This is a genomic window from Pontibacter toksunensis (genome assembly GCF_042686245.1).
GTDB lineage: Bacteria > Bacteroidota > Bacteroidia > Cytophagales > Hymenobacteraceae > Pontibacter > Pontibacter toksunensis.
In genome coordinates, this window is sequence record NZ_JBHUOX010000022.1 from 1 (window position 1) to 57,671 (window position 57,671).

Here is a 57,671-nt window from a genome sequence, read left to right on the forward strand (position 1 = left end):
ACCCGCACCTGGTGCACGAGTTCGTGAGCGCCTTGGTGGAGGGAAGGGAGCCGTACCCGAACGCGCGGCAGTCGGCCAACATCACCTGCGTGGGCATCCTGGCGCACGAGTCGGCCATGCAGGGCGGTAAGATCATGCAAATGCCTGATTTTACAATGGAGAAGGCAGAGAATGCTATTTCCAATAAGTGACGAAGCGAATGCTGGTATAGCATTAACAAGAATAGTAGCATACAAGAGAGGATCACTTTGTATTTATACTCCTGGTAGCATACATGGCATCACCTTCAATATAGCTACTTTATTTTGAGTGATACACTACTGGAGATGTAACACCTCCAATTGCTTTTCTTCCTGCCTGGCGATGAGTTGCTGAATCATTGCCTTACGTTGGAGGTGACAGACGCAGTAAAGTCAAAGCGGATTTGCTTTGACTTTACTGCTAATACAGATTTCCTGTAAAATCAGGTCTGGCTATAGGAAGGCCCACTGTTCAGGTGCAACCACTATAGGGAAATGCTATCTCACTTAAACTATATTGACCGCGAGCTTTACAATTAAATGGATGGTAATGAGGCAAAAATTATACGGTAGGTATGTTGCGTTTTCTGCTTTCATGCTTCTTTTATTTCAGGTATTACTGCCTTTAAGTGTGCAGGCGCAGCAGGCAGTGGCAACGCCTAAACCAGTTTCTATACAGGTAGACTTTTCTAAAGAAAAGGGTGAGATGAAGCCAATATGGGCTTGGTGGGGATATGATGAGCCCAACTATACCTACATGAAAGACGGGAAAAAGCTCCTTTCTGAAATTGCCGATTTAAGTCCGGTGCCAGTTTATGTGCGGGCACACAGCCTTCTGGTGACGGACGAGGGACCTCGGGCTGCCTTAAAATGGGGCTCCACCAATGCTTACACAGAAGACAAAAGAGGAAGACCAGTATACGACTGGACAGTTATTGATCAGATATTTGACACTTATGTTGAAAGGGGCATGAAACCCTTTGCACAAATAGGTTTTATGCCGAAAGCACTTTCAACGAAGCCGGAGCCCTACAGGCATAATTGGAAGCCAGGTGCTGAATACAGCGATATATACCTCGGTTGGGCTTACCCTCCAAAAGATTACAAGAAATGGGCAGAACTGGTTTATCAATGGGTGAGGCACTCCGTGGACCGTTACGGGAAAGAGGAGGTAGAAAGCTGGTATTGGGAACTGTGGAATGAGCCAAATATTGGCTACTGGCAGGGAACAACGGAAGAATACATCAAACTGTATGACTATACTGCTGACGCGGTAAAACGGGCTTTACCGACGGCCAGAATTGGCGGGCCGGAAACTACCGGACCGGGATGGGATAAGGCGGCCGATTTTCTCAGGACTTTTCTGGATCATGTTGTCAGTGGAAAGAATTATGCCACCGGTAAAACGGGTGCTCCTCTTGATTTCATCACCTTCCATGCCAAGGGAAGCCCTAAAGTGGTGAATGGAGTCGTACAAATGAATATGGGAGCCCAGTTGCGTGACATTGACAAAGGTTTCGAGATAGTGGCCTCCTATCCTCAGCTAAAGAATTTGCCTATCGTTATCGGAGAATCAGATCCGGAAGGATGCGCTGCCTGTTCTGAAGCAGACTACCCCCACAATGCTTACCGTAACGGGACGATGTATTCCAGCTATACAGCAGCTTCTTTTGCCAGGAAATACGAGCTGGCTGATCACCACGGTGTCAACTTGCTAGGGGCAGTAACTTGGGGATTTGAATTTGAGGACCAGCCATGGTTTGCAGGCTTCCGGGACATGGCCACGAATGGCGTGGACAAGCCAGTATTAAATGTGTTCAGGATGTTTGGTATGATGCAGGGAAACAGGGTAGAAGTGAGCAGTAATAGTATACCTGCGTCAGCCAACGGTAACCTGACTGCAAGTGCAAATAAGAAGAGCGGGCTGGCCTACGATTTCAAAGAAGTTCGCGACGCAAGTGTTAGAGGAGAAAGAACAGATGTTAACGCACTTGCTGCCAAAGATAAAAGTTCAGCCACCGTCATGGTATGGAATTACCACGATGATAATGTGGAAGCACCAGCTGCGCCGGTGGAAGTGAGCATGAAGGGTCTTCCAACGGACCAGGTACTACTGCACCATTACCGCATCGATAAGGAAAACAGTAATTCTTACGAGGCATGGAAAGAGATGGGATCGCCGCAGAACCCTAGCGCTGAACAAATAGCAGCACTTGAAAAAGCAGGGCAGTTACAGTTGCTCACTTCACCTCAGTGGGTGAAAACAAAAGATGGAAAAGCTACTGTACGAATGCAGTTGCCCCGACAGGGAGTGTCATTGCTTAGGCTTACCTGGTGATTAGGGTGTACTATATTAACATATAGTGTGAATCCTCTTTACCTCAAACCTGGATTTGCAACTGTGGTTTTTATGTTTTTAGAGGATATAGCGAACTGTGCAGAAGTAAGAAGTAATTTTAAATCAGACCCTCGATGAGCAGCGACTTTCCTGAAAGTGGCCACAGCTCACTTTTTATACTTTTGCCTCGCAGGATTACTTTATCTACCAGCGTTGCATCTACACTGCTGCTGAAAAACAAGTAACATGTGGTAGTGGTACAGTGGCAGAACAAGCTTAAATTTTATACAGCTTTTTCTCTATAGGGCGCACCGGAGAGTTACCTAATAGAATCTTGACTCCACAGATTCACTGTTCCTGCATAAATCTGCATCTTCAGTACTACTCAAAGCAGGGTAAGCACTATTGCCATACATGTTGTTTCAGTCGCTGTAAGGAATAAAAGTAATTGCTCAAGGTCCCTATCCTTCTGAATATTTATGTATGAGCGTCTGAATCAAATTATTTAAAGAGCCCAAAACAAGGCATAATGTTAATATAGTATCATGATTAGCTAAAAGACAGAAGCTTATCTTCAATAAATCAATGTAATTTAGTATTAGTTAAAAGATTCGGATATCCATCTAAAAGGAAAGGTTATATGAAGCGGAAGGCAACTGATGCTTTATAAAGCCTGTAAGGCACGTCTTGTTCTAAAAATGCAGGAACAAGTATGCTGCAGAAACTGCTATTTTTTTTGCAACAGAATCTCCAGCAATAGGATTTTTTAGGGATGCTGTTGTGTAGATTTCATCGGCAAAGCATCGTTTTTACGCTCAACTACCTCAGGCTTATGAATACATGTAGACACTAGGCTACTGGTTAAAAGTTATTCCTAACACAGGATGTAAAATGTGCTGTGCTGTAATAACTCCTCATACACAAACTGCTTAACTTATTTAAAACTTTTAATCTAACCACATGAAATGGAAATTCGCTAATCGGATTCTCGCGATGTCTGGCAGTGCGCTCTTATGCATCGTAGTTCCCTGCTTACAGAGTGGAAACGCTTTTGCTGGAGTCCCGGAGCGTGCAGGAGCCTCCTTCCAGGATACACAGGTGTCAGGAGTAGTCACATCAGCAGAAGATAATGTACCCTTACCTGGCGTATCTATCTCGGTAAAAGGGGGAACAACCGGAACAGTTACAGACGGCAATGGTAGGTTTCAGCTTTCAGCACCCAGCAATGCTACGCTGGTCTTTAGCTATATCGGCTTTACTTCACAGGAAGTACCTGTAGGCAACAGAAGCCAACTGAATGTACAGTTAAAAGTGGACCAGAAGCAGTTGGATGAGGTGGTGGTGATTGGATACGGTACACAGAAAAAAGGAGACGTTACCAGTGCTGTGTCGAGTGTTAGTAAAGAGGATTTTGTGCAGGGAGCCGTACGGGATGCTGCTCAGCTGGTACAGGGAAAAGTAGCCGGCTTGCGCATCTCAACACCAACCGGAGACCCGACTGCCAACACACAGATTAACTTGAGAGGTATAAGCTCCATTAACGGTAACTCAGCGCCGCTTGTGCTGATAGATGGTGTCCCTGGTAACCTGAATACAGTGGCACCGGAAGATATTGAGTCGGTGGATGTGCTGAAAGATGGTTCGGCGGCGGCTATATATGGAACGCGTGCCACAGGAGGTGTTATCTTGATTACTACCCGTAGAAACCGGACAGAGAAAAGCACCATTGAGTATAACGCCTATGCCAATGTGCAGACGATAGCCAGAAGACCGGAACTGCTGACAGGCGATGATTACCGCAGGCTTATTCAGGAAGAGGGTATTCCTTATACAGACTATGGTGGCAACACCGATTGGCTGGAAGAGATCATGCAGACCCCTGTCAGCCATAACCACAACCTGACATTTTTTGGGGGCAGCGCCACCACTAATTTTACCGGTTCCCTCAACTACCGGAACTGGGAAGGTATTTTTAAGCGGTCTGGTCAGGAGAGGTTTACTGTAAGAGCTGACCTGAACCACTCTATGTTCAACGATAAGCTCAGAGCGAATATACAGGTAATTAACCGCATCACTTCGGCAGAGCAGGGAGGCGCGGGTGGATACGCTTACCGGCAGGCGCTCATTCGTAACCCTACTGACCAGGTGAGAACTGCGACCGGTGAATGGCAACAGCGTGATGGATTCAATTATGTAAACCCTTTATCCCTCATTGAGGAAGCAAACTCTGAGAGTACTTTCAGAGAAATGAGGATGAGTGGTAGCCTGGACTATACACCAATCAAGGACCTTGACATCAGAATGCTGGTGTCTCACATCCAAACCAACTCTCTGTGGGGCTATGCCACAACTTTTGACCATTCAGACACCTGGCTGAATAACAGGAACAGTAACGCGGACCGTAGCACTGACGCTGAAAGAAGGAACCTGCTGGAATTAACCACCAATTATTCAAAAACAATAGACAGGCACCGGTTTACTGTGCTGGGTGGCTATAGCTGGCAGGATGAGGTATCGGAAGGTTTTAATGCAAGCAGCTGGAACTTCCCTACCGATGCCTATGGCTGGAATAATCTGGGAGCGGGGCAGGCACTTCAGGCAGGGCAGGCAGGGATGGGTAGCTATAAGCAGAAGTGGCAGCTCGCCGGTTTCTTCGGCCGAGTAACCTATGGCTGGAACGACAAATATCTGTTAATGGCCAGCGTGAGGCGTGAAGGATCCTCCAGATTCGGGATTAACAACCAATGGGGTACCTTCCCTGCAGCTTCAGTCGGCTGGAGAATCAGCAAGGAGCCCTTCATGCAAGGTATTGCCGCCATCACAGACCTGAAGCTACGGGCAGGTTACGGTGAGACTGGTACTATAGCCGGTTCTCCTTACCTGTCTCAGATCAGTTATAACTTCAGCCGGGTCAATGGTGCTTTTATTGGCGGAAAATGGGTGCCGGGATTTGTGCCCGCGCGTAACTTCAACCCCGATCTCCGCTGGGAAAAGAAAGCAGAATACAACGCCGGTCTTGACTTTGCGTTACTGGGCAACCGTATCAGCGGGTCCTTAGACGCTTACCGCCGTAACATCAACGACCTGTTGTACAGCTTCCCGGTGCCTACTCCTCCGTACCTGGTGGGTTCCACCATGATCAATGCCGGTACATTACGAAACGAGGGAATTGAAGTACTGGTGAATTTCATCCCTTTCCAGACCAACGACTTCAGCTGGAATTCAAACCTGACATATTCCACGAACCGCAATGAGCTGGTGTCTTTGTCAAACGATCAGTTTGAGGCCACAAACGATTTCTTTAACGAAGGTTATACCGGAGAGCCGGTGCAGGACTACACGCACCGCGTAATGGTGGGCGAGCCTGTCGGACGGTTCTATGTATGGAAAACGGTAGGGGTAGATGAAAACGGTGGCTGGCTGGTAGAAAATGCCAACGGAGAAACCATTCCAATAAATGATGCCACTCAGGAAGATCGCCAGTTCTACGGCAATGGTATACCAAAGCATATAGCAGGCTGGAATAACACGTTCCAGTATAAGAGCTTTGACCTGACAATAAACCTTCGGGGTGCATTTGGTCATGACATCCTTAATTTTCAGCGGATGTACTACGAGAATCCGAAGAACCCTGCCTATAACATGCTGAAAAATGCCTACGAACCGGTGTATGGGCAGCGGTTGAACAACGACCTGGTGTATGTGAGCCACTACATTGAGAAAGGGGACTATGTAAAGGTAGACAATGTAACATTTGGCTACACCTTGCCTGCCAACCTGATCAGCTTTGTAAGAAACGCCAGAATTTATGTATCAGGACTTAACCTGGTTACGATAACGGACTACCAGGGAATAGATCCGGAGGGTGTAAGCTACACAGGTTTTGATCCGGGCAACGACCAGCGGGATAAATACCCTACCACCCGCACCTTCACAGCAGGCCTTAATGTATCATTCTAACATTTTAGGAATCATGATCACGAAAAAAAGAATTACCTTATATATGTTAGCCGCCACCATGGGGGCAACAGGATTTATCAGCTCATGTACGGACCTGGACGAGGAAGTATACTCAGAAGTTCTTTCCACGAGTTTTCAGCCTACCGAAAGGGATATACCCGCTATTATTGCTCCGGTATATGCTTCATTCAGGGGTTTAATGATGGGATGGCAGGGCTACCTTGATTTGCAGGAAGAACCGGGGGATGCTATTGTCACTCCCGCCCGCCCCAACGGGTGGTACGATGGAGGCACTTACCTGCGGATGCACACGCACACCTGGACACCTTTGCAATGGCAGCCAAGAAATACCTGGCTGAGTGCCTACCGGAGCATCACCACTGCAAACCGGATACTGGCCCAGATAGAGGACGGAGAGATTCCGATTGAAAGCGGAAGAGAAGCGCTGGAGGCAGAGTTGAAAGCAGCACGGGCTTTTGCGTATTACCTGTTGCTGGATAACCACGGCAATGTGCCTATTGTAACTGATTTCAAAGATGTGGAACTCCCGGTGCAACGGACACGGCAGGAAGTGTATGACTTTGTTGTAAACGAACTGTTGGAAGTGATTCCCCTCCTGAGCGAAGACCCGTCTGCCACTTACGGACAGCTTAACAAATGGGGTGCTAAAGCCCTGCTGGCGAAAATCTATTTAAATGCAGAGGTGTATACAGGCACTCCGCAGTGGGATAAATGTATAGAGCAGTGTAACGACATCATAAACAGTGGGCTGTACATGCTGGATCCCATTTACTCTGATGTTTTTACTTATACCAACCACAACTCCAATGAGATCATATTTGCGGTCCCTTATGATGAGATTTACGGTACCGGGAATATTACGCATATGAAGACCCTGGACCCGCTGAGCAGGTTTGTGTACAGCATGCAAGCCGGCCCCTGGGGAGGAAACGCTGCAGTGCCTCAGTTTATCGATACGTACGATCCGCAGGATACCCGCCTGACTGATACCTGGATTATGGGACCGCAAAAAAGCGCTACAACCGGAGAAGTGGTTATTGACTATGTCAACGTGCTGCCCAGCATTGCTGCTGCAAAGTCTAACCAGGGTTACCGGATAGGCAAGTATAAAATAAAGCCTGGCGCAACCGGTGCGCTGGATAACGATTACCCCGTGTTCCGCTATGCTGATGTGCTGCTGATGAAAGCAGAAAGCCTGCTGCGTACAGGACGGGCTGATGAGGCCGCTGAACTGGTAACTCAGGTACGCCAGCGGGCATTCAGAAATACCGATCCGGCTAAAGCTGTCGTAACGGGTGCTGAACTGATGATGGGAAGCACGTATGAGTATGGCTATCAGGATGAAACAGGTGAAATTTTAGATGGGCCAGGCAGTGGGGGAGAAGACATCCAGTTTGGCAGAATGCTGGATGAACTCGGCTGGGAGTTTGCCGCAGAGGCACACCGCCGGCAGGACCTGATTCGCTTCGGTGTGTACACAACAAAAGCATGGTTTAACCACATGCCAAGTGAACCTTACAGAATACTGTTTCCGATACCAGAAGCGGAATTAAACACGAACCCGAACCTGAAGCAAAATCCAGGGTACTAGAACATCATGTTAGGTAGATAGAATAAGGCTGCTCGCTGGTGCCTCTTTACAAGAAAGAGGTTGCTGGTGAGCAGTTCTTCTTATAAAAGGGCAACACTTGATTGTTGCCTGCTACTAAATGCTGGTTAAGGCAATAAGGTAGAAATAGCAAGGGAGAGAGTACCCCCATAGACAGTTGAAATATCCCCGGCCTGAAAAAAGAACAGCTTCAGGCACTGCAATAAATCAAGCCAACGGCAGTGGTGAAGAATATTTTTCCCTATGAAGTTTTACATATTCTGAGGGCGTGTAAGAAGTGATTTCTTTAAACTGGCGGTTAAAGTAGGAGATATTGTCAAAGCCGCACTCAAAGGCTGTTTCCCGGATATTCCACTTGTCCTCTATCAGCAGGCGGCACGCGTGGCCGATGCGGATTTCGTTGAGGAAGCTGGAAAAGGTCTTGCTGGTATGCTGTTTAAAATAGCGGCAGAAGGCATTGATGCTCATGTTGGCGATGTTAGCCGCCTCCTGTAGCTTCACCTCCTCCGAAAAGTTGCTCATAATGTACCGGAACACATCGTTGATCTTTTTGCTGTCTGTGTCATTCTGGGGCCCGTCGAAGCCCACGGAGGAAAGCGGTTCCAGTTCTTTAGACAGCGAGAGCAGGTGTAGAATAGTAAAAAGCTGAATGAACCGTTCAAAGCCTTCCAGGTGGAGCATCTCCTGAACTAAGGCTGTTACCTGCTTCTTTGTTTCTCCCTTGATACGAAGGCCCCGCTTGCTGGCGAGCAGCAGCTTATGCACAGGAAAGACTTCAGGTAATGACAGGAAAGAGTCTCCGAACGATTCCATCTGGAAAAACAGGGAGATGTTCCTGGCTTTTAGGCCTGGGTCTTCGTCATAGTACCTTTTATCGTTGCGGAACACGTGCGGGAGGTTAGGGCCCAGGAGCAGGATTTCTCCGGAGCTGAAGCTGCCAATGCTATCACCGATGAAACGGGTCCCAGAGCCCTCGCAGATAAACATTATCTGGACTTCAGGATGGAAGTGGAGGTGGTCGTAAAAATGGGGCTGTTCCTCATACTGCACGCGTATGGTTTCGCCCGAGGTTTTGGGAATTTGAAAGTATACAGGTTTCATGGCTCCGTATGCTACTATACAACAATGTTACCCATAAGTTAAGGAAAAAAAGGAATAGGAAGATAGTATAGTGTTATGAAAGGGTGAAATACTGAAAATATGCCAGCAGGTTACCACTTAGATTTGTGTATACCATGCAAACCAATTAGTACATCGTATCTAACAAGGCGCTTCTGCACTTTCAGAACCAGTTAAGGTGCATCTTCGGATTAATCAATTAAACATGCTTCGGAAGAAGTATATCAGTTACAACAAAACAATCAGACATATGAGAGTAGAATGGGAGGGGGTTTTCCCTGCGGTGACCACCAAGTTCACAGAAGACGACAGACTCGACATCGAAGCCTTCCTGGCCAACATCGGGGCGCAGCTCGCTGCCGGCGTGAGCGGCATCATCCTGGGGGGCACCCTGGGGGAGGCCAGCACCCTAAGCGAGGAGGAGAAGGCGGTGCTGGTGCGCGAGACGGTCTCCTTTGTGGAGGGCCGGGTGCCGGTCATCCTCAACATCGCCGAGCAGACCACGGCGGGGGCCGTAGAAGCGGCCGCATCCGCCGGGCGCAACGGGGCCAGCGGGCTGATGCTGCTGCCGCCCATGCGCTACAAGGCCGATGAGCGGGAGACGGTGGCTTACTTCAAGGCCGTGGCCGCCTCCACTCATCTGCCCATCATGATATACAACAACCCCATCGACTACCGCATCCTGGTCACGCTGGACATGTTCTCAGAGCTGGTGGAGTGCGACAACATCCAGGCCGTGAAGGAGTCGACGCGGGAGGTGGGCAACATCACGCGCATGCACAACCGCTTCGGCGAGAGGTTCCGCATCCTCTCAGGCGTGGACACGATAGCCCTGGAGAGCCTGGTGCTGGGGGCGGACGGCTGGGTGGCCGGTTTAGTCTGTGCCTTCCCAAGGGAGACGGTGGCCATCTATGAGCTGGTGAAGGCGGGCAGGCTGAAGGAGGCGGTGGCGCTGAACCGGTGGTTCTACCCGCTGCTGGAGCTGGACGTGCACCCCAAGCTGGTGCAGAACATCAAGCTGGCCGAGGTGCACACGGGCTTGGGTACAGAGCAGGTGCGGCTGCCAAGGCTGCCGCTGGAGGGGGAGGAGCGCGAGCAGGTGCTCCACATCATCCAACAGGCCCTCAGCACAAGACCAAATCTCGATGATATGCTCGATGGACAGCAGGTAACTCAAAAACGTAGGGTTGCTGCCGAGTAACATGAAGTAGAAAGCCGATGCTTATTCATCATGCATCGGCTAAAAGAATAATATATCCAGTTAACGATCAGCCGGATGAAAAAAAAGATCAGTCTCTTTATTCCTTTAGCCTTGGTGCTATCGGGCGCTTTTGCACAATCAGGAATGAGAAGTGTAGAGCCGGTAAACTTTTCAAAAGTGACCATCAACGACTCGTTCTGGAAACCCCGCATCGACCAGGTCGCAACGGTTACAATTCCGGTTTGTGTGGAGCAGACGGAGGTGAAAACGCCCCGAATCCAGAACTTCGAGATCACAGCCGGGCTGAAGGAAGGGGAGTTCAAAGGCATTTTCTATGATGATTCTGATGGGTTTAAGGCGCTGGAGGCGATTGCTTATTCTCTGAAAAACAGACCAGACCCGCAACTGGAGCAGAAAGCAGACCAGTGGATTGACATCATTGCTAAAGCACAGCAGCCGGATGGGTATATCAACACCTATTACACCCTCCAGTTTCCGGAGAAGCGCTGGACAGACATGAGCATGCACGAAGATTACAACGGCGGCCACCTGATAGAAGCTGCCGTTGCCTACTACGATGCTACTGGCAAAAAGAAACTGCTGGACGTTGCTACGAAAATCGCTGATCACTTCGCCTCTTTGTTCGGCCCTGATAAGCAGCATTGGGTAACCGGCCACCAGGAGCTGGAACTGGCCCTGGTGAAGCTTTACAAAACCACGAATAACAAGAAGTACCTGGACCTGGCAGATTGGTTGCTGGAAGAGCGCGGGCATAAGCTGGCGAAAGGCTACACCTGGACAGACTGGAAAGATACGGCCTATGCGCAGGACGTACTGCCTGTTAAACTACAGAAGCAGATAACAGGCCATGCTGTCCGTGCCATGTACCTGTATACAGGTGCTGCTGACGTAGCCACTCATACCGGCGACAAAGCTTACATGGATGCCATGAAAACGGTTTGGGAGGATGTAGTATACCGCAACATGTACATTACGGGTGGTATCGGTTCATCAGGTCGGAACGAAGGTTTTTCGCAGGACTATGATTTGCCGAACGAAAGGGCGTATGCGGAGACCTGTGCCTCGGTAAGTATGGTGTTCTGGAACCAGCGTATGAACTCCCTTACCGGAGACAGCAAGTACGTGGACGTGCTGGAGCGTAGCCTGTACAACGGAGCCTTGGATGGTTTATCTTTAAGCGGCGACCGTTTCTTTTATGGCAATCCGTTGGCTTCGCAGGGGCAGCACGAACGCAGCGCGTGGTTTGGCACCGCCTGTTGCCCTTCAAACATTTCACGTTTAATTGCCTCGCTCGGAAACTATATTTATGCGCAGTCTGGTAACGGGATTTGGGTGAACCTGTATGTTGGCAGCGAATCCACGTTTGATGTGGGGAACAAAAAGCTTCCGGTGGAGATGAAGACCAACTACCCATGGGAGGGCAAGGTCCAGTTAACGCTTAACCCGAGTTCAGCCACAAAATCAGCCCTGCATCTACGCATACCTGGCTGGGTGCAGGGGCAGCCTGTGCCTGGGGATTTATACCGCTTCTATGACCAGGCGCCTGACAAGTTTACTGTTCTTTTGAACGGCAAGGAAGTCGCTTATAAAATGGATCAGGGGTATGCCGTGATAGACAGGAAGTGGAAAAAAGGCGATAAGGTAGAGTTTAACTTTCCGATGGAAGTGAAGCGGGTGGTTGCAAAAGACAGCCTGTTGCAAAACAACAACCGGATAGCCCTGCAGCGGGGCCCGCTGGTGTATTGCGTGGAAGGCGTTGACAACGACGCACAGGCATGGAACATGGTGGTACCGGAGAACACCGCCTTTACGGCCAGCTACAACAAAGACCTGCTTCGTGGTGTGGTAACCCTGAAAGCAGAAGTACCCGTGGTTAACGCCAGTGCAGATGGCTTGTCTGTTGCTACGCAGCGAAAAACCATCACCGCTATCCCTTACTATGCTTGGGCAAACAGGGGTAAAAGCCCGATGCAGGTTTGGCTGCCTACTAAAATCAGCGACATCAAATTGAACTACTAGGGGTAAAACGGAACAGCGTTTAAAGCAAGATTGCCGGAACAGTTTCTTTACCTGTTTTACCAGAATTAAGAACCCATATGTTTCATAAAGACACCTACAAACAGAGAAGAGCGCAACTGAAAAGGCAAGTAGGAAGCGGCCTGATCCTGCTCTTAGGAAATGAAGAGAGCAGCATGAACTATAAGGACAACTGGTACCCCTTCCGGCAGGACAGTTCTTTTCTCTATTTCTTTGGCCTCGATCAACCTGGTTTAGTCGGTGTGATTAATGTGGACAAGGACACCGAAACAATCTATGGCAATGAGGCTACGGTAGACGATATCGTGTGGACGGGGGTACAGGAGCCCCTGAAGGAATTAGCAGCAAGAACGGGTGTCTCAGAAACCAAGCCTTTAGCGGCCCTAGCCACTGATATAAAAAATGCACGTAGCCGGAACCAGCCTATCCATTTTTTGCCTCCATACAGGCCGGAGCACCAGCTCAGGTTAAGTTTTTGGCTGGATGTTCCCCCGCATGCTGTAAAGGAGAACGCTTATGTTCCCCTCATCAAGGCGGTGGTGGCACAACGTTCCATCAAGTCCTCGGAAGAAGTAGCTGAAATTGAAAAAGCCGTGAATATATCGGTTGACATGCAGTTGGCGGCTGCGGGCTTTGCCGCAGCAGGAATGGCCGAAGCCGAAGTAGCCAGCCAGTTGTATGAAACGGCCATACGTGCAGGAGGCAGACTGGCTTTTCCGGCTATTCTGACTGTAAACGGACAGATACTCCACAATCATTACACCGACACAGTGCTTCGGGAAGGCCAGATGGTGCTCTGTGATTGTGGTGCAGAAACGGCCATGCACTATGGCGGCGACCTGACCCGGACGTTTCCGGTGAACAGGCAATTCTCAGATCAGCAGAAGGAAATCTACGAAATTGTTTTGCATGCCTATACTTCTGCCGTTGCGATGCTGAAACCTGACGTATTGTACAAAGACATCCACCTTGGAGCATGCGAAAAGCTGGTGGAAGGGCTGCAGCAAATCGGGTTGATGAAGGGAGACATACAGGAGGCCGTGGCGCAGGGAGCACATGCCCAGTTCTTCCCCTGTGGCTTGGGCCACATGATGGGGCTGGATACGCATGACATGGAAAATCTGGGAGAGGAGTATGTAGGTTACACAGAAAACCTCCGGAAAAGCACCCAATTCGGGTTGAAGTCGCTCCGCCTGGGCCGTGCGCTCGAAGCTGGCTTTGTGCTCACGGTAGAACCCGGCCTATACTTTAACCCGGACCTGATGGATTTATGGTCTGGGGAAAAGAAGTTTGCCGAATTCATCAACTACCATAAATTGGAAGCCTTCCGTGACTTCGGAGGAATCAGGATAGAAGAAGATTTTCTCATTACGCCAACAGGAAGCCGCCTGTTTGGCAAACCCCTGCCCAAAACGGTAGAGGGTATAGAAGCGCTACGATAAAGGCTATATATAAATCTAAGCAAACGGAGCCACCGGCTACATGTTAATATAGTAGCAGCATCTGCTAATATACAGTCAAAACGCCTCAGGGAGATAAGGTATAGTTGGATAGATGTGAAACCGGTAGACAGGTTCTCACTGTTTGAAAAAGAATTATTCCAAAGCTTATGAAATTAGCAAAACTCCTAGCCTGCGCGGTAGGATTTTCTGTATTCGCTCATACCACGACAATCGCGCAGCATCATGATTATCCCATCCAACCGGTGCCCTTCACGCATGTGCATGTGCACCGGTTGGATGGGATAATCATGATGCAGGTAAACGCCACAGTTACCATACCGCATACTTTAAAGAAGAGCAAAGAAAACGGCCGCATCGATAACTTCCTGAGAGCTGCCGGAAAACTTGAAGGCGACAAACTAACGCAGTTTACTTTTGATGATACCGACATCTACAAAGTAATTGAAGGTGCTTCCTACGCCATGCAGGTGCAGAAGAATCCTGAACTGGACACTTATGTGGATTCACTGATCACCATCATCGGCGAAGCCCAGGAAGAGGATGGATACCTGTTTACCTTCCGCACGATTAACCCTGCCAAACCACACGACTGGGTGGGTACAAAACGCTGGGAGAAGGTAGAAGACCTAAGCCATGAGCTGTATAATTCCGGCCACTTGTTTGAAGCTGCTGTAGCACACTACCAGGCTACAGGTAAAAAATCACTGTTGCACATTGCCATTAAAAATGCTGACTTGCTTGTGCGGGATTTTGGCTATGGCAAAGAAGAAAAGTACCCAGGGCACCAGGTAGTAGAGATTGGACTGGCAAGGCTGTACCGGGTGACTGGCAAAAAAGAATACCTCGATCTGGCTAAGTTCTTCCTCGATGTAAGAGGCCCGGGTGACAAGGAGTATAACTAGGCGCACAAACGCGTGGCAGAGCAGCACGAGGCAGTAGGCCACGCTGTAAGAGCGACCTATATGTATACGGCCATGGCGGATGTTGCCGCCCTCACAGGCGACCAGAGCTACTTAACAGCCATCGATGCTATCTGGGGCGATGTGGTGAATAAGAAAATGTACATCACAGGAGGCATCGGTGCGACAGGGCATGGAGAAGCCTTTGGGAAAGCCTATGACCTGCCAAACATGTCTGCCTATGCTGAAACATGCGCCTCTATCGCGAATGTGTACTGGAACAGCCGCATGTTTTTACTGCATGGCGATGCCAAGTACGTGGATGTGCTGGAGAGAACGCTCTACAATGGATTGCTGGCAGGAGTTTCTCTGTCCGGCGACCGCTTCTTCTACCCGAATCCCTTGGCCTCGATGGGGCAGCACCAGCGGGGCGAGTGGTTTAGCTGTGCCTGCTGCATTTCTAACATGACCCGTTTTATGGCCTCTGTACCAGGCTATGTGTATGCACAGAACAACAACGATGTATACGTGAACCTGTTCATGAGCAACACCAGTGACATAGCACTTCCTGCCGGAGAGGTAAACATCAGGCAAGAGACAAATTATCCGTGGGAGGGCAGAATCAATTTCGAGATAGACCCTAAAAAGAACAAAGCCTTTACGCTAAAACTCAGGGTGCCGGGATGGGCGCAGCAAAAGCCCGTACCCGGAAATCTGTACAGCTTTGTGGATGCCACGGAGCGCCCAATCACGCTAACTGTGAACGGGAAGCCGGTGAAGTACCAAATGGATAAAGGCTATGCCGTGCTAAAGCGCAAGTGGAAAAAAAGTGACAAAGTATCGCTGAACCTGCCCATGGAAACAGAAAAGGTGGTAGCGCATGAAAGCGTAAACGATGACAAAGGAAAATTTACTTTCCAGCGTGGCCCATTGGTGTACTGCCTGGAGGGACCTGATAACAAAGACAGAATCGTTCAGAACATTATGGTTAGCAAAGATGCTCCTGTTGAAGAGACTTTCCAGGCCAGCTTATTGAACGATGTGAATATAATCAAGACCAATGGCCTTAGCACAAAGAAGCAGCTAAATTCTGAAGAACTGATAAAAACAGAGCAGGAGGTAACGGCCATACCCTACTACGCCTGGGCGAACCGTGGCGCCAGCGATATGATGGTATGGGTGCCTTACGAAGCATCAGCCTCCAAGCCGCAACCAGCACCTACTATCGCCTCTACCAGCAAAGTGTCCTCATCGCTGCCGAACGTTAGAACCATTAACTCCCTGGTTGATCAGTATGACCCGGTGGATTCAAAGGATTCCAATTACCCCTATTTCCATTGGTGGCCGAAAAAGAACACAGTAGAGTTTGTGCAGCTGGATTTTGACAAAGAGCACACGGTGTCTGAATCGAAAGTATACTGGTATGACGACAGCCCCTGGGGCGGTTGTACAGTGCCGGCAGCCTATACCCTCTACTACAAAAAGGGCGAAGAGTGGCTTCCCGTTTCCAACACGGGTGCTTATGAAATCGTAAAAGACAAGTATAATGTGGTAAAGTTTAAGCCAGTAAAAACCACAGCACTCAAAATGGAAGTGCAGCTGCCAGCCAACGCTGCAACGGGCATTCACGAATGGGCGGTACAGTAATAACTCACAGCAAAGGCCATCCTGCTCTGCAGGACGAAACCTCCCAAAGACGAAACATAGGTTACTTCCACAGTTAAAAAACTGAAATCAGGCTTTTCGGGTGCTTCATCAGCTGAAAAGTCTGATTTTTTTATACATTTAGGTAAGCTGTAGCAGCATGGGGATATAAAGAGAGAACGCAGTCATGGGCTTTATCATACACAAATCATCGCAGGGACTTGAAAAGTTAAATACAGGTAGAACGCGGCAGTGGCTTGCCAACGGGCAATCAGGCACTACAAGTACTGCCCTGATAGAAAACTATTTTGAGGAGGGCGGCTTTGTTCCCCCACACTATCATCGGACGGAAGAGTTACTCATATGCCTCGAAGGACATGGCCTTGTTATCATGAATGATGCGTACTATGATTTCCCCGCAGGAAGTGTAGCTGTGATAGAACCCATGACCGTTCATGAGGTGCGAAATACGGGGAAAGAGACAATGCACATGCTGGGCTTCTTCCCTGAGGCAGATCCAAAAACTATATGGATAGATAACGATGAAGTGCTGCCAGTGAAGCCAGAAGCATAACTACAAAATTCATAAGCCAGGTATAAAAAAGCAAATGAATACCGGCGCCTTGAACCCTTAACTAAAAGAATACCGCAAATGTCGAATAATGTGATTTTCAAATTGTGCAACATACTGCTGTTGCTGGCCTGCACGGCTGGTGCTTTTGCCCAAACCCCTGAATTTACCCGGCAGGATACCTTGCGTGGTTCCATCACAAAGGAGCGTGCGTGGTGGGATTTGACCTATTACCATCTGGATGTGAATGTAAACCCCGGCGACAGCACTATCCGCGGAGTGAATACTATCCAGTACAAAGTATTAGAACCAAGCCGCGTGATGCAGGTTGACCTGCAGCCACCTATGCAGATTGAAAAAGTCGTGCAGCAGGGGAAAGAGTTGAAGTTTAACAGGGAGGGCAACGTCTATTTTATTCAGATAGGCGAAAATCAGAGAAAGGGAGAGGTAAACAAGGTAGAGGTGTTCTTCGGTGGCAAGCCCGTGGTTAGCACGAACCCTCCCTGGAGCGGTGGCCTTACCTGGAAGAAAGATGCGCAGGGAAATGCTTTTGTTGCGAACTCAAACCAAGGCGACGGCGCCAGCTTATGGTGGCCGGTGAAAGACCATATGTACGATGAACCGGACAGCATGCTCATCAGCGTAACGGTGCCGAAGCACCTGATGGATGTGTCGAATGGCAAGCTTAGAAAAGTGGAGCAGCGAAACGATAGTACCAGGACATTTCACTGGTTTGTTTCTAATCCGATTAACAACTACGGCGTTAACATCAGTGTTGGGGATTACGCCCATTTCTCAGAAAAGTATAAGGGCGAGAAGGGAACACTGGACCTTGATTACTATGTGCTGAAAGAGAACCTGGAGAAAGCCAAGGCACAATTCAAAGATGCGCCACGTATGCTACAGGCTTTTGAGCATTGGTTTGGCCCTTACCCTTTCTATGAGGACGGCTTCAAGCTCATTGAGGTTCCTTATCTCGGGATGGAGCACCAGAGCTCCGTGACCTATGGCAATGGGTATCAGAACGGGTACAGAGGAAGGGATTTAAGCGGCACAGGCTGGGGCCTGAAATTCGATTTCATCATCATTCACGAGTCCGGGCATGAATGGTTTGCCAATAACATTACCTACAAGGATATAGCGGATATGTGGATTCACGAAAGCTTCACGAATTATTCGGAGGGCCTTTTTGTGGATTACCACTATGGGAAAGATGCCGGCAATGCATACGTGATTGGTACACGGCAAGGCATCAAGAACGACAAGCCCATTATAGGGAAATACGATGTGAACTACAGGGGTTCCGGCGATATGTACCCGAAGGGAGGCAACATGCTGCATACCCTGCGGCAGGTGGTGAACGACGACGAAAAATGGCGCAGTATACTTCGTGGGCTTAACCGTGAATTCTACCACCAGACCGTGACGACGCAGCAAATTGAGAACTACCTGAGTAAGCAGACAGGCCGCGACCTCTCTGCATTTTTTGACCAGTATCTACGCGATGTCAGGATTCCAAAACTGGAGTACCAGGTTACCGGCAACGGACTCAGGTACAGGTGGGGTAACAGTGTGGCAGGATTCAACATGCCCGTGAAAGTATCTCTGGACGGCAAAGAAAAATGGCTGGAGCCGACTACTTCCTGGAAGGAACTGAAGGTGAAGGGAAAGCCCTCACTGAAAGTGGACCCGAACTTTTATGTAGAGACCGCTGCCGTATCTACTGTGCCCTAGGTGTATAAGCGTGAAGTTTAGGAGGAGTTAGCTTCTACTCAGGGAACGCTTGCCGGTTACTTATTTGCTGATGCTTCCCCAATTTCTATCGTAACATACTACTGTTTTAACACTGTGGCTTCCCTGGATTTGGTAATATAATTAGGTTCATTAGTTTGTGAACACCTAAGAAAGTCTCCTTCCTTTTAAGTTAATATAGTATCATAATTGGTTAGTATGCAGAAGGTGTTTTAAGGGTTTAAACTGCTTCTTGCATATAGTCTTCACCTAAAAGCAGAAAACACATGGCTCTTCTTCCACACTCCGGCAGGAACGTTCTGATACCAGCACTGTCACGCGCCAATTCTCCTTTGATCTGGCTGTTGGCTGGGCTGGTGCTATGCTGCCCTACATCCCTTTTGGGACAGGGCACACGGGAGGACTACAAGCGGGCAGAGGCGCAGAAGCAAGCCATGGAGGGCAAAGTATACCACGCCCCCCGCAGTTTCAACTGGCTGGAAGGGGAGGAGCGGTTCTGGTATATCAGCCAGACCCCGCGTGGGAAAGAGTTTCTGCTGGTGGATGCTGTGAAGCGCAGGAAAAAACCGGCTTTCGACCAGGAGCGGCTGGCGAAGGCCCTCTCCGCTGCTACAGGAGAAGAGGTACTGCCTTACAAACTGCCCTTCTCCACCGTTACCTTCTCCGACAAAGGCAAAAAACTGAACTTTGAGCATAACGATAAGGAGTGGGTCCTTTCGCTTAATTCTTATAAGCTGCAGGAAAAAGGAAAGGCAGCGGAGCGGGAAAACAGGTACTGGGGTGCAGGCCGTGACGAATTGGGCAACAAACCCGTCACTTCGCCGGATAGCCAGTGGGTGGCTTTCATCAAAAACTACAACCTCTATGTTAAACCTGCTGACAAGAAGCGTAATGAAGAGTACCAGCTGAGCTACGACGGCTCCTCAGGAGATTACTACTCTTCGTTCATCTCCTGGTCACCTGACTCAAAGCGGCTGGCCACAAACAAGGTCCGCCCGGGCCAGGAACACCCGCTCCACCTGCTTGAGTCTTCGCCACAGGATCAACTGCAGCCAAAGCTGCACACCCGCCACTACCTTAAGCCAGGAGACGCTCTGCCCCAGAAGGAGCCGCAGCTTTTCCTGTTGGATACAAAACAGCAGGTAAGTATCGATGCTTCGCCTTTCAACCCCGACGAGCAGTACGGCCTGTCGAACCCAAGTTGGCGGAAGGACGGGCGCTCCTTCACAGTAGAGTATAACCAGCGGGGCCACCAAGCCTATAAAGTGCTGGAGGTAGACGGAGCGACGGGTAAAGTGAAAGTACTCATCAAGGAAGAAAGCACTACCTTTATCGACTACAGCGGCAAGAAGTATAGGAATGATGTTTCCGATGGAAAAGAAATCATCTGGGCCTCAGAGCGCGATGGCTGGAACCACCTTTACCTCTTCGACGGAGAGACAGGTAAAGTGAAAAACCAGATAACAAAAGGCGACTGGGTAGTGCGTCAGGTGGTGCACGTGGACGAGAAGAAGCGGAGCATCATCTTTGGTGGCAGCGGCAGAGAAAAAAACCAGGACCCATACTTTGTGCAGTACTATAGGGTAAACTTCGACGGCAGCGGCCTCACTGCGCTCACCTCTGAGAATGCCCACCATACAGCCTCCTTCTCCAAAGGACACCAGTACTTTGTGGATGCCTACTCCAGGGTAGACCAGCCGCAGGTGGCAGTGCTGCGAAGTGCCTCAGACGGCAAGGTTGTCATGGAGCTGGAAAAGGCAGATGTGGCGGGGTTGTACAAGGCGGGCTGGAAGGCTCCGGAGGTGTTCACTTCCAAGGCCAGGGATGGTGAGACAGATATCTGGGGCATCATCATCCGGCCCAGCAACTTCGATGCCGCTAAGAAGTACCCTGTCATCGAATACATTTATGCCGGACCGCACAGCGCCTTCGTACCTAAAACATTTGGTGGGGCACGCAACCTGCACGAGTTAGCGGAACTAGGTTTTATTGTAGTCCAACTGGATGGGATGGGCACCTCGAACCGCTCAAAGGCTTTCCAGGACGTGAGCTGGAAAAACCTCAAGGATGCCGGTTTCCCCGATAGGATAGCCTGGATTAAGGCAGCAGCCAAAAAGTACCCTTACATGGACATTGACAGGGTAGGCATTTTCGGGACTTCTGCAGGAGGACAAAGCTCTGCCGGTGCACTCCTGTTCCACCCCGATTTTTATAAAGTAGCCGTTTCTTCCTCGGGCTGCCACGACAACCGTATGGACAAGATTTGGTGGAATGAGCAATGGATGGGCAAAATCGGCCCTCACTACGCGGCCTCCTCCAATGTGGAGAACGCCCACAAGCTGCAAGGGAAACTGATGCTCATACTTGGGGAAATGGACGACAACGTAGACCCTGCCTCTACACTGCAGCTCGTCAATGCCCTGATTAAGGCAAACAAGAACTTTGAGTTCCTGATGATACCGGGAGCAGGGCACACATCTGGCGGGGATTACGGGGAGCACAGGCGGCGGGATTTCTTTGTCAGGCACCTGCTCGGCGTAGAGCCACCGGAATGGGAACAGGTGAACAACGATTCCTCTGCCAAATTATAAAGTGCGGAGTGAGAACAGATTTTAAAAAGCATTTATTCAACAAAACAATCAGACATATGAGAGTACAATGGGAGGGAGTTTTCCCTGCGGTGACCACCAAGTTCACAGAAGACGACAGGCTCGACATCGAAGCCTTCCTCAGTAACATCGAGGCGCAGCTCGCTGCCGGCGTGAGCGGCATCATCCTGGGGGGCACCCTGGGGGAGGCCAGCACCCTGAGCGAGGAGGAGAAGGCGGTGCTGGTGCGGGAGACAGTCTCTTATGTGGAGGGCCGGGTGCCGGTCATCCTCAACATCGCCGAGCAGACCACGGCAGGGGCTATTGAGGCGGCCGCATCCGCCGGGCGCAACGGGGCCAGCGGGCTGATGCTGCTGCCGCCCATGCGCTACAAGGCCGATGAGCGGGAGACGGTGGCTTACTTCAAGGCCGTGGCCGCCTCCACTCATCTGCCCATCATGATATACAACAACCCCATCGACTACCGCATCCTGGTCACGCTGGACATGTTCTCAGAGCTGGTGGAGTGCGACAACATCCAGGCCGTGAAGGAGTCGACGCGGGAGGTGGGCAACATCACGCGCATGCACAACCGCTTCGGCGAGAGGTTCCGCATCCTCTCAGGCGTGGACACGATAGCCCTGGAGAGCCTGGTGCTGGGGGCGGACGGCTGGGTGGCCGGTTTAGTCTGTGCCTTCCCAAGGGAGACGGTGGCCATCTATGAGCTGGTGAAGGCGGGCAGGCTGAAGGAGGCGGTGGCGCTGAACCGGTGGTTCTACCCGCTGCTGGAGCTGGACGTGCACCCCAAGCTGGTGCAGAACATCAAGCTGGCCGAGGTGCACACGGGTTTGGGCACCGAGCAGGTGCGGCTGCCGCGGCTGCCGCTGGAGGGGGAGGAGCGCGAGCAGGTGCTCCACATCATCCAGCAGGCCCTCGACACAAGGCCAAACCTGGATGAACTGCACCTGGAGCAGCAGGTGTCCAAAAAAGATAAAGTTCCTGCTGAGTAACATGCTAAGCAGGATTTGACGATATTCCTGTATTCGTACAGTAGAAATCTACATATGCTCTGCAGGTTTAACCTGCAGAGCATATACACATCATCTTAAAAAGCAGAATATGCCATTTGAACAGATTTTAAATCAATCAGAAGAAGCATTTAAGATATACAAGAAAACAGCAGGCAGTAAGAAGGCTGAGTTTCTAAGAGCAGTTGCTGCCGAAATAGAGGCACTTGGCGATGAGTTGATACAGACGGCAAGCGCGGAATCTAATCTGCCTGCAGGGCGCATCACAGGTGAGCGGGGCAGAACGATGAACCAGTTGCGGCTCTTTGCTGATTTGCTGGAAGAAGGAACCTGGTTGGAGGCTACTATCGACACCGCCTTGCCAGACCGCAGCCCCCTACCAAGAGCAGATCTCCGCAGGTTATTAGTGCCGCTCGGACCTGTGGTTGTGTTCGGCGCCAGTAACTTTCCATTAGCCTTTTCTACTGCCGGAGGAGATACCGCTTCCGCGCTGGCAGCAGGTTGTACGGTAGTGTACAAAGAGCACCCGGGGCATCCAAAAACATCACAGTTGGTGTACAGCGCTATTCAGAAAGCATTGAAATCATGTGATTTGCCTGAGGCTGCTTTTCAGCATGTAAGCGGTGGTATAGAAGCCGGCCAGGAGCTGGTGCGGCACCCGAAAACAAAGGCGGTTGCTTTTACAGGTTCTTATAAAGGCGGTAAAGCTATTTTTGACCTGGCATGTCAGCGGGAGCAGCCTATTCCTGTCTATGCTGAAATGGGAAGTATAAACCCCATTTTTGTACTAACCGAAAAAGCTGAAGCAGAAAGCCAGCAGTTGGCCGAGCAGGCGGCGCAATCTGTGCTGCTGGGCGTGGGGCAGTTCTGTACCAATCCCGGCCTTATCTTCTACCCTGAGTCTGACAACACAACGTCGTTTCTTGAAAGACTCGCTGAGAAATTAGGTGAAGCGGCAGGGGATAAAATGCTGCACGAAGGCATCTGTGAGAATTATTACAAAGGATACAATAAACTGACAGCTCACAGCGGCATTGAAAAACTGGTAACACCAGACGAGGATGTGCTGACAGGCAAAGCAGCGCTGGCCAAAACATCTGTAAAGGAGTGGTTGCAAAACCCGGAAATGCAGGAGGAGATCTTCGGGCCTTTTACGTTAGTGGTTACCTATAACGGGCTGGAAGAATTGGAGCAGGCAGCGGAGCAATTGCAGGGCCAACTCACCTGTACCATTTGGGGAAGTAAATCAGAACTCAGCCAGGCAGAAACACTCACAGATATTATTCGAGAAAAATGCGGACGGGTACTTTTTGAAGGTGTTCCGACAGGGGTTGAAGTGTCGCATGCCATGACGCACGGCGGACCTTTCCCTGCTACAACAGATAGCCGCAGCACCTCTGTCGGTACGTACGCCATCAAGCGTTTTGCACGACCTGTTACTTTTCAATCGGCACCGCAGGAACTGCTCCCTGAAGAATTGAAAGATGCAAACACGCTGTCTGTATGGCGCACTATAAACGGACAGTTAACTAAAGATAGTTTGTAGGTAAGACCTAACGATGGCAAGAAAAACATTCTTTTGTATTGACGCCCATACCTGTGGTAACCCGGTTCGCTTAGTGGCCGGTGGCGGCCCCATCCTGGAAGGAGCCAATATGAGCGAGAAGCGGCAGCACTTTCTGCGGGAGTACGACTGGATTAGAAAAGGCCTGATGTTCGAGCCACGGGGCCACGACATGATGTCCGGCAGTATCCTTTATCCGCCGCACGACCCTGCTAATGATGTCGCGGTACTCTACATCGAAACAAGTGGCTGCCTGCCGATGTGCGGGCATGGCACCATTGGCACGGTAACCATTGCGCTGGAAGAAGGCTTGATTACTCCTAAAATACCCGGCCAATTGCGCCTGGAAACACCTGCCGGCCTGGTAAAAGTAAGCTACACACAGGAGGGCAGCAAGGTAAAGACGGTCAAGCTGGTAAATGTTGCCTCGTACTTAGAGGCCGAAGCCCTTACCATTGAATGCCCTGATTTAGGTGAACTGACACTGGATGTCGCGTATGGCGGCAACTTCTACGCCATCATTGATCCGCAGGAAAACTTTCCGGGCCTGCAGGAGTTCACGGCAGATAAGCTGATTTCCTGGAGCCGCGTCATCCGGGAGCGCATGAATGAAAAGTACACCTTTGTGCACCCCGAGAACCCAACCATAAGAGGTCTCTCACACATTCTCTGGACTGGCGATACCCTGCAACAAACTTCAACGGCGCGGAATGCTGTCTTCTACGGCGACAAAGCCATCGATCGCTCCCCATGCGGTACAGGTACATCGGCGCGTATGGCCCAGTGGTATGCAAAAGGCTGGCTAAAGCCGGGGCAGGAGTTTATACACGAAAGCTACATTGGCTCCATCTTTAAAGGCACGATAGAGGAAGAAACCAATGTAGGGGGTAAGCCCGCTATACTTCCAGGCATTGAGGGCTGGGCAATTATAACAGGCCTCAACACCATTTACCTGGATGAGGAAGACCCTTATGTACACGGATTTCAAGTGATATAATATGAGCAGCGTTGTCATAGTCGGTGGTGGTATAATAGGTCTCTTTACCGCTTATTATTTAGCAGAAGAAGGCTTTGAGGTAACCATACTGGACAAAGGTGATTTAACTAACAGTTGCTCCATCGGAAACGCGGGTATGATTGTGCCCAGCCACATTGTGCCCTTGGCCTCTCCCGGCATGATTACAAAAGGGCTGAAGTGGATGTTCTCCTCTACCAGTCCTTTTTACATTCACCCAAAACTTGATTTGCGCCTGGCACAGTGGTGCATGCTCTTCTACAAGTCTGCCACTAAAAAGCATGTGGAGTATAGTATACCGTACCTGAAGAACCTGAGCCTGCTCAGTAAAAGCCTTTACATGGGCCTGGGAGAGCAGCACAGCGCGGTTGACCTGGGGCTGGAAGAGAAGGGCCTGCTGATGCTTTACAAAACAGAGGCCGCCGCACATGAGGAGGTGGAGTTCGCACAGTTGGCCCGCCAGCATGGGCTGAAGGCAGAGGTGTTGACGCAGGAGGAAGTGCAGCAATTGGAGCCCAACAATAACATGGATGTGCTGGGAGGCGTGCTTTTCCCGGGAGATGCACATCTGAATCCTGCCAAACTCAACACGTTCCTGGTCATGCACCTGAAAAGCAAAGGAGTGAAGTTCGTGACCAATGCAGAGGTGCTCGATTTTGCCTTCTCTGGCAAAGCAGTGAAAGCGGTTGTGACAGACAAAGGCAACTATTCCGGAGATTATGTAATCATCGCTGCTGGTTCCTGGTCCGGTGAAGTGGCCAAGAAACTTAAAATAGGAATGCCCATGCTGGGTGGTAAAGGCTATAGCTTTCTGGCAGAAAACACACCTGCTATTCAGCGCCCGGCCATACTCACGGAGGCGCGTGTAGCCGTAACGCCTTTCGGCAACAAAGTGCGGTTTGGCGGCACGATGGAGATTACGGATGATAGCAAAAAGATAAACTTGAACCGTGTGAAAGGTATCCATGACTCTATTTCAAGATATTATGGCGGCTTTACCTGTGAGTTTCCGGAGAAGAAGGAAGTATGGAGTGGCCTGCGCCCCTGCTCACCAGACGGTCTGCCCTACATCGGATTTACGGAGCGCTGGAGCAATGTGCTTTTTGGAACCGGGCATAGCATGATGGGCATTAGCCTGGCCCCGGCTACAGGAAAACTGCTGGCGGAAGAACTGATGAACAGGAAAGCATCTGTACTAATCGATGCCTTCTCACCGGATAGGTACAATTGATTCAAAACAGCATGCTGCTCAATAGAATAAGTTAGAAACGTAGATGAACGAGAATCAATACAGCGACAACCACTTATCAATTAATGAACAATAATCAATTAGCTAGAAGCGAAAAACGTTTCCAGTTTTCATGTGAAGCGCCTTGTAGATTTCCGGTGCCACGTTAGTGGCAGCCGTTAGGCAGGGAATGTACACAGCGCTGAACAGGAAAACGCGCCCCCGCGGACGTGGAGCGCTAAGTCATATCAATGAAAAAGGCCGTTTATAGGTGGCTGGATAAACAGAAACTACGATAGCTTAGACAAATTTGCTTGCTGGTGAAAACACACAGCAAGGGCGAAGGGAGATGAGAGTGGCAAATGGTTTTTCGGGTTGCTAATGGAGCACTGGATAAGCTGTCGCTACGAAGCTTAGGCAAAATAAGGTCATACTTTCAAGCCATACTTTAATTGAGTTCACGCTACAAAAAAACGATGTATGAAACTCCCTGATATAAACTTCCTAAAGCTTTCTGTCCTGCTGCTATGCCTTTGCCCGGCTTTTTCCTCAACCAGCCAGGCCCAGGACAACACGTCCTTATATGTACAGACCAGTGATGTGCATCACCTGATGGTGCAGCTTCGGGCTGATGAAGGCAGCCTGAATCGTTTCTACTTTATGAGGAACACACCGGAGTATACCGCACGTTTTCAACAACTCTACACAAATTATCTGCAGCAGCTGGGTAACCTGGACTATGAAGAGATGAATGCAGGCAGCCGAGTAGATTACCTCCTTACAAAGCGGGATCTAGAAAATAAGTTGCGCCTGCTGAACACAGCGGCTGAGGAGTATAAGCAGATAAGCAAATGGATATCTTTTGCGGAAAAGGTTTATGCATTGGAGAAGCCACGCAGAAGAGGGCTTAACGTAAAGGGGCAGCGGATAGCCGCAGAACTAAACAATATCGAAAAAGACCTGATAGTCTCGAAGGCAGCTCTGGAAAAAGAGGCATCGCTAAACAGGGACTTGGCGTTCCGGCTGGAGGGTGCCGTGAAAGACCTGCAGGAAGGATTGAAAAGCGTTTATATATTTTACAATCAGTACGAGCCAAGCTTTACCTGGTGGGTGCCGGAGCCATATAAGCGCGTAGATACTTTACTGACAACCTATGCTGCCCTGGCTGAAAAGAAAGGCAGGGTACCCGGCAAAAACCAGAAAGTGGATCAGAGCGGTATCGTGGGCAGTCCTATCGGGAGAGAAGAACTCATCAGGCAACTCGAGTATGAGATGATTCCTTATACCCCGGAGGAACTGATTGAAATCGCCAACAAAGAATTTGCATGGTGCGATAGGGAAATGCTAAAGGCCTCACAGGAGCTTGGCTTTGGCGACGACTGGCACAAGGCGCTGGAGAAAGTGAAAAACACCTATGTGCCGGAGGGGCAGCAGCCGGAGGCTATGCTGGATTTGTACAACCAATCGGTCGCTTTCCTAAAGCAGAAAGATCTGATAACCATACCGCCCATCGCCGAAGAGACCTGGCGTATGCAGATGATGACGCCTGAACGGCAGCTGATAAATCCGTTTTTTACCGGAGGGGAGGTTTTCAGCATCTCCTATCCCACCCATACCATGGCGCATGCAGACAAGCTGATGAGCATGCGGGGCAACAACCCCCACTTTTCCCGGGCCACGGTGCACCATGAACTGATTGCAGGACATCATCTGCAGGCCTTCATGAACAACCGCTACAAAGAATATAGGAACTTCAGAACACCGTTCTGGACAGAAGGCTGGGCCCTGTACTGGGAGATGCTGCTGTGGGATCTGGGTTTTCCGCGCTCGGCAGAAGACCGCATCGGCATGCTGTTCTGGCGTATGCACCGCTGTGCCCGCATCATCTTCTCGCTCAATTACCACCTCGGCAAATGGACGCCGCAGGAGAGTATTGACTTTTTAGTAGAGCGTGTAGGGCATGAGCGCGCAAACGCAGAGGGCGAAGTGCGCCGGTCGTTTGAAGGGCGCTACAGCCCCTTGTACCAGGTAGCCTATATGATGGGAGGCCTGCAGTTTTATGCCCTGCAGAAGGAACTCGTCGGCAGCGGGAAAATGACCAACAAGCAATTTCATGATGCGGTTTTGCATCAGAACAGCCTTCCAGTGGAAATGGTCAGAGCCATCCTTACGGACCAGAAGCTTCCTGAGAATTACGAAACCAGCTGGAAGTTTTATAAGGGGGTGGTATCATCAGAAAAGAGCCGCAAGGCAACCTCCACTAAAAGCAGATAAACCTTAAACCTAAAACTCCTGATATGCTTCTAAAAGTCTTTAAGCCATTCTTTTTACTGCTGCTGTTGCTGCAGCTATCGCTTTTTTCTCTTTCAGGTAGTGCACAAAGCAGGGGCGGAATAATATGGTTGAAGGCAGGCAATGCCTACGCGCAGCAGGAAGACGGATCTATCATCAAAACAACGCTGCCATCCCAGGAGAAGCAGGTTATACTTGCAAAGGAAAAGCTGGTGCCGACAGGCAAGTCAGAACCCTTAAAAGTCCGTAGCTTTTCTTTCTCGGAGGATGAGCAGAAGTTGCTCATCTATACCAATACAGTAAAAGTATGGCGCCTCGATACAAAAGGTGATTACTGGGTGTATGATTTGCAAAAGCAAACACTCTCTCAGGTAGGTAAAAACCTCCCCGTATCGTCTCTGATGTTCGCCAAGTTTTCTCCGGACGGAACACAGGTAGCCTACGTGAGCGGGAACAACATCTATGTCGAAGACCTGGAGAGCAATGCCGTAAAGCAGCTCACAATAGACGGGACACGAAAACGCATCAACGGTACTTTTGACTGGGCATACGAAGAAGAGTTTTATAGCCGCGACGGCTTCCGCTGGAGCCCGGATAGCAAGTCCATTGCCTTCTGGCAGATAGACGCCACAGAGGTGAAAGATTACCTCATGATAAACCACACTGATTCCATCTACCCGGTGGTTATACCGGTGGAGTATCCTGTGGCAGGGGAAGCGGTTTCTCCTTACAAGATTGGCGTAGTGGATGTTGCGACTGCAATGGTAACATGGATGGATGTGCCGGGTAACCCGAAGCAGCACTATGTGCCACGCATGGAATGGGCGGCAAACGCAAACGAACTGATACTACAACAGCTCAACCGCAAGCAGAATGAGAGCAAGCTATACTTGAGTAATACCTCCAACGGAAAGGTAAAGCAGATCTACACTGAGAAAGACGCAGCCTGGATTGATATTCTGCCTTCTTGGGACAGCGACTACAGGTTTGGAGGCTGGAACTGGTTGAACGGAGGCAAAGAATTTTTGTGGGTAAGTGAGAAGGATGGCTGGCGGCACTTGTACCGGGTTAGCCGCGACGGCAAAAAAGAAACGATTATCACCAAAGGCAATTACGATGTAATGGATATTGTGGCCGTAAATGAAGCAACCGGCTATGTATACTTTCTGGCTTCGCCGGATAATGCCACACAGCAGTACCTCTACCGAGTGCGGCTGAACGGGAAAGGAAAAGCAGAGCGGCTTTCACCCAAAACGCAGGCCGGCACCCATACTTATGAACTATCTCCTGATACTAAATTTGCATATCACCGTTTCTCCAACTACTACACAAAGCCAGCCTCTGAGTGGGTGTCGCTGCCAGCGCACAGGGCCTTGGATGGCAACAGTGCCGTAGAGCAGGCGGTCGCACAGGCAGATAAGTCGAAATCTCCATTAGAGTTTTTCAAGGTGAAGACCAGTGAAGGCGTTGAGATGGATGCCTGGATGGTAAAGCCTGTTCCCTTTGACCCTAACAAGAAGTACCCCATCGTGTTCCAGGTATATACCGAGCCTGCGGGCCAGACCGTGGTGGATCGGTATGGCATCGGCAACAACCACCTTTACAAAGGCAACATGGCGGAAGACGGCTACATCTATGCCTCTATTGATAACAGGGGTACACCTGCTCCTAAAGGAAGGGAGTGGCGCAAGAGCATTTACCGGAAAGTAGGCATGCTCAACATACACGATCAGGCCATGGCAGCGAAGGAAATCCTGAAACTGCCTTACGTGGACACCAGCCGGGTAGCAGTGTGGGGGTGGAGCGGCGGCGGTTCTGCCACACTCAACTTGCTGTTTCAGCATCCGGAGATTTACAAAACAGGCATAGCCGTTGCGGCAGTGGCAAACCAACTCACCTACGACAATATTTACCAGGAGCGCTACATGGGACTACCGCAGGAGAACCTGGAGGATTTTGTGGAGGGCTCGCCCATCACACATGCCAAGAATCTGCAGGGGAATCTGCTTTACATCCACGGCACCGGCGATGATAATGTGCACTACAACAATGCTGAGCAGCTCATCAACGAATTGATAAAGCATAACAAGCAGTTCCAGGTGATGCCGTACCCGAACCGCACGCATGGTATTTCAGAAGGGGAAGGCACAAACGAGCACCTCTCTACTTTATTCACAAATTACCTGAGGCAGCACTGCCCGCCCGGAGGCAGGTTAATAAACCAGCAATAGGAAACGCAGGCAAAAGCATCAGGACGCAAACTGGCAAGTCAAACAGGACCAACTATGAAACTGAAACATGTTCTCTCTATTCCTCTAGTAGCCCTGCTGTTGTCCTGCTCCAATACAAATCTACAGGCCACCACTGTCTCACAGCCTACAGTTGCCGCTGAGCCGATAAAGAGTGAACCTGGTTCAAAAGAAACACTGGTGCCGGACTATGAGCAGGTAATGGTGACAGCGCCACCTGATTCGCTTAAACTGGATCCGTTTTACAGAAAGTATACTGATGCGTTTGGAATTCCTATTACTTCATCTGAGAAAGTCCCAAATACAGCACTGCTCATGGCGCGCGATATCGTAAACTACATGCTGATGAAGCGGATGGATATTCGGGAGGCATTAATCGAGCGTGGGGCACGTGTACTCGTGATGGCGGAGACAGAAATGGAGACTGATCTGCCGGAGCGAAGTGACTGGAAGAAGCCGGCAAGAGATGATCGGCGGCTCACACCGGGCGAGCGGGAGAACTATGATAAGCCAGATGGCATCGCCAGCATGACGGACAAAGAGTACTGGAATAAGCGAGCACGCGGCATGGGAGGCACCATCACTTCCTGTGCAGAGGAGAACCTGCTCGGCTATCCAAATACGCGCTACTATGGGGAGAACATTCTCGTGCATGAGTTCAGCCACAATATCATGGGCGCGCTCCGCCAGGCAGATCCGGCGCTGTATGCGGAGATAGAGCCAGCTTACGAGGCAGCCAAAGCTAAAGGGATGTACAAAGGCCAGTATGCTATCAATACAGTAGCAGAATACTGGGCGGAAGGCAGCCAGTGGTGGTTCTGGTCTAACTATGAATTCTACGACGGAGACAGGCGCATACAGTCACCACAGGACTTGAAAACATACGACCCTACACTCTACAGCATTCTGGAACGTGTTTACCCGGGGCACCACATTCCAGCAGATGTTTATTATGGGCGCAACGTAAAGCCCGCCCGCCGGTGAATCATCCTGAACACTTCTCTCTTTAAGTATAGCATAGTCTCCATACCACGACAGTAATCTCAGCACGAGATGAACACCGTCTTATGGAGGCTTTTTTTCTTTAAGATAATCCGGCAGTCTGCTTTAACTGCTGCATCTTGTTAACAGCTACTCCCTTTCAACTGCTGAGAGTATAGTGCTTTCTGTATAGGCACAATTTAACATCGGATATACTAGTCCCGGTCTCTCTCCAGGTGCCGCAGATATAGGCTTTTTTAATATAGTAATAGTATAGTATCACATTAAGATAATTTAATAGAATCCTTTTTGTTTCTTTATTTGAATCTTGCCTGTAACGGGGCTCTTTGTAGATATAGCATCTTCAGGGAAATCGCTGTTAGTCTTAACTGCTAAACTCCTCTATTTACACTATGAGTGCTAACAAAGAATCGTGGGGCTCCCGGTTAGGTCTCATATTAGCTATGGCTGGGAGTGCGGTTGGGCTGGGGAACTTCCTTCGTTTCCCGGTACAGGCAGTGCAGAATGGGGGCGGGGCCTTTATCATCCCTTACCTGGTTTGTTTCCTGGTAATTGGTATTCCCCTCCTTTGGATTGAATGGGCTATGGGGCGGTTTGGAGGCAAATACGGGCACCACTCCACGCCATTCATTGTGGATACGATGGGCAAGAACCGCCTCTGGAAGTACATTGGCGTGTTCGGTATCTGGACCAATGTTGCCATCGCTGCCTACTACTGCTACCTGGAGTCCTGGACATTGTCTTATATGATGCACTCCTTGCTGGGCACATTTAAAGACATGGAGCAGGGTGGCGTTGCTGATTTCTTTAACAACTATGTAAACCTCAATACCTCCACCCTTGGCTTGCCCTATGAACCCATTGTGTTCTTTGTGCTTTGCCTGCTAATCAATACCTATGTCCTGTCTCTGGGGCTGGCGAAAGGAGTGGAGCGTGTGGCCAAGATAGGCATGCCGTTGCTGATTATTTTTGGGATATTTCTGGCTTACAAGGGATTCACCATTGAAGCGGGTGAAAGCGGAGCTATAAACGATAGCTCAGTTGGCCTTAACTACCTGTGGACGCCAAACTTTGATGAGCTGTGGTCACCGACAGTGTGGCTGGCAGCCGCCGGGCAGATCTTCTTCACACTTGCCGTAGGAATGGGCACCATCCATTGCTATGCGGCTTATGTGCGTGAGAAAGATGATATTGCGCTCGGAGCCATGTCTGCCGGCTGGATGAATGAGTTTGTGGAGGTGGTGCTAGGGAGTGCCATCCTAATCCCCATCTCCATCGGCTACCTCGGCATTGACCGTGTAACGGAGCTGGTGAAGCTGGGAGGCCTGGGCCTGGGTTTTAAAACGTTGCCTTATCTGTTCTTTCAGTGGGGCGATGTTTTAGGTGCCATCGCTGGGTTTATGTGGTTTGGCCTGTTGTTTTTTGCCGGCATCACCTCTTCGCTGTCTATGGGAACACCCTGGATTGGTTTTCTGCAGGATGAGTTCAATTGGAAGCTCCGATCTTCTGCCTGGTCATTCGGCCTGATTGTGCTGGTACTGGGTCTGCCTACCGTTTTTTTCTTTAACTACGGCGTGTTTGATGAATACGATTACTGGGCTGGTACTGTCTCGCTGGTGATTTTTGCCCTGTTTGAGTCTATACTTTTTGCCTGGGTATTTGGAATGGACAGAGGCTGGCGTGAGATTACCTTGGGCGCCGATATACAGGTGCCAACCATCTACAAATACATCATAAAGTTTGTAACCCCGCTGCTCCTGCTCTGGGTGTTCCTGGGCTCTTTGTTCACGCCGAAAAATAACGACTGGGCTGCTGCTTTCAACGGAAGTTGGGAACTGGACAACAGTTCTATAGTCCGGAAACTCTTGAATAGTGGCCTGAAGGAACAGTTGGCCAGCGCTGTGAGCCCGGCAGAAATTGAGAGGCTGCAGGATACCTTGTTCTATGTCAATGCGTCAAGAGCCTTGTTGATAATGGTTTTTGTAGGCATTGCACTTTTAGTGTACATCGCATACAAAAGAAGAATAAAAGCAGGAGGGATGTACGAAAAATGAATATAGTGGCACTTGTCATACTACTCACAACCGCCATATTGGTGCTTGGTCTAACATCATATTTCTTTGCGAAGGTACTTATAAAGTCTCAAGTGGCAGAGCCGAACTCTTATCAGACAAATGATAAAGAGGCAGAGCAACAGCCTTCACCAAAGAGCTAAATACTATTTTAGCCGATGCAGCAATTACTTGACCGCTTAAACAATCATACTACAGGCTTCACCCTGGCCTGGCGCTAAAGCACTACTTTTTATCCCAAATACCACCGCCATGGAAAACGTAGCAAAAGAACTTTTGAGCAAGGAGTCTCTTGACAAATGGTATAGCAACTATCACAAGCTTGAATATTTCAAAAAGCAGACTGAACCGCTCCTGTCTGAGTTTGATGAAAGTCTTACCCGCTGGGCAGATGCTCAGAGAAGTATGAGGCATGTGCTGCCTGGCGAATTGAAGAAGAAATTAGCAGCCTTGCGCTTCAATTTCAAAAGCAGGGAGGTTTCCTGGGAGTTTATGTACAGGCAGTTAGCCGGTTTTGTAGAAGAAAACGGCCATACCTGCCTTCCTTCGGATCAAAAGTTTGAAGCGCTTCAGGACTGGTTAAACAGGCAGATATTCAACAAAAGGCTCCTGTCTGCCACTCAGTTTCAGCAGCTGGACTCTCTTGGCGTTGATTGGGACGCCTTGAACAGCAGAGACCAAAGATGGGAATTGATGTACCTGAGGCTTCAGGAGTTCTATCGCCTGTATGGCCACTGCCGTGTTCCACAAAAGTGGGAAAAGGACAGGCAGCTTGCCCAGTGGGTGTCAGTTCAGCGACGGGTGTATTCAAAAAATAAGCTAAGCGAAGCAAGGGAGCATAAGCTAAATGAACTGGGTTTTGTCTGGAATATTAAAACGGTATTTGATGCGCAGTGGGAGCAGTACTTTCAGGAGATGGCGGTGTTCTATCACACGCACGGCCACTGCCGGGTACCCGGAAAATATGAGAAGCTGGCCAGTTGGGTTGAAAGGCAGAGAACGGCTAAAGTAAACAACCTGCTGCCTGCTGACCGGGAACGGCGGCTGGGTGAAATCAACTTTATCTGGAACTGTGTCAACATCAAAAAGAAGGGTTGGGAGAAAAAGTACAGGCAGCTATGTACTTACAAGCAGAAATACGGCCACAGCTTTGTGCCTGTTAACTGTAGGGAGAACAAAGCCCTCGGTACCTGGGTAGCCACGCAAAGGTTGCTTGAATCCAGGGGTAAGCTCGGAGCTGCTAAAAAGAGGATGCTGAGCGAAATAGGCTTTGTGTGGGGCAGTGATACCCAACGCCAGTTAAAGTCGGGATATGATGCACAGTGGGAAGCCAGCTTCGAAAAACTAAAAGCTTATAAGCAGCAATACGGTACCTGCCAGGTCTCTCTAAAGATAGATCCTGCGCTGCAGCGGTGGACACGCTGGCAGCGAATGCTTTTTAACCAGGGCCGTTTATCAGCAGCACGCACGAACAGGCTCAATGAAATACACTTTCCCTGGAGCGTACAGGAAGAGTACTGGATGCGAATGTTTGAGGCCCTGGTAGAGTTTAGAAACCAATATGGTCACACTAGTCTTCCTCACCAGTGGGCGCCTAACCCACCTTTAGCTGCATGGGTGTACAGGGTAAGACGGGATAAGCTGAAGTTGTCCACTAGAAAGGTGAAGCTGTTGAATGGCATCGGCTTTGACTGGACCCTCAGTAGAAGAACAATTGTGCCGTGGAAGGAGATGTATAAGCGCCTTAAAGCCTTTAAGCGGGAGCATGGCCATACATGCGTTCCTGTAAAATGGAATGTGGATCCTAAGCTGGGGAGATGGGTCAGCAGGATGCGGTACGAGAGGGATAAACTTTCCGCAGAGCGTGTGTCTCTTCTGAACGCCATCGCGTTTGACTGGCGCGTGAAGCCAGCATCTTCAAACACAGCAGCGATACATGCTTGAAGCACCGCCTCCAGCTAGCCTTGTGAGAAGCATAAAGAGTATCGTAGTGCCACAGATCCGGCAGGCGCGAAAATATCTATACTTAAAGCACAGATACCCTGCTATTGAAGTAAAAATTTGCTATTATAATGGGGCCATTCGCATTTTAACCCTAGAAATAAAGCACATGCATCAGGTAACATACAAGGCGCTGCTCTTTTTTACCCTTTTCATTTTTGGAATTACTGGCGAGCTCACGGCACAGGAACTCACGGTAAGCAAGAACCAGAAGTATCTACAAACGAAAGAGGGAAAGCCCTTCTTCTGGCTGGGTGATACCGCTTGGGAGCTTTTCCACCGGCTAAACCGCGAAGAAGCCGATCTGTACCTGCAGGACAGGGCGTCCAAAGGCTTTACAGTCATTCAGGCGGTGGTATTGGCTGAGCTTAATGGCTTAAACGACCCCAATCCCTATGGCGATAAGCCGCTCCTCAACAACGACCCCACAAAGCCCAATGAAAAGTACTTTCAGCATGTAGACTACATCGTAAACAAGGTCGCCTCTCTGGGAATGTATGTGGGCATGCTGCCGACATGGGGAGACAAGTTCAATAAAAAGTGGGGGCAGGGACCTGAGATTTTCACACCTGAAAATGCCCGTGCTTTCGGGGAATACCTGGGGAAAAGGTATCAGAACAAACCTATCATCTGGATTTTAGGAGGAGACCGTGTTCCTGCTGATGCGGAAGATTTCGCTATTGTGCGGGCCATGGCGGCAGGCCTAGAGAAGGTGCACAAAGGACGCCAGCTGATGACGTATCATCCGGAGGGAGGAAGGAATTCTTCAGAGCTTTTCCCTGACGAAAAATGGCTGGACCTCCACGTGTTCCAGTCAGGGCATGGAGCAAAGAACAGTGCCAACTATACATATAACGTTACCAACCTCAACCTGAAACCACTCAAGCCGACCATTGATGCGGAGCCCCGTTACGAAGATCACCCTGTAGACTGGAAACCAGATTCACTGGGTTGGTTCGATGACTTTGATGTGAGGCAGGCAGGCTATTGGAGTTTATTGTCTGGTGCGGCCGGCCACACGTATGGCGACCACAACATCTGGCAGATGTGGACAGAAGAAAGAGGCCCGATTTCCTGGGCCAGGACCCACTGGAAAGAAGCGCTGGAACACAACGGCTCGGCACAGATGGGCTACATGAAAAAGCTATTCGAAGCCAGACCCTGGTATAAACTACAGCCTGAACAGAACTTGATCAAGAATGCAAATCCGGAGGGTGGTGCTTACCAGAAGGCTGCCCTGGCCGACGATAAAAGCTTTGCGCTCATCTACTCCCCCTACGGTAAGGCGCTGTCCGTTGACCTGAACAACATCAACGGAAACGTAGTGAAGGCCTGGTGGTTTAACCCCAGAGACGGCAGAACGATGGCTATAGGTGACTTTAGCGAGAAGAAAGTAACAGAGTTCAAGCCGCACACCTTTGGGAGAGGAAGTGACTGGGTGCTGGTGCTGGAAAACAAGCAGCTGAACTTACCGATGCCCAAATAGTACCTTTTGTTGAAAAAGTATCTAAGCAACGAAAGTCAATTACTGCCCTCCCGGAAGGAACCTATGCGTTACAAATGGTACCCTTGGATGAGATAGTCATGAAATAATCAGATTGAATTAATGAAATGCGTCACGTCAATCTAACTGTCAGGTTGTATCTTGACTATCTCACATGTAGGAGGAAAGTGCTTGTATTTACACTTCCCAGTCACCTTGGGGTTTAGCTGCAGCGCAAAATTAGCTGAGTGAAGCAAAAGGAGAGGTAGGTTTGGCAGCAGGCGGCAGCCTTATTCATGTGCCTGCTAGCCGTGTACACCCGGTTAGAGTGAGCGTACACGGTTATGGCTCTAGCAGCACAACCTGCGCTGCCTGTTTCTGGAAAAGGGAAAAATTACTGCTATGGTTAGCCTCGGCTGTGTTTAGCGAGTCGCAACCACTTCTCGCACGGGTGTCCAATGGATATTGGGGTAGCGGTCATTGTCTAGGGGGTCCAGTTTAGCTTGCCCACTGAACATGTTGCGCAGGTACTGCATCCCCTGCCATGGCGGAAAGACATCATCGCTCTTCGGCATGAGGGCACGCGTTACTTTTATCATGGTGTCAAGCGTTCCAAGACCCCCAACGCGGAACAGTTTGAATTCTTTCCCCGTTGCCTGGCTCGCAGCCTCTGCCAGCCCACGTGCACTTAATACATCGCCGACAATGCGGAGGTAACGGGGTGCTTTAGGGTCGAGGGCAGCGGCGGCAGTATAGACGGCCGTGTTGTCTATCGTCGTAAAATCCAGCGGCTGGTCAGCGTCACCATAGTAGATAACCCGGTTGAGCGGGAAAAGGATGACTGGTGCCTGCTCGGTCAGCAGGTCAGTGAACATGCCGTTCAGAATAGAAGTAGCCCTGATGGGTGCCTTGTCGAGGCGCTCTTTGAATTCTTTCCGAAGGTCAAGGTTCCGGTTGGTTCCACGGGGAAGCTTTGTATAATCAATCGCGAAGTCAGAGGGGATAAAGTACGGAACTCCGGCCTCGACCGCTGCATACAGCAGCACCCGCTGCGCCTCTAGCATTACTTCCTGCAGCCCCGACAGTGCAGATACAACACAATCCCCACCCGCACACGCTTTACTTAATTCAGAAACGCTTTTGAAATCAGCCTCAGCAATAGAAACGCCCTGCCGCCGCAATGCCTCCACTTTATCGCTGTTGCTTCCGGGGCGAATAATCGCCCGCACATTGGCTCCACGTTCGAGGAGTGACCGGGCAATACGCCCACCGAGGTCACCGGTAGCTCCTGCCAGTACAATTGTTTTGTTGTTCGGGTTGGTGTTCTTATCTGATGCCATTCTGTTTGCTTCTGGTTTCAAACAGTAACTACAAACTGTTGGGAATGTTAGCAAAATAAAAAGCTTAGCAGATGCTAGTGCAGCAGCGTTCCTTGGTACTGAGGAAGAGAGTACTTGCCGCCCCCATACATCAACTGCTGTGTTAATGAATGGTATACTCTGAAAGGAAATGCTTTTTTGCCAACTGGAAATAAAGGGACTGGCTCTGCTGGTATTGGTTTGTTTCCGCCGCAATTTAAATACTCATCTCCACCGTAAACCAGCCTCGGCCAGCAGTGTTCGGAATCAGACACTTACTGTTCAGGATTGGACATATTATACACCCAGAAGGAATAAAGGAATTGCTGTTTAATGTTATAATACATTGCAAATCAGTAGTATATAAGAGTGGTATGTTTTTTGGAAACGCGCTTTATGCAACTATAGCATGTGATGGAACAGCTATAGGTGCTGCACAAAATCAATCATGCCAGATATAATAGCGCTAACAAAAGTAAAACTATGAAAAGCCTGATTCTACCGTTCCTGCTTCTTGCTTTTACAACACTCCATGCTCAGCAGAGCAGCATCTCCGGAAAGGTGATAGACGGAGAAAACAAAGCCGTTGAATACGCCAATGTACTGCTCGTTAAGTCTGCCGACTCGTCGCTTGTGAAGGGTATGCTAACCGAAGGGGCTGGCACGTATGAGTTCGCTGGTTTGTCGGCTGGTAAGTATAAAGTAATTGCCAGTATGGTTGGCCTAGGGAAAGCCGGAAGCACTGAGGTGACAGTAGCAGGTAGCGATGAAGTTATCCGGCTGGAGCCACTCGTGCTTATCCAGGCTGCCAACAACCTGAAAGAGGTAGTGGTAGAGGGGCAGCGGCCACTCATCGAGCAGCAGTTCGATAAAACGGTGATGAACGTGGCCAACAGTATTGTGTCGGCAGGGAATACGGCTCTGGAGGTGCTGGAGAAAGCACCGGGCATAGTTGTAGATCAGAACGACAACATCAGCATGCGTGGCCGCTCAGGCGTGATGGTTATGATAGACGGAAAGCAGCTACAGATGTCAGGCACGGAGCTGGCCAACATACTGCGTGGCATGTCTGCCAACTCTGTCGATAAGATTGAGCTCATCACGAACCCCTCTTCAAAGTATGATGCCGCTGGCAACGCCGGTATCATCAACATCAAACTGAAAAGAGACAAGAGCCTGGGCACAAACGGCACCTATACAGCTTCTTTCGGGCAGGGCAGATACGGGAAGGCAGATCAGGGAATCCAGCTAAACCACCGTGCCAGCAAGTTCAATGTCTTTGGAGGGTATAACTACTCTTACCGCAAAAGCTTTACGGAGCTGGATATCTACCGGGAGTTTTTCAACCAGGGAGAGTATGTAGGTGCTTACGACCAGCAAAACGTGTTCAACTTTACGAGTAATTACCATACTGCCCGGTTTGGAGTAGACTATTATCTTTCTCCGAATACAGTGATAGGGGTGGTGGCCAATGGCTTTATCTCTGACCTGAATCGGGATAATGCAAACCGCTCGTTGGTGCTGAACGGGCAAAGGCAGCCGGAGTCTCTGTTTCTGACCGAAGCCGTTGCCGGCCACGACCGGGACAACAAAGGCGTGAACTTTAACATCAAGCATACCCTCGACAGCCTGGGAAGAGAGGTGACGGCTGACGTGGATTATGTGACCTACCGGAATACAGACGTGCAGGACTTCACTACCAACTACTACAACCTGAATAACGAACTGCTGCAGTCGCCGGATTTATTGCATGGTGGCTTAGATGGTGAATTAACCATAACTTCTGTCAAAATAGATTATGTACAGCCCCTGAAGGCAATAGACGCGTCGCTGGAGGCAGGCTTTAAAAGCAGTTTGGTGAGTGCTGATAACGACCTGAAGTTCTATGACCGCAGCAACGGCGGAAATGTACTGGACGAGGGGAAAAGCAACCACTTTATCTATGAGGAGAATATCAACGCAGCTTATATAAACACCTCCAAAAAGTGGGAGAAAGTGAGCCTGCAGCTGGGCCTGCGCCTGGAGAATACCATCGCTAAAGGAGAGCAGCTAGCCAACGAGGAGCTAGGGGAGGAGAGTAAGTTTGACAGGAACTATACGCAGCTTTTCCCAAGCGCCTTTGCTGGGTACAGCCTGAACGAGAAGCATGAACTGGGGGTGTCTCTGAGCCGCCGCATCAACAGGCCGTCCTACAACCAATTGAACCCTTTTAAAAACTTCCTGGACCCCAGCACTTATTCTGCTGGCAATCCTTTCCTGAAGCCAGAGCTGACCTATTCTTTTGAGCTGACGCATACTTTCAACAAGCGGATTGTGACGAAGTTTAGCTACAGCCATACTTCCGATGTGATGCTGAATGTTTTGTCGCCGGACACTACGCAGGAGAAGCTTGTGGTGCAGACGTTCCGTAACCTGGCAAAGTTGGACTACTACGGCATGACCGTGACGGTGCCGTTCTCGATAGGTAACTGGTTTAACAGCATCAACAACGGAACCTTCTATTACGGCCTGTACCGTGGCAACCTGGCACAAACAGAGTTGAACAGCGGAAGACCCACCTTCACCCTAAACTCCAGCAACACAGTTACACTTACCAAAGGCTGGTCGGCAGAAGTGGTGGGCGTTTACAGGTCAAGAGAGATTTATGGCTTCTTAGATGTAAACCCCATCTGGTTCCTGTCTGGCGGCGTTCAGAAGCAGTTGTGGGACAAAAAAGCAAACATAAAACTCAATGTTACGGATGCGTTTTTTACAAACAAGGTGAGAGCTACTACCGTGCTGACAGGATATTCTGAGAACTTCTTCCAGCGCCGCGACTCGAGGGTAGTAACCTTAAGCTTTACCTATAGATTCGGCCATTCGCAGGTAGCGCCATCCCGTCGCCGCACAGGTGGTGCCGAAGAAGAGAAAAGCAGGGCGAATTAAGTGTCCTGAAAGGGGAGAACCTTCTCAAAGCAAACAGAGGTGCACAATGTGGGCATACCTTTTTATTGCATCTAGCTTCAAGTCCCGGCGGGACGACCTGTTGATAGAAAACATGTCAGTTAAACCAATTAGCTCCGTAGGAGTGGCCTGTTAAAAAAGAAGTAACAGGCCACTCCTATGGAGCTAATTTTCTTTTATCGATTGCACTATGAACATTTCGCCCCGCTGGGGCTGTAGCATGACATGTATAAAAGGGCAAATCACCTTCAAACTAAGCTTTCCGCCAGGGTCCGGTTATCGCTACTGTTAAACCTGCTCCTTGTATGTTCACAAAATATGTTTCTCCCGTTGGCGAAAACACACCTCCTGCAAACTCACTTGCAAAACCAACATTTTGCGCCAGTTTATAGAACTCCCCCTTCGGGGTAATACCCACAACAGTTGGAGCAGGATTATCTTCGCACAGTATCAAATCTCCCCACTGCGACACGGTCATGTTATCACAGGCATTGGCAATGGTGGAATCATTTGGCTCTACGAAAAGCTCCAGTTTTCCAGGCTGCCTCTTTTCTTCCGCCTTTCCCTCGTAAGGGCTTGGCACATACCGGAAGACCTGTCCATTCATGGATGTTCCGCCGTTAGTGCAGGCAAAAAATACTTCGTTGTTTCCGAACCACATTCCTTCGCCGCGCGCAAAACGAGCTGCTCCTTTTTCAAAGCCCTGCAGCCTTAAATCGTTCTCCGGTGACTCTACATTTTCTATGTCTATCCAATCCACATCAAAAGGACGCCCAACAGGAAAAACAGGTGTTGTAAGCTGTGCCCAGTTGCGCGTGTCCTGGCTCTTCTGCTCCCGAATAACCAATGCCTGCAGCTTGCCTCCTTTGGATAACTTGCCATACTTTTTGGGTATGAACCGATAGATCAGGCTGTCTCCGGTGTCTTCAGTCATATACACAATGCCGGTTCGCGGATCTACTGAAACAGCTTCATGGTTCATCCTTCCCATGGCTTTAAGCGGAACAGCTTTAGTCAGCTTTATCTTAGTTCTGGCTGGTACCTCAAAATTGTAGCCATGCTCCTTTTCACAGGAGTTCAACTCAGTTGGCTTCAGGACAGATTCCTCGCACGTGATCCAGGTGTTCCAGGGTGTGAGCCCACCGGCACAGTTACGGGTTGTCCCGACCAAACTCAGAAATTCTTTTTCTACTTCACCGGTTGCCGGGTTATACACCAGTGTAGTAGTACCGCCAAGCTCCGGCGCTACGCCCTTTCCGAAATCGTAAAACTTATCTTTATCTACCTTAGATAGCAGTTCGTTCTGCGCTCCAAAAGCACCGCTTCCAAGGCCAGATGTGAGCTCATGGTTTCGCAGGAGTATGACTTTTCCTTTAGGCCCCTTAAAGGTGGCCATGCCATCCGGAGCGCCAGGCACTAAAAAGCCATCGCTCATAGTGCTTCCTTTGCGGGAAATAATTTTATAAGAGAAACCCTTCGGAAGATTCAGGATGCCATCCGGGTCAGGAAGAAGCGGACCATAGCCAACATTGTAATCATTTAAGGTACTAGCAGCTGCGTAGGAGGGTGTGCTAATGAAGTGCTGAAAACCCACAAACCCAAGGGACGCCATGCCTGCCAGCTTCAGAAAGTCCCGTCTCGAATTGCCCTGTTCCTTGCTCATGCTGTTATCCTCGTGAAGTGAAAGCAGTGTGATTCAGCCTTGGAGTACTATAAAACTTGTCGAGGCTGATGAACACTTTTTCCGAATATCAGCATTTAACTTCACAAATGAAACAGCTCTTGTACGAAAGCAGGTGTGCTTTAAAGAAAGGCAGCAAACAAAGCTGGTGCTGAACAAGTCAGCTTCTTCATTACAGTAGTGGAATCTATATAGATGGCTATAGTCGTTATGTTATGAAACGTCAGTACCATATGTTGATACGGTATGCTTGTGGCGCTGTTAAAGTAATCACCAAGACCTGAAAAATTGTTAATATTATTCTGAATAGATAGTATATTCGTTAGTCCAGTTCCGTTTACCCTGCTATATTGGGTGGCTAACAGGAATACAACTCCTGCTAGCCATTAGATAGCAACAATGCCCTTCCTTGTAACCCGACAAATGTTCCCAGACAACAAAGAAATGTTTGACAATCCTACCAATAAGCTTCTCCACGGCAAACACCCACTGAGATATAAGTAAGTGCCGCAGTCTCATTTGGGTGTAAAATCTTTTTGTACTTGGCTGTATCAAATCGATACAACAAGGGTACCAAAATCGAATAGGTTTTAATAAAAAATTGTATAAAATATTGATAATTAATTGTATTTTGAATACAAACATTGCCAATAGAATTGAGAGGGATCCTCCCTCAGTGTTTGGCCTGTTTTTTATTTAAAATCAACACTTTGAGTTATGATAAAGAACAATCTTAAAATTGCTATACGGATACTCTGGAAATACAAACTTTTTTCATTAGTCAATATACTGAGCTTGTCATTGAGTATGGCGGTTGGTGTTATTCTTTTTACAGGCCTAAAAGCCAATCACGATACAGACCATTTTCATCCAAAATTAAATCAAATAGTACGGATACTCACGCAGGAAACAAATGAGGTGGAACAAACCAAATGGGCAACAGTTCCATTGCCATTGGCGCCTCAAATGGAAAACGTCTCCTTCGTTGAAAAAACGGTAAAAGTACGTCTGGCAGGAAAACACAACTTGCAAACCGACGGAGGTGATGTACCTATTGACATAAAATTTTCAGAGCCTTCTTTTTTTGATGTTTTTGGCTTTAAACTGCTGTCAGGTAATGCCCAAAGCCTTACAAATAGTCCCACTTCCCTTTTTTTAACTGAAAAAACAGCAGAAAAGATATTTGGCAACGCCAATGCTTTAGGGCACACGGTTCGATTTGAAAACTTAGGTTCTTATACCGTTGAGGGAATTATCCAGGACCCACCTTTAGAAACACATCTACCCATTGAGGCAATGCTTTCTATTAGTGCTGCTGAAATGCTTGAGAAAAAAGGAGCAATCAGTAATATTTCACAAAATTGGGGAGACTTCAAGAGTGCAGCAATTTACGCACGTTTAAAATCAGAAGATAACTTAAAGCAGCTCAATACAACGCTCCAAAACTATAATCGCAAATTGGATAAGAGCAATCTTCAATTTTTGGCACAACCCCTAGAAGATATTACCCCTCGAAACAAAGACATTAAATATGACCACGATGCGGGCACCGATTGGACGGGCATAAAAACACAGCTAGTTTTGATTCTAGCCTTAACCCTTTTATCTGCTTTCAACTATATCAGTTTGACATTGGCGCGTGCCTTCTCTCGAGCGAAAGAAGTAGGTGTTCGCAAAACGATAGGCGCAACAAGAAGACAAATTATTGGTCAATTTTTAATGGAATCGACCCTTGTTTCCCTATTTGCTTTGTTGTTTACAATGCCATGTGTTGAAATTTTAACGCACTATATACCCGATATGGAAGTGGCGTTTTCTTATGATACAACCTTAATTTTAGGCTTGTTGACCTACGCAGTTATCACAGGCTTAGTCGCTGGGGCACTTCCATCATGGCTATTGTCAGCGTTTCAGCCCATACAGGTTTTGCGTAAAATGAAGAATATTAAGCTGTTCCGGAGTACTGCTATTTACAAAGCTTTGATTGTCGTACAGTTTTCAGTAACCATCATGCTGACGATATTGGTTGTCATATTAGCCGATTATGAAATAAAAAATCATGCAATCATTAGCTCAACCGTGTCACCCAATGTCCTGACACTTGATTTAAAAGGTGAAGAATATGAAAACCTGCAAAACGAAATAAGCCAGTTAAGCCAGGTAGAGACAACTTTGGCAACTAACTGGTATCATAAACCATTGCAAATGGGCAAATCTTCTGTAATATTTAGCGATAAAATTCTGGAAATGAATTACGTAAGTATTGACCCAAAAACAATTGAAACAGAAGGTATCAGCTTAAAATCGGGACAGAATTTCCCTAAAGATATACCCCAAAGTACTGAGCAATATGTGTTGGTGAATGAAGCTGCCGCAAAATTATTGGAGCCTGAATCGGAGACTTTAGTGGGGCAAACGCTATTACTGGATTCTGCCTATGTACAAGTCATTGGCATCATGCCCAATGAAATTATTGGCGAAACAACTCCTCTAATGTATCGGTATTTGCCAAATGAAATAGCCACCTTGACCATAAAAATAAATCCAAATACAGAATTGGAAGCAACCAAAGCCATTCAAACCTTATGGAAAAACCATTTTCCTGAAAAAACAGCAAATCTTCAGAATTTAAAAGATAGCTATTCAAGCAGTAGAGAAAGAATAAGTTTTTTTGGATTCTTTGCCCTTATAGTTATGATAATCGCTGGCTTGGGCATTTTAGGCATAGCAAGTTACTCCGTAGAAACACGCGTTAAAGAACTGGGTATAAGAAAAGTATTGGGAGCAAGCAACAAAGAACTGGTGTGGGCAGTTACCAAAAATTTTGGCATTCTTATCCTGATTGCCGGTCTTATTGGTGTTCCGGCTGGCTTGTTTGGCGGTGATTTAATCAGACAAGATTTAGGCAGCAGTCTTGTTGATTTAAGTTTTATACATGTAAGCATAGGCTTTGGTTTGGTTGCCATAATCGGGCTACTGACTGTCCTATCCCAAACCATTCGAGCGGCGCATATTGAACCTGTAAAAGTTTTAAAAGCAGAGTAAAAAAGGTAAAGCATTTATTGGCAGGTTATGACAATGGCGAGACAATTAATTCTATTCCGCTATACCACGACAACAATGTAACGACCGACTACATTTGTGGGATGAAGGGCATATATTTGCTAACGGTTGTGTTTCTGCAGTGGTGCCCTGAGGTGTAAGCTGTAAGTTTTTTTTCTTCGTTCTACGCTTGGTTTCGTGGGACAGGACGCGGCTTCGGAAGCGCACCACTGCAGAAATACAAACGTTGTACTAAATTCACAAGTATGAAAAACCTAACCTTGTTGATAGCCCTGTTTCTTACGACTGTTGTGTCAACAGCGCAGGTAGCGATAATTCAGGACAAGGACGGGTACACAAATGTCAGGGAAAAGCCGAACGGGCAGTCTCCAATCATCCATAAACTATACAGCAACGAAGCCTTCTGGTATGATTATGAAGATGGGCATGACACGAATGAATGGATTCCTGTTTATATACCTAAGAATCCCTTCTCTCTCAACTCCACAGAAGTTAGCTACATTGAAGGTTTCATACACAAATCCAGACTACAACCACTCGACAAGCTACAGCCCTACAAAGGCACGGACTTTAGGTTTGAGTATTTAATAGAGCCGTTTGCCTTACATAACAGAATCGTTGACAGGTACAACGGCGCGGTAGCATCCATAGCTGGCAGGCCTGTCTGGGGAACAGACGGTAATTTCCCAAGAACACAAGTAAAAGGCGTTAACGCCAGAGTTGAAGAACAGAATATTGACATCAACGAAGTTCTCTACAGCGACTTATACGAATGCACAAACACATTCGAAGTCTATAAAAATAGTGATTCCTACATCGTATACCAATGGAATAGTGATGGAGCAGGTGCTTATCAGGTTGTTTGGGTTTTTACCAAAGGCGGGCTAAAGCAAAGGCTCGTGGGGTCAATGATATAAAGAAAAACAAGGTATAACCATGTGTATGCAATATGCTTCGGCTAATGCCTTGCACATCATCTACAAAAATCCGTTATGCGTAATTTTAAAATCAACAGAGGGCTAGCTCAGGTTTTTATTAAGCAGCAGTGAAAAGATGAAGCCCAGCAGGTATTTATTTAAACTTATCGATACACATGAATTTGCAAGAATATTGGGGGAACAATAGGAAACATAACAATACAGCAAACAAGTTAACTTTTGTGTTATTTATAGTTTATTTGATGGCATTGATTTGGATTTTACTGTTTAAGTTAGATGTGCAATTCTCTTATACGGAAAGTAGGAGAGTAAACTTGATTCCGTTCAGTGAACCTTTAATCTTGAATGGTAAAGCTGATTTTGGTGAAATGCTTTTGAATGTAGTGATATTCTTACCACTTGGCATATATGCAGGAATCTTATTTAAAAGGTGGATTTTTGGGAAAAAACTTTTCTTCTTTTTCTTAATTACCTTCATGTTAGAAGGAATTCAATTTCTGTTGAGAGTCGGGGCTTTTGATATTACCGATATAACCACTAATACATTAGGTGGAGTAATTGGATCGATGATATATAAAGTAATTGAAAAAGTATTTAAAAGTAGTGTTCAGGCACAAAAATTCATGAACATAATTGCAGCAATAGGGACTGTCTTAATGATTTCATTGTTATTATTACTGAAAATGGACATGCTACCAGTAAAATATAAATAATAGTAGATTAAAGGTATTAAAATTACTTTTCTTCTAACAGAAAAACGTTGTGCTTAACCACAATAAGTAGCTGCGCCACCGCAAAACCCAGCACGTTATACCAGAGTGTAATTATAGAAATTTATGAAGGTAGTTACTTTGGGTTCAACACTTCTGTTTTGCCTTACAGGCTTTCAGTATTTCAATGAAACTAAAAGATTTTGAAAATAGGAATGAAGAAGTAATCTATTCCTTCAGGTTGATCAATAGCTCTAAAGTTATTTCTATATGTAAGGATAAAGTAAACCGGTATTTGGTTTTCAGGTTCGATACGGACAAAAGAATTGAATTTGAATATCCTGAAAAACTTGACTCAACATCATGGAAAGCATTTGAACTTTACGAACTAAAACCTTCGGGTGAAAGGCTAATGCAGGTTTTGGTGATTATTCTCTCACCCTTCACAATGCTGGAGTGAAGCATGAAGTCTTCGAAAGGTAGTTTGATGAAGAAAGCAAGGAAACAGGAGTTAGAGTTACAGCCAATGGTAAAGTGACTCTGCTGAAGGGTAGTCTGAAGACACACCAGGGAAGCTTGCTCAAACTAGACGATGAAAGTGACAGAATAGAAGACAGGATTGGTGCAGAAGAATAAACGCGTGTAGCCCAGCACAGGCTTTAGCCCCGGCTGCACCTCATCCACATCACGTTCGCGGGTATTTGAAGTATGAAACACCGAACAGACCTTTTATTAATTTCGCTTTTGCTAGTGATTTATTCTTGTAGAAGCGGGAACGACTATGGTAGCTTCATTCCTGAAAATAAAGACAAGTACAATAGCCAGATATCATCTGCAACAGACAGTAATGAAGCCTGGTCGACAACGCCGTACCTGATTGTCGGAAAGCTGTTCGGCCCCGCTTACCACACCGAAGGAAATTTAGGATTTACTCTTGAGCAAACAGAAATATCAGACGAGCATATTAGTATTATAGTGACACAGGAAGGTTTGTTAGATGACTCTGTTTATGGAGAAAAAAGAATTATTGAATTTAAGTACAAAGCCAATAGGTGGACGATAGGCTCCATCAAACTGGGTTTTAAGTGTCAGTCGGGAAGGGGGCAGCAATACTCCGGAGAACTTTGTAGTTAAAAACAAACTTTCAACTCAAGGCGCATCCTTTCTGCCTGGCTACGCCTCACTCACCTCATGTACAAACACACTAGGCAGCAGCATAAATGGCAAAGTATACCTGGTTCTACCTGCCGCCGGCAAACAAAACGCTATCTCTCTGCAGGTATTATCTCGTACTGTATGGGCTTAAAGCTATAGTTATTGGACTGTTCTGCGGAGCAGGCCGTCAGTCCCACAATTAAATCCATCTTAGCCTCCAGAAGCACGTAATCGCCTGCTTTGCTGAGCGGCGGATCTACTGATAGCGTTCCGTCCGGAGCGAACTGTACGTTCATGAAAATATTAAAGGCAGTGGGTATATCATCGGGTTCGATACTAAATTCAGCCAGGTTGGTGTACAGGTTCTCAAAGCAGCTGGGATGGTACTCGTGGTTGTTATAGATTATCTGGAAAGTTTCAGGGCTGCAAGGGGCAAGCAGGAAATCATTTCGGCCGTTGGTGTCTTCCAGTAGGGCCATCATTTTGTGGCTGCGGTTGCTCCATAAATGGTGGCCTTTGGTAATGAGGATGGTGTTCTCGAAATCCAGTGTTTTTCCTGAAGACAGCTTTTCACGCTTGTCCTCAGCACTGAATAGCACCATGTCGCTCACCTGCTCACCCTGCGGGTCAATCACTTTAAGTTTGTCGCCTTTGTTTAACCTGAAGGCTGCCCCGGTCTGTTTTTCTATTGTTTCAATCATCTTTTTTTCAACTGATAATCAAGCCCTGGTAAGGGCAGCTTATGAAAGGCCCCCTCCTGCCAGCCAACTTAATAGCAGGCAGGAGGGCCGTTGCTAATAGTATAGTTTTTGTTTATGTACAGAGACCTATTTCCCGGCAAGGAAAGGGCATTTCCAGGTTTCGTCTACCTGCCTGCCACTGTACTGCGGGGCCTCCAGGCCATCTCCAAAGTCGTTAAGCATAGGGTTAATAGAACCATCATACCCTAATTCGCGCTCCCGGATAACCTTTTTCATACTTTCATACACACCCTTTTCACGTAACTGCTCAAACTGGCGGTGGAGGTTAAAAGCCATAGCCGTGAAACCAAAGCGCCTGGCCCTGCGGCTGGCCCTGGGGTGCAGCCCGACAATAAAAAAGGCTGTCCCGTTAAAGCTGAAGCTGAAGTTCTCGTCAGTCGGATCGCTGCTGACCTGCGGGTCCCAGGACTGCTCGTGTTTCTCACCGTCGTGCAGTTGCTGTAGCTGTGCCCAGAGCTTTGCCTCAAACTCAGTCTCGTCCTTTATTTCGTCAGAGAATACAGCAATCATGGTCATGTACTCGCTGTCAGCAGCAAGTGTTTCCGCTATGTAGCTTTTGAGGTCGGTGGCAAGTGCCTGGGTCGTGTCTGCTGTGCCCATGTTGCCATACATGCCTATGCGGTATTGACGTGAGTTGATGGCAGCCTTTGCGCCCACACATGGAAAGTCCATGTCGCTGATCTTCTCTGTTAAGTTTTGATGTACCTCTTTTAATGTGCTGCTCTGTGTTACTGTTAGTTCCTCAGGTGCATGGTATGTTTGTTGTGTGCTAGTGTTTGCTCTCATTGTACGTGTTCAGGAAAGATGCCTGCTGTTTATCTCTCCATTGGTTAGTTTCTAATCAGGTAATTGATAGATGAAGCTTTAGCAGATGGCTTATCTAAAAGCATAGCCATGCTTCCGAAACAGAGTAACAGCCGAGATGCAGCAAAGTTTGTAAACCTGGTGCATTTCGTGCTTGTCAGCCCCAACTATTTTAGGAGGAACAGGTGCGGTAGCATGAACGTAGCGTGGAGCAGGATGTTCCCAGGTGGTTTACTTACTAGCAGGTCAGTTTCTGTAGCTGCCCCAAGCACGCATACCAGCATCATTTTGCTGAACAGTATGTTAAGTTCACATCTGCAGGTGGTGCTAGTGCAATATTAAAAGAGCAGGAACTACGGGTACGGGTGCAGGCAGGGCACAGCGGGAACAACAGGTGCCGTTACAGGAACCGCCGGATAGAGGTTGGAAAAGGGCTAAAAAAGCGGCAGAAAATAGCAGTTATATCCCTGGCAGTTTTACCTGAGCAGTTGTATCAACTCCTGATTCCCTGCTTCGCTGGCAATGCTTCTGGCAGATTTTCCTTCTTTTGTTTCTGCGTTCACATCGGCACCTTTCGAGAGAAGCAACTTCACAAGTGGCAGGTTCTTCTTTTCAACAGCTTCCATCAAAGGTGTCCAGCCAGTAGCTTCATACAGCAGTTTTCCGGGTGCTGCTTTCAAATCTTTATAGTCTCCCTCCACAGCATACACTTTTTTTGCAACCCGCGCATTTACCTTCGCGCCTGCCTCTAGGAGTACATTGGCCGCCTCCACATGTTCTTCTTCCACAGCCAGCATGAGAGGAGTCCAGTTGCCCATTATCACCCTGGTGCCCGCTCCATTGTTCCAGTTATACCATTCTGATGAGACAGGGGACTCTATGTTTGATCCTGCCTTTAGCAACTGGTTGATAACATTTGTATGTCCCTCGCCGGTAGCAAAATGAAGGGCGGTCCATCCTTCCTTGTTTGCCCTATTGGGCTTGGCTCCTTTGGCCAGTAAAAAATCTACCACCTGCGTATGGCCTTCCCGTGCTGCAGCCGATAAAGCGGTAGTACCTTGCTCTGAAGCTGCTTCAACCTCTGCTCCGGCCTCCAGCAGGGCCTTCACGGCGTTCAGTTGTCCTTCTCCTGCAGCAGCCAGCAAAGGCATCCGGTCATCGTTGAGTGAATGATTGATTTTTGCGCCCCGGTCTATCAGGAGTTTTATGAATTTTGTGTGGCCCTCTTCCGCGGCAAAGCCCAAAGGAGTCCAGCCCCCTCTGCTGATACCATTGATATCTGCCCCCTGGCTTATAAAATACTCAAACAGTTCTTCCTCGTCTTCATCTATTGCATTGATGAGGGACTCCACTTTCTCCTCTCTGGAAAGCTGTGGGCTTAGGGGCATCAGGAAGCGAACGACGTCTGCATGTCCTTCCCTAGCTGCTAAAGAAAGCGCTGTGTTATCATTTGCCTTCGTGTTAACAGACGCTCCCTTCTCCAAGAGTACTTTTACTACTTCCAGGTGGCCTTCCGCCGCTGCAGCCAGTAGAGGAGTATATCGCTCACTTGTTGCCTGGTCTACTTTTGCTCCTTTCTCCAGCAACCGGTTTACATAAGTGAGTCGTCCTTCTGCTGCTGCAAAGCCAAGCGGAGTCCATCCTTCACTGCTTGTTCCGTTGATGTTTACCCCTTGCTTGAGCAGGTAAGAAAATAGTTGATCATCTTCGTCATCAATGGCTTTGATGAACAGGTCTACTTTTTCTTTATCATCATCGCCATGGCCTGCCAGCAGGATGGCTGCACTGGATACAGGGGCAGGAGAGGTATTAACCCCGGCAGCCGCCAGGAAACTTAGCCCGGCCATCAGTACCAGGGCTGTCACAAAGCCTTCGCGAAAGCGGTTAGCTGATGGGAAAGATTTGTTCACTAATCGTAAAATGCGCCCGCTAAAAGAAGACGGGGTTCCGGTAAAAGAAAGGACTGTTGCCATAGTTTTAAATTTTTGTTCCTGAAGATGAATTAAAGTACTTGCATAGGTTTCCTGCTGGCCCGTTAACCCGACAACCAAATCGTCGCAACAGTTTTCCCGCTCCTCATCCAGAAGCCTGGACATCCAGTAAGCGGCCGGGTGGTAGAATAGCAGAATGGTGGTCAGCGACTGTATGACATTGAAGAGGTAATCGTTGCGCTTGATGTGCGCGAGCTCGTGGAGCAGGATAGCTTCTACCTCCGCCGGGCCAAGCCTGGTGGCCAAGCCAATGGGAAAAAGTACAACAGGCTTCAGCCAGCCGATGGTCATGGGAGAGGAGATGCGCAACGACTCCAGGTAGCTTACTTTTCTAGTAATTCTTAATTGCTTTTCCAGTTTAATAATCATGTCCTGCCACTTTGCCGGAAAGGGCGCAACACCATGGTTTTTTAGTCGCTGCACGTAAACCAACTGGCCCAGGTAGCGCAGGAGCAGGACAACGATGCCCATCAGCCAGAGCGTGACCAGTAAGGGCAAATGCCGCTCAAAATAGAGGACAAACCTGTTCCGGATATCTTTTGCAACACTCTTTTCCGATACCTGTATTTCTTCCCGGGCAGAAAATGAAGTTGCTGTATTGGGTGCGGCATACGCTTTCTCTACAGCAGCAACCTGTACCTGTACCACGGGTTCATACTCACGGATGATATTCAAGGGGATAGTAGCCGCAAACAAGGCCATAAACAGGGCTACAATGAGGTACCTGGTTTGGGAACTGAACCTGCGCAGGAATACCAGCAGGATACCTAACACAACGGCCAGCAAGGTGCCTTGCCAGAGGCTGTGCAGCAGAGACCAACCAATGGCCTCTACCAGGGGGGAGGAGAAGAAAGCATCAATCATGGTCTTTTTGGTTTTTATTTTCCTTTTGGGCAATCACTTTTTTCAGCTGTTCCAACTCTTCGGGGCTGGCTTCATAGTTGCCGAGGGCCTTCATCACCAGTCGCAGCGCGGAGCCGCCAAATGCCCGCTGCAGGAAAGTATCCAGTAATGCTGTTTGGGTAGCCTCCTGCGCGACAGCTGCTTCGTAAATATGGTTCTGGCCCTCTATTTCCCGCTGCACGAACCCACGAGCATGCATCACCTGCATTGTTTTTAAAGTGGTGGTATAGCGGATATCCTTTTCCTGCGCCAGCAGGTCATGCACCTCCCGGACAGTGGAAGGTCCTCTTTGCCACAGAATTTGAAGTATCGCCAACTCAGAACTGGTTGGCTGCAGGTTCGGGTTTTTATCAGTAGTCATAGTGGTTACGATTGGACTCGTAGCAAGTGTACGATTATAATCGTAGGAAAGCAAATTTTAGTTACGATTTTTATCGTAGCGACAAAAATAAATGGCGAAACAGTTATAAAATACAGTTCTAAAGGGAGTTCACAAATCAGGAACGATGGGTATGAAGGGAGGAAAAAGGCACTGAATTGAAGCACTGGCGTTGGAAGTATTTCACAAAATGTTAAATTGGAGGTTACTGATGATTTAAACCTGTTCTACTATTGCCATGAAGTCACAACCCGAAAGCCGCCGAAATGCTCTTAAAGTATTGGGAGCAACCGCTGGAATAGCCTTGTTGCCTGGTGCAGTTAAGGCGGCCTCAGCTTCTACGCCTGCTCCAAAGCCCAACTTTATCTACTGCCTGAACATGAGCACAATAAAGGGCCATAAGCTGGGATTCATAAAGGAGCTGGAAGTGGCCTCTAAAGCCGGTTTCCGCTCCGTTGAAATCTGGATGGACTCCCTGCAGGCTTACCTGGACAGTGGCGGTACGCTGGCCGAGGCGAAGAAGCGCCTGGATGGCCTCGGCCTCAAAGTTGAGAATGCCATCGGTTTTGCCCAGTGGATAGTGGACGACGACACTGCCCGTACAAAAGGAATGGAGCTGCTAAAGCGGGAAATGGAAATGCTCGCTCAGCTGGGGTGCCACCGTACGGCCGCACCGCCTGTGGGTGCTACACAGGAGCCGGGCCTCGACCTGAAAAAGGCCGCCGAACGATACCGTGCCATCCTGGAACTGGGCGAGAAAACAGGCGTAGTACCGCAACTGGAGCTGTGGGGTTTTTCTAAAAACCTGAGCCGCCTGAGCGAAGTGACGTATGTAGCCATTGAAAGCGGCCATCCTTCCGCTAGGGTGCTGCTCGATGTCTACCACCTCTACCGGGGCGACTCCAGCGTGGACAGCTTGCCATTAGTGGGCAATACGGCCATAGAGGTGTTTCACGTGAATGACTACCCGGCCAATATACCTTCCGCTACTATCACAGATGCAGACCGGGTGTACACTGGAGACGGCGTAGCGCTGATCAGCCGCATCCTGCAATATATTCATAATCCTGAAAAGCCCGTGGTGCTTTCCTTGGAGGTATTCAATAAAGAGTATTACGCCCAGGACCCGCTTAAGGTAGCCCAGGCTGGTTTAGCTAAAATGAAAGCCGCCACCCGCAGCATGTGAATGTTTTAAGATTGAAAGAAAGGTGCATCTGAAAGTAGTCCTTCCGAAGAATGTACAAGGAGGTCTGAGCTTCTGTTGCTGAATACAGAAATTATTTAACCTGATGTTTTGAATCCTTGGTTTTCTAAATCTGCAGTTAGGCGCTGATGAACATCATCGCATTTTATGCCAGAGGAGTTCGTGTTGTGTGGTGCCGATGGCAAGAGCCCGCAATGTGAGAAAGTCATCCTGGATATCATAGTATCTCACCTGGTCTTGTCCTACCCAATTGGGAAAAGAAGAAATAAGTATGTAGTGAATAACCTTCTTGTTGGCTGCATCTATATTATAAGTCCCGCAATAAGAAACAAAGCCACTGTAGGCAGCTGCCATTTCTTCAGCACTACCCTGCAGGAAGTCATTGGAAGCAAAAAGCGTTCGTTCCTTTTTCATGATGGAGACCATTACATTGCCCTTTGCATCGTACACAATCTGTCCGACAGCGTCCTTGCCAAAAGGGTAAAACAGGTTCCCAGCGGCTGGCTTTGCTGTCCACCGCAACAAGCTCCACGTACCGATAAGTTGATCAACGATATCCATGTTTACTAGCTTAAAAGTGGGGCTGAACTATAAAAAGAAATGTTTATTGCTAAAAAGTTCTTGTATTTAAGAATCTGTTCTGCTAGGCAGAAAAGCATCTGCGGCTTAAGGCAATTTGCGCCTAACGGCCCCGTACATGAGGTGAGCGAGGCGTAGCCGCAGCTTTGCTCATGTGCTTTGTTAGCGGAATCTTTTCTGCTTTACGCTTTTGCTGTTCAATATCAGTAATAAAGAGTCTTTATACTCTCTTAGCCTGCTTCTGTACCAGAAGGGAAGCATGTATAAGATAAACGTGAACATTGTCCACCCAAGCGCTACTACAATAAAAGTATTGATACTTGTATCTATGATAAAGGCAAAAGCTGTCCAAACAGTTAAGAAGCTTAAGAACAAGAAGACAGTAATTATATACCTGTTATTGTAAGGTACTATTTCCCCTTCTACTTTTGTCCAAGAAGAATTGTCGTCTTTTTCCAGCTTCATAAATATTTTACCCATTCCCCTAAAAGGATTAAGCATCTTAGGCTTAACATCAATCATTAAGCTGCCATTGGAAATAGTAATTTCTCTAAAGTCAATTGGGCTGCTACTAAGGAAATCAAACAAGCCTCTTTTTTTATGCTTTTCATTTACTATAAACTCAATCACTCTTGTTTGAGGATGCTTTATCTCTGCTGTGAATGGCTCATGAAATCGCTTTAGAACCTTCTTCATAATTCTAATTTACCGCTAACTACCGGATATGCGTGAATATACGCTTATCTGCACTATGTGTGGAGGTGGTGTTGCCTGCATTTAACCTGTACGAAGCTATTTGGCTGGACTGTATTTTCCTTCATTAAATCTTCCTTTTCAATATACTGAATTCTGTAGCTTTCACCCCTCTCTTAGCCATTTAAAATCGTTGGAAGTTAGAAACGCCCAAAGATAGTTGCTGTGTTATCATCTCTTCCTTTGCCAGCCACTCCGGAGAAACGGATAGCTGTAACAGGCATACCATGCGGAGGAACTGATGAGATAAAAAAAGTCCTGCCTCAAGGAGACAGGACTTTAAAAGAGGGTTATGTTCTACTAGGGGTGTTCTTATCGGAGTCTCAGAAGAAGTTTGCAGCGCTGCTGCTTATCCTGCACTTTCTTTTGATTTGATTTTTGGGAAGGATTCCGGTGTTATGTTCTCATCCTCCTCTAAAGACCAGCCGGTTTTCAGGCCAACTATAAACCAGGCTAAGGCAATCACGCCACCGGCAAAAATGGTGTCCCCGATTACGCGCAGCCAACGAAGCATTTCCATGGTGTCTGTTTGCATGAACTCTATGGAGCGGGCGTACCACAGGCCATACTCCACGCTTGCCCAAGTCTGCAGCAACCCGATGGGCAGCACGCTGATAGTTACCATCAGCATCAGACCGATGTTTATAGACCAGAACGCGAAGCTGATCACGCCGTCTTTCCAGCGTCTGCGGGCAGAGAGGCCCTTGAGCACGAACAGCATCAGGCCAATGCCCAGCACGCCGTACACTCCGAACAAAGCCGTATGTGCGTGAACCGGTGTGGTGTTAAGGCCCTGCATGTAATAAAGCGCAATCGGCGGGTTAGTCACGAAACCGAATACACCGGCACCCACCAGGTTCCAGAAAGCAACGGCAATGAAGCAGTAGATGGGCCACTTGTAGACTTTGATCCACTGCGTGGCGCGGCTGATTTCCAGGTTATGATAGGCTTCGAAACCAATGAGCACCAGTGGCACCACTTCCAGCGCACTAAATGTAGCGCCCAGGGCCATTACTGAAGTAGGTGTGCCGCTGAAGTACAGGTGGTGGAACGTACCGATGATACCGCCAAACAAAAAGATGATGGTAGAGAACAGCACCGTGGCAGTGGCCATTTGGGTTTTGAGCAAGCCCATGCGTACAAACAGGAAGGCTATCACCACAGTGGCGAACACTTCAAAGAAGCCCTCTACCCACAGGTGCACCACCCACCAGCGCCAGTACTCGGCAATGGCCAGGTTGGTGTGCTGGCCCCACATCAGCCCGGAGGCGT

Annotated in this window: 39 protein-coding genes and 2 pseudogenes (1 of these 41 running past the window's edge); 29 read left to right on the forward strand and 12 right to left on the reverse strand. The window is 48.5% G+C overall.

Annotated features, from left to right (window positions below; all coding sequences use genetic code 11):
• A pseudogene (locus ACFS7Z_RS21530) lies at positions 1-191 on the forward strand (hypothetical protein); the annotation flags it as partial.
• Between the two features lie 424 nt (positions 192-615).
• Positions 616-2,358: a GH39 family glycosyl hydrolase gene (locus ACFS7Z_RS21535; RefSeq protein ID WP_377489353.1), complete on the forward strand. Its 1,743-nt coding sequence runs from the start codon at positions 616-618 to the stop codon at positions 2,356-2,358.
• A 118-nt stretch (positions 2,359-2,476) separates the two neighbouring features.
• Here ACFS7Z_RS21535 and ACFS7Z_RS21540 read toward each other — a convergent pair whose 3' ends face one another.
• Positions 2,477-2,599, reverse strand: a complete 123-nt coding sequence (locus tag ACFS7Z_RS21540; protein ID WP_377489356.1) for a hypothetical protein — start codon at positions 2,597-2,599, stop codon at positions 2,477-2,479.
• A gap of 719 nt (positions 2,600-3,318) precedes the next feature.
• On the opposite strand from ACFS7Z_RS21540, the gene ACFS7Z_RS21545 reads away from it, so the two are divergent.
• On the forward strand, positions 3,319-6,318 hold the full coding sequence (locus ACFS7Z_RS21545; RefSeq protein WP_377489359.1) for a SusC/RagA family TonB-linked outer membrane protein: 3,000 nt from the start codon (positions 3,319-3,321) through the stop codon (positions 6,316-6,318).
• Between the two features lie 13 nt (positions 6,319-6,331).
• Positions 6,332-7,930, forward strand: a complete 1,599-nt coding sequence (locus tag ACFS7Z_RS21550; protein ID WP_377489362.1) for a RagB/SusD family nutrient uptake outer membrane protein — start codon at positions 6,332-6,334, stop codon at positions 7,928-7,930.
• Between the two features lie 225 nt (positions 7,931-8,155).
• Here the strand turns inward: ACFS7Z_RS21550 and ACFS7Z_RS21555 are convergent, their stop codons facing one another.
• Positions 8,156-9,049 (reverse strand): AraC family transcriptional regulator, encoded by an 894-nt coding sequence (locus ACFS7Z_RS21555; RefSeq protein WP_377489365.1) that lies wholly within the window; start codon positions 9,047-9,049, stop codon positions 8,156-8,158.
• Between the two features lie 223 nt (positions 9,050-9,272).
• Between ACFS7Z_RS21555 and ACFS7Z_RS21560 the strand changes: the two genes are divergently transcribed.
• The 18 genes and pseudogenes from ACFS7Z_RS21560 to ACFS7Z_RS21645 all read left to right on the forward strand — a co-directional run bounded on the left by ACFS7Z_RS21560 (position 9,273) and on the right by ACFS7Z_RS21645 (position 37,180).
• Positions 9,273-10,268 carry a dihydrodipicolinate synthase family protein gene (locus ACFS7Z_RS21560; protein WP_377489368.1) on the forward strand — a complete coding sequence of 332 codons (996 nt, stop codon included), beginning with the start codon at positions 9,273-9,275 and terminating at the stop codon, positions 10,266-10,268.
• Between the two features lie 75 nt (positions 10,269-10,343).
• Entirely contained in the window at positions 10,344-12,308 is a 1,965-nt protein-coding gene (locus tag ACFS7Z_RS21565; protein WP_377489371.1) for a glycoside hydrolase family 127 protein, read from the forward strand.
• A 77-nt stretch (positions 12,309-12,385) separates the two neighbouring features.
• On the forward strand, positions 12,386-13,768 hold the full coding sequence (locus tag ACFS7Z_RS21570; protein ID WP_377489374.1) for an aminopeptidase P family protein: 1,383 nt from the start codon (positions 12,386-12,388) through the stop codon (positions 13,766-13,768).
• A 311-nt stretch (positions 13,769-14,079) separates the two neighbouring features.
• Positions 14,080-15,534: pseudogene (locus ACFS7Z_RS21575) on the forward strand (glycoside hydrolase family 127 protein); the annotation flags it as partial.
• A gap of 9 nt (positions 15,535-15,543) precedes the next feature.
• Complete coding sequence (locus tag ACFS7Z_RS21580; protein ID WP_377489522.1) at positions 15,544-16,335, forward strand: hypothetical protein; 792 nt, start codon at positions 15,544-15,546, stop codon at positions 16,333-16,335.
• Between the two features lie 184 nt (positions 16,336-16,519).
• Entirely contained in the window at positions 16,520-16,906 is a 387-nt protein-coding gene (locus tag ACFS7Z_RS21585) for a cupin domain-containing protein (RefSeq protein ID WP_377489377.1), read from the forward strand.
• A 78-nt stretch (positions 16,907-16,984) separates the two neighbouring features.
• The gene (locus ACFS7Z_RS21590) at positions 16,985-18,637 is read left to right on the forward strand and encodes a M1 family metallopeptidase (RefSeq protein ID WP_377489380.1); all 1,653 of its coding nucleotides are present in this window, start codon (positions 16,985-16,987) and stop codon (positions 18,635-18,637) included.
• 284 nt (positions 18,638-18,921) lie between these two features.
• A complete protein-coding gene (locus ACFS7Z_RS21595; RefSeq protein WP_377489383.1) occupies positions 18,922-21,246 on the forward strand; it encodes a S9 family peptidase in 2,325 nt (774 codons plus the stop codon).
• 56 nt (positions 21,247-21,302) lie between these two features.
• Complete coding sequence (locus tag ACFS7Z_RS21600) at positions 21,303-22,253, forward strand: dihydrodipicolinate synthase family protein (protein ID WP_377489386.1); 951 nt, start codon at positions 21,303-21,305, stop codon at positions 22,251-22,253.
• A 109-nt stretch (positions 22,254-22,362) separates the two neighbouring features.
• Positions 22,363-23,817: an aldehyde dehydrogenase (NADP(+)) gene (locus tag ACFS7Z_RS21605; RefSeq protein ID WP_377489389.1), complete on the forward strand. Its 1,455-nt coding sequence runs from the start codon at positions 22,363-22,365 to the stop codon at positions 23,815-23,817.
• A gap of 13 nt (positions 23,818-23,830) precedes the next feature.
• Positions 23,831-24,832: a 4-hydroxyproline epimerase gene (locus ACFS7Z_RS21610; RefSeq protein ID WP_377489392.1), complete on the forward strand. Its 1,002-nt coding sequence runs from the start codon at positions 23,831-23,833 to the stop codon at positions 24,830-24,832.
• 1 nt (position 24,833) lies between these two features.
• Positions 24,834-26,081, forward strand: coding sequence for an NAD(P)/FAD-dependent oxidoreductase (locus tag ACFS7Z_RS21615; protein ID WP_377489395.1), 1,248 nt, complete (start codon positions 24,834-24,836; stop codon positions 26,079-26,081).
• A 477-nt stretch (positions 26,082-26,558) separates the two neighbouring features.
• Entirely contained in the window at positions 26,559-28,352 is a 1,794-nt protein-coding gene (locus tag ACFS7Z_RS21620; protein WP_377489398.1) for a DUF885 family protein, read from the forward strand.
• A gap of 23 nt (positions 28,353-28,375) precedes the next feature.
• The gene (locus ACFS7Z_RS21625; RefSeq protein ID WP_377489401.1) at positions 28,376-30,601 is read left to right on the forward strand and encodes a S9 family peptidase; all 2,226 of its coding nucleotides are present in this window, start codon (positions 28,376-28,378) and stop codon (positions 30,599-30,601) included.
• Between the two features lie 54 nt (positions 30,602-30,655).
• Positions 30,656-31,603, forward strand: coding sequence for a hypothetical protein (locus tag ACFS7Z_RS21630; protein ID WP_377489404.1), 948 nt, complete (start codon positions 30,656-30,658; stop codon positions 31,601-31,603).
• A gap of 410 nt (positions 31,604-32,013) precedes the next feature.
• Entirely contained in the window at positions 32,014-33,675 is a 1,662-nt protein-coding gene (locus ACFS7Z_RS21635; protein ID WP_377489407.1) for a sodium:calcium symporter, read from the forward strand.
• A 270-nt stretch (positions 33,676-33,945) separates the two neighbouring features.
• Positions 33,946-35,637 (forward strand): helicase associated domain-containing protein, encoded by a 1,692-nt coding sequence (locus tag ACFS7Z_RS21640; protein ID WP_377489410.1) that lies wholly within the window; start codon positions 33,946-33,948, stop codon positions 35,635-35,637.
• Between the two features lie 166 nt (positions 35,638-35,803).
• The gene (locus ACFS7Z_RS21645; protein ID WP_377489413.1) at positions 35,804-37,180 is read left to right on the forward strand and encodes a glycoside hydrolase family 140 protein; all 1,377 of its coding nucleotides are present in this window, start codon (positions 35,804-35,806) and stop codon (positions 37,178-37,180) included.
• A 419-nt stretch (positions 37,181-37,599) separates the two neighbouring features.
• Here the strand turns inward: ACFS7Z_RS21645 and ACFS7Z_RS21650 are convergent, their stop codons facing one another.
• Positions 37,600-38,517 carry an NmrA family NAD(P)-binding protein gene (locus ACFS7Z_RS21650; RefSeq protein WP_377489416.1) on the reverse strand — a complete coding sequence of 306 codons (918 nt, stop codon included), beginning with the start codon at positions 38,515-38,517 and terminating at the stop codon, positions 37,600-37,602.
• Positions 38,518-39,018: 501 nt separating this feature from the next.
• Here ACFS7Z_RS21650 and ACFS7Z_RS21655 point away from each other — a divergent pair.
• On the forward strand, positions 39,019-41,460 hold the full coding sequence (locus tag ACFS7Z_RS21655; protein ID WP_377489419.1) for a TonB-dependent receptor domain-containing protein: 2,442 nt from the start codon (positions 39,019-39,021) through the stop codon (positions 41,458-41,460).
• 271 nt (positions 41,461-41,731) lie between these two features.
• On the opposite strand, the gene ACFS7Z_RS21660 is transcribed toward ACFS7Z_RS21655, so the two are convergent.
• The gene (locus ACFS7Z_RS21660; RefSeq protein WP_377489422.1) at positions 41,732-43,141 is read right to left on the reverse strand and encodes an alkaline phosphatase PhoX; all 1,410 of its coding nucleotides are present in this window, start codon (positions 43,139-43,141) and stop codon (positions 41,732-41,734) included.
• Positions 43,142-43,876: 735 nt separating this feature from the next.
• Between ACFS7Z_RS21660 and ACFS7Z_RS21665 the strand changes: the two genes are divergently transcribed.
• The 4 genes from ACFS7Z_RS21665 to ACFS7Z_RS21680 all read left to right on the forward strand — a co-directional run bounded on the left by ACFS7Z_RS21665 (position 43,877) and on the right by ACFS7Z_RS21680 (position 48,330).
• Positions 43,877-46,204 (forward strand): ABC transporter permease, encoded by a 2,328-nt coding sequence (locus ACFS7Z_RS21665; RefSeq protein ID WP_377489425.1) that lies wholly within the window; start codon positions 43,877-43,879, stop codon positions 46,202-46,204.
• Positions 46,205-46,467: 263 nt separating this feature from the next.
• A complete protein-coding gene (locus ACFS7Z_RS21670; RefSeq protein ID WP_377489428.1) occupies positions 46,468-47,139 on the forward strand; it encodes a hypothetical protein in 672 nt (223 codons plus the stop codon).
• A 176-nt stretch (positions 47,140-47,315) separates the two neighbouring features.
• Positions 47,316-47,873, forward strand: coding sequence for a VanZ family protein (locus ACFS7Z_RS21675; RefSeq protein WP_377489431.1), 558 nt, complete (start codon positions 47,316-47,318; stop codon positions 47,871-47,873).
• 184 nt (positions 47,874-48,057) lie between these two features.
• On the forward strand, positions 48,058-48,330 hold the full coding sequence (locus ACFS7Z_RS21680; RefSeq protein WP_377489434.1) for a hypothetical protein: 273 nt from the start codon (positions 48,058-48,060) through the stop codon (positions 48,328-48,330).
• A 125-nt stretch (positions 48,331-48,455) separates the two neighbouring features.
• On the opposite strand, the gene ACFS7Z_RS21685 is transcribed toward ACFS7Z_RS21680, so the two are convergent.
• Positions 48,456-48,587 (reverse strand): hypothetical protein, encoded by a 132-nt coding sequence (locus ACFS7Z_RS21685; RefSeq protein ID WP_377489437.1) that lies wholly within the window; start codon positions 48,585-48,587, stop codon positions 48,456-48,458.
• Here ACFS7Z_RS21685 and ACFS7Z_RS21690 point away from each other — a divergent pair.
• Positions 48,579-49,004, forward strand: coding sequence for a hypothetical protein (locus ACFS7Z_RS21690; RefSeq protein WP_377489440.1), 426 nt, complete (start codon positions 48,579-48,581; stop codon positions 49,002-49,004). The two genes, ACFS7Z_RS21685 and ACFS7Z_RS21690, sit on opposite strands and share 9 nt — an antisense overlap.
• A gap of 131 nt (positions 49,005-49,135) precedes the next feature.
• On the opposite strand, the gene ACFS7Z_RS21695 is transcribed toward ACFS7Z_RS21690, so the two are convergent.
• The 4 genes from ACFS7Z_RS21695 to ACFS7Z_RS21710 all read right to left on the reverse strand — a co-directional run bounded on the left by ACFS7Z_RS21695 (position 49,136) and on the right by ACFS7Z_RS21710 (position 53,845).
• Positions 49,136-49,726: a DUF1989 domain-containing protein gene (locus ACFS7Z_RS21695; RefSeq protein WP_377489443.1), complete on the reverse strand. Its 591-nt coding sequence runs from the start codon at positions 49,724-49,726 to the stop codon at positions 49,136-49,138.
• 126 nt (positions 49,727-49,852) lie between these two features.
• On the reverse strand, positions 49,853-50,572 hold the full coding sequence (gene gntA / locus ACFS7Z_RS21700) for a guanitoxin biosynthesis heme-dependent pre-guanitoxin N-hydroxylase GntA (RefSeq protein ID WP_377489446.1): 720 nt from the start codon (positions 50,570-50,572) through the stop codon (positions 49,853-49,855).
• A gap of 494 nt (positions 50,573-51,066) precedes the next feature.
• The gene (locus ACFS7Z_RS21705; RefSeq protein WP_377489449.1) at positions 51,067-53,445 is read right to left on the reverse strand and encodes an ankyrin repeat domain-containing protein; all 2,379 of its coding nucleotides are present in this window, start codon (positions 53,443-53,445) and stop codon (positions 51,067-51,069) included.
• Positions 53,438-53,845, reverse strand: coding sequence for a BlaI/MecI/CopY family transcriptional regulator (locus ACFS7Z_RS21710; protein ID WP_377489452.1), 408 nt, complete (start codon positions 53,843-53,845; stop codon positions 53,438-53,440). Before ACFS7Z_RS21710 ends, ACFS7Z_RS21705 begins: the two co-directional genes overlap by 8 nt.
• A gap of 256 nt (positions 53,846-54,101) precedes the next feature.
• On the opposite strand from ACFS7Z_RS21710, the gene ACFS7Z_RS21715 reads away from it, so the two are divergent.
• On the forward strand, positions 54,102-55,049 hold the full coding sequence (locus ACFS7Z_RS21715; RefSeq protein WP_377489455.1) for a sugar phosphate isomerase/epimerase family protein: 948 nt from the start codon (positions 54,102-54,104) through the stop codon (positions 55,047-55,049).
• 153 nt (positions 55,050-55,202) lie between these two features.
• On the opposite strand, the gene ACFS7Z_RS21720 is transcribed toward ACFS7Z_RS21715, so the two are convergent.
• The 3 genes from ACFS7Z_RS21720 to ACFS7Z_RS21730 form a co-directional block, all read right to left on the reverse strand.
• A complete protein-coding gene (locus ACFS7Z_RS21720) occupies positions 55,203-55,628 on the reverse strand; it encodes a lipocalin-like domain-containing protein (RefSeq protein WP_377489458.1) in 426 nt (141 codons plus the stop codon).
• A 180-nt stretch (positions 55,629-55,808) separates the two neighbouring features.
• Positions 55,809-56,342, reverse strand: a complete 534-nt coding sequence (locus tag ACFS7Z_RS21725; RefSeq protein ID WP_377489461.1) for a hypothetical protein — start codon at positions 56,340-56,342, stop codon at positions 55,809-55,811.
• Between the two features lie 406 nt (positions 56,343-56,748).
• On the reverse strand, positions 56,749-57,671 hold the 3' portion of the coding sequence (locus ACFS7Z_RS21730) for a cbb3-type cytochrome c oxidase subunit I (protein WP_377489464.1). It continues 37 nt past the right edge of the window; only the last 923 of its 960 coding nucleotides appear in the window; its start codon lies beyond the right edge, outside the window; its stop codon occupies positions 56,749-56,751.

Coding starts and splice junctions, on each gene's coding strand:
- ACFS7Z_RS21535 (WP_377489353.1), top strand. CDS start 616: ATGCTTCTTTTATTTCAGGTATTACTGCCTTTAAGTGTGCAGGCGCAG.
- ACFS7Z_RS21545 (WP_377489359.1), top strand. CDS start 3,319: ATGAAATGGAAATTCGCTAATCGGATTCTCGCGATGTCTGGCAGTGCG.
- ACFS7Z_RS21550 (WP_377489362.1), top strand. CDS start 6,332: ATGATCACGAAAAAAAGAATTACCTTATATATGTTAGCCGCCACCATG.
- ACFS7Z_RS21555 (WP_377489365.1), bottom strand. CDS start 9,049: ATGAAACCTGTATACTTTCAAATTCCCAAAACCTCGGGCGAAACCATA.
- ACFS7Z_RS21560 (WP_377489368.1), top strand. CDS start 9,273: ATGCTTCGGAAGAAGTATATCAGTTACAACAAAACAATCAGACATATG.
- ACFS7Z_RS21565 (WP_377489371.1), top strand. CDS start 10,344: ATGAAAAAAAAGATCAGTCTCTTTATTCCTTTAGCCTTGGTGCTATCG.
- ACFS7Z_RS21570 (WP_377489374.1), top strand. CDS start 12,386: ATGTTTCATAAAGACACCTACAAACAGAGAAGAGCGCAACTGAAAAGG.
- ACFS7Z_RS21580 (WP_377489522.1), top strand. CDS start 15,544: ATGGAAACAGAAAAGGTGGTAGCGCATGAAAGCGTAAACGATGACAAA.
- ACFS7Z_RS21585 (WP_377489377.1), top strand. CDS start 16,520: ATGGGCTTTATCATACACAAATCATCGCAGGGACTTGAAAAGTTAAAT.
- ACFS7Z_RS21590 (WP_377489380.1), top strand. CDS start 16,985: ATGTCGAATAATGTGATTTTCAAATTGTGCAACATACTGCTGTTGCTG.
- ACFS7Z_RS21595 (WP_377489383.1), top strand. CDS start 18,922: ATGGCTCTTCTTCCACACTCCGGCAGGAACGTTCTGATACCAGCACTG.
- ACFS7Z_RS21600 (WP_377489386.1), top strand. CDS start 21,303: ATGAGAGTACAATGGGAGGGAGTTTTCCCTGCGGTGACCACCAAGTTC.
- ACFS7Z_RS21605 (WP_377489389.1), top strand. CDS start 22,363: ATGCCATTTGAACAGATTTTAAATCAATCAGAAGAAGCATTTAAGATA.
- ACFS7Z_RS21610 (WP_377489392.1), top strand. CDS start 23,831: ATGGCAAGAAAAACATTCTTTTGTATTGACGCCCATACCTGTGGTAAC.
- ACFS7Z_RS21615 (WP_377489395.1), top strand. CDS start 24,834: ATGAGCAGCGTTGTCATAGTCGGTGGTGGTATAATAGGTCTCTTTACC.
- ACFS7Z_RS21620 (WP_377489398.1), top strand. CDS start 26,559: ATGAAACTCCCTGATATAAACTTCCTAAAGCTTTCTGTCCTGCTGCTA.
- ACFS7Z_RS21625 (WP_377489401.1), top strand. CDS start 28,376: ATGCTTCTAAAAGTCTTTAAGCCATTCTTTTTACTGCTGCTGTTGCTG.
- ACFS7Z_RS21630 (WP_377489404.1), top strand. CDS start 30,656: ATGAAACTGAAACATGTTCTCTCTATTCCTCTAGTAGCCCTGCTGTTG.
- ACFS7Z_RS21635 (WP_377489407.1), top strand. CDS start 32,014: ATGAGTGCTAACAAAGAATCGTGGGGCTCCCGGTTAGGTCTCATATTA.
- ACFS7Z_RS21640 (WP_377489410.1), top strand. CDS start 33,946: ATGGAAAACGTAGCAAAAGAACTTTTGAGCAAGGAGTCTCTTGACAAA.
- ACFS7Z_RS21645 (WP_377489413.1), top strand. CDS start 35,804: ATGCATCAGGTAACATACAAGGCGCTGCTCTTTTTTACCCTTTTCATT.
- ACFS7Z_RS21650 (WP_377489416.1), bottom strand. CDS start 38,517: ATGGCATCAGATAAGAACACCAACCCGAACAACAAAACAATTGTACTG.
- ACFS7Z_RS21655 (WP_377489419.1), top strand. CDS start 39,019: ATGAAAAGCCTGATTCTACCGTTCCTGCTTCTTGCTTTTACAACACTC.
- ACFS7Z_RS21660 (WP_377489422.1), bottom strand. CDS start 43,141: ATGAGCAAGGAACAGGGCAATTCGAGACGGGACTTTCTGAAGCTGGCA.
- ACFS7Z_RS21665 (WP_377489425.1), top strand. CDS start 43,877: ATGATAAAGAACAATCTTAAAATTGCTATACGGATACTCTGGAAATAC.
- ACFS7Z_RS21670 (WP_377489428.1), top strand. CDS start 46,468: ATGAAAAACCTAACCTTGTTGATAGCCCTGTTTCTTACGACTGTTGTG.
- ACFS7Z_RS21675 (WP_377489431.1), top strand. CDS start 47,316: ATGAATTTGCAAGAATATTGGGGGAACAATAGGAAACATAACAATACA.
- ACFS7Z_RS21680 (WP_377489434.1), top strand. CDS start 48,058: ATGAAACTAAAAGATTTTGAAAATAGGAATGAAGAAGTAATCTATTCC.
- ACFS7Z_RS21690 (WP_377489440.1), top strand. CDS start 48,579: ATGAAACACCGAACAGACCTTTTATTAATTTCGCTTTTGCTAGTGATT.
- ACFS7Z_RS21695 (WP_377489443.1), bottom strand. CDS start 49,726: ATGATTGAAACAATAGAAAAACAGACCGGGGCAGCCTTCAGGTTAAAC.
- gntA (WP_377489446.1), bottom strand. CDS start 50,572: ATGAGAGCAAACACTAGCACACAACAAACATACCATGCACCTGAGGAA.
- ACFS7Z_RS21705 (WP_377489449.1), bottom strand. CDS start 53,445: ATGATTGATGCTTTCTTCTCCTCCCCCCTGGTAGAGGCCATTGGTTGG.
- ACFS7Z_RS21710 (WP_377489452.1), bottom strand. CDS start 53,845: ATGACTACTGATAAAAACCCGAACCTGCAGCCAACCAGTTCTGAGTTG.
- ACFS7Z_RS21715 (WP_377489455.1), top strand. CDS start 54,102: ATGAAGTCACAACCCGAAAGCCGCCGAAATGCTCTTAAAGTATTGGGA.
- ACFS7Z_RS21720 (WP_377489458.1), bottom strand. CDS start 55,628: ATGGATATCGTTGATCAACTTATCGGTACGTGGAGCTTGTTGCGGTGG.
- ACFS7Z_RS21725 (WP_377489461.1), bottom strand. CDS start 56,342: ATGAAGAAGGTTCTAAAGCGATTTCATGAGCCATTCACAGCAGAGATA.